This window comes from Bradyrhizobium sp. MOS001 (genome assembly GCF_004634465.1).
In the GTDB taxonomy this organism is placed as follows: domain Bacteria; phylum Pseudomonadota; class Alphaproteobacteria; order Rhizobiales; family Xanthobacteraceae; genus Bradyrhizobium; species Bradyrhizobium barranii.
In genome coordinates this window covers 227,873-284,834 of the sequence record NZ_SPVJ01000003.1, presented here as the reverse complement: position 1 = coordinate 284,834, position 56,962 = coordinate 227,873, and the positions used below count along the sequence as shown (strand labels likewise).

The 56,962-nt window shown below is 63.1% G+C and carries 50 protein-coding genes, 1 tRNA gene and 1 pseudogene (1 of these 52 only partly in view); 26 read left to right on the top strand and 26 right to left on the bottom strand.

Translation table 11 applies throughout. The features are described from left to right. The first annotated feature begins 297 nt into the window (after positions 1–297). The gene (locus CT676_RS07025; RefSeq protein ID WP_244623083.1) at positions 298–1,794 is read left to right on the top strand and encodes an MFS transporter; all 1,497 of its coding nucleotides are present in this window, start codon (positions 298–300) and stop codon (positions 1,792–1,794) included. Positions 1,795–2,015: 221 nt separating this feature from the next. Here the strand turns inward: CT676_RS07025 and CT676_RS07020 are convergent, their stop codons facing one another. The 7 genes from CT676_RS07020 to CT676_RS06990 form a co-directional block, all read right to left on the bottom strand. After that, positions 2,016–3,356 (bottom strand): MFS transporter, encoded by a 1,341-nt coding sequence (locus tag CT676_RS07020; RefSeq protein WP_135214178.1) that lies wholly within the window; start codon positions 3,354–3,356, stop codon positions 2,016–2,018. Positions 3,357–3,420: 64 nt separating this feature from the next. Next, on the bottom strand, positions 3,421–3,966 hold the full coding sequence (locus CT676_RS07015; RefSeq protein WP_135214177.1) for a DUF1993 family protein: 546 nt from the start codon (positions 3,964–3,966) through the stop codon (positions 3,421–3,423). A 27-nt stretch (positions 3,967–3,993) separates the two neighbouring features. Then, positions 3,994–4,569 (bottom strand): cytochrome P460 family protein, encoded by a 576-nt coding sequence (locus tag CT676_RS07010; protein ID WP_135214176.1) that lies wholly within the window; start codon positions 4,567–4,569, stop codon positions 3,994–3,996. Positions 4,570–4,885: 316 nt separating this feature from the next. Further along, a complete protein-coding gene (locus CT676_RS07005) occupies positions 4,886–5,623 on the bottom strand; it encodes a peroxiredoxin-like family protein (RefSeq protein ID WP_135214175.1) in 738 nt (245 codons plus the stop codon). Further along, a complete protein-coding gene (locus CT676_RS07000) occupies positions 5,620–6,555 on the bottom strand; it encodes a LysR family transcriptional regulator (protein ID WP_063981741.1) in 936 nt (311 codons plus the stop codon). The genes CT676_RS07005 and CT676_RS07000 overlap by 4 nt, the downstream gene beginning before the upstream one ends. 416 nt (positions 6,556–6,971) lie before the next feature. After that, positions 6,972–7,658 (bottom strand): antibiotic biosynthesis monooxygenase, encoded by a 687-nt coding sequence (locus CT676_RS06995; RefSeq protein ID WP_135214174.1) that lies wholly within the window; start codon positions 7,656–7,658, stop codon positions 6,972–6,974. Continuing rightward, entirely contained in the window at positions 7,624–8,841 is a 1,218-nt protein-coding gene (locus CT676_RS06990) for an ATP-binding protein (protein ID WP_135214173.1), read from the bottom strand. Before CT676_RS06990 ends, CT676_RS06995 begins: the two co-directional genes overlap by 35 nt. Positions 8,842–9,112: 271 nt before the next feature. On the opposite strand from CT676_RS06990, the gene CT676_RS43895 reads away from it, so the two are divergent. The 11 genes and pseudogenes from CT676_RS43895 (at position 9,113) to CT676_RS06925 (ending at position 18,926) form a co-directional block, all read left to right on the top strand. Beyond that, entirely contained in the window at positions 9,113–9,253 is a 141-nt protein-coding gene (locus CT676_RS43895; RefSeq protein WP_167767968.1) for a hypothetical protein, read from the top strand. Between the two features lie 105 nt (positions 9,254–9,358). After that, the gene (locus tag CT676_RS06985; protein WP_135214172.1) at positions 9,359–9,772 is read left to right on the top strand and encodes a cupin domain-containing protein; all 414 of its coding nucleotides are present in this window, start codon (positions 9,359–9,361) and stop codon (positions 9,770–9,772) included. Between the two features lie 664 nt (positions 9,773–10,436). Beyond that, positions 10,437–10,841: a host attachment protein gene (locus tag CT676_RS06975; protein ID WP_135214171.1), complete on the top strand. Its 405-nt coding sequence runs from the start codon at positions 10,437–10,439 to the stop codon at positions 10,839–10,841. Between the two features lie 50 nt (positions 10,842–10,891). Further along, positions 10,892–11,062 (top strand): annotated as a pseudogene (locus tag CT676_RS45140) (SOS response-associated peptidase); the annotation flags it as partial. A gap of 316 nt (positions 11,063–11,378) precedes the next feature. Continuing rightward, positions 11,379–12,575: an MFS transporter gene (locus CT676_RS06965; protein WP_135214273.1), complete on the top strand. Its 1,197-nt coding sequence runs from the start codon at positions 11,379–11,381 to the stop codon at positions 12,573–12,575. Positions 12,576–12,896: 321 nt separating this feature from the next. After that, positions 12,897–13,109 (top strand): hypothetical protein, encoded by a 213-nt coding sequence (locus CT676_RS06960; RefSeq protein ID WP_135214170.1) that lies wholly within the window; start codon positions 12,897–12,899, stop codon positions 13,107–13,109. 923 nt (positions 13,110–14,032) lie between these two features. After that, entirely contained in the window at positions 14,033–14,158 is a 126-nt protein-coding gene (locus CT676_RS46045; protein WP_275552102.1) for a hypothetical protein, read from the top strand. Between the two features lie 685 nt (positions 14,159–14,843). After that, positions 14,844–15,461, top strand: coding sequence for an NYN domain-containing protein (locus CT676_RS06945; protein ID WP_135214168.1), 618 nt, complete (start codon positions 14,844–14,846; stop codon positions 15,459–15,461). 694 nt (positions 15,462–16,155) lie between these two features. Next, positions 16,156–17,040 (top strand): hypothetical protein, encoded by an 885-nt coding sequence (locus CT676_RS06935; RefSeq protein WP_080669683.1) that lies wholly within the window; start codon positions 16,156–16,158, stop codon positions 17,038–17,040. A 219-nt stretch (positions 17,041–17,259) separates the two neighbouring features. Continuing rightward, positions 17,260–17,616: a PRC-barrel domain-containing protein gene (locus CT676_RS06930; protein ID WP_028160059.1), complete on the top strand. Its 357-nt coding sequence runs from the start codon at positions 17,260–17,262 to the stop codon at positions 17,614–17,616. Between the two features lie 146 nt (positions 17,617–17,762). Continuing rightward, on the top strand, positions 17,763–18,926 hold the full coding sequence (locus CT676_RS06925) for a recombinase family protein (RefSeq protein ID WP_167767967.1): 1,164 nt from the start codon (positions 17,763–17,765) through the stop codon (positions 18,924–18,926). Between the two features lie 370 nt (positions 18,927–19,296). Here the strand turns inward: CT676_RS06925 and CT676_RS06920 are convergent. The 7 genes from CT676_RS06920 to CT676_RS06890 all read right to left on the bottom strand — a co-directional run bounded on the left by CT676_RS06920 (position 19,297) and on the right by CT676_RS06890 (position 27,664). After that, a tRNA-Lys gene (locus CT676_RS06920) sits at positions 19,297–19,372 on the bottom strand. A gap of 180 nt (positions 19,373–19,552) precedes the next feature. After that, positions 19,553–20,161 (bottom strand): Spy/CpxP family protein refolding chaperone, encoded by a 609-nt coding sequence (locus CT676_RS06915; RefSeq protein WP_135214165.1) that lies wholly within the window; start codon positions 20,159–20,161, stop codon positions 19,553–19,555. A 199-nt stretch (positions 20,162–20,360) separates the two neighbouring features. Beyond that, positions 20,361–21,374 carry a TRAP transporter substrate-binding protein gene (locus CT676_RS06910; protein WP_135214164.1) on the bottom strand — a complete coding sequence of 338 codons (1,014 nt, stop codon included), beginning with the start codon at positions 21,372–21,374 and terminating at the stop codon, positions 20,361–20,363. A gap of 221 nt (positions 21,375–21,595) precedes the next feature. Beyond that, positions 21,596–21,925 (bottom strand): hypothetical protein, encoded by a 330-nt coding sequence (locus CT676_RS06905; RefSeq protein ID WP_244623082.1) that lies wholly within the window; start codon positions 21,923–21,925, stop codon positions 21,596–21,598. Further along, entirely contained in the window at positions 21,922–25,194 is a 3,273-nt protein-coding gene (locus tag CT676_RS06900; RefSeq protein ID WP_135214163.1) for a hypothetical protein, read from the bottom strand. The genes CT676_RS06905 and CT676_RS06900 overlap by 4 nt, the downstream gene beginning before the upstream one ends. Before the next feature lie 157 nt (positions 25,195–25,351). Then, a complete protein-coding gene (locus CT676_RS06895; protein ID WP_063981681.1) occupies positions 25,352–26,914 on the bottom strand; it encodes a 2-isopropylmalate synthase in 1,563 nt (520 codons plus the stop codon). 495 nt (positions 26,915–27,409) lie between these two features. Further along, entirely contained in the window at positions 27,410–27,664 is a 255-nt protein-coding gene (locus CT676_RS06890) for a hypothetical protein (RefSeq protein ID WP_166106051.1), read from the bottom strand. A 261-nt stretch (positions 27,665–27,925) separates the two neighbouring features. Between CT676_RS06890 and CT676_RS06885 the strand changes: the two genes are divergently transcribed. After that, a complete protein-coding gene (locus CT676_RS06885; RefSeq protein ID WP_135214161.1) occupies positions 27,926–29,143 on the top strand; it encodes an SMP-30/gluconolactonase/LRE family protein in 1,218 nt (405 codons plus the stop codon). 87 nt (positions 29,144–29,230) lie between these two features. On the opposite strand, the gene CT676_RS06880 is transcribed toward CT676_RS06885, so the two are convergent. Further along, the gene (locus tag CT676_RS06880) at positions 29,231–31,114 is read right to left on the bottom strand and encodes a peroxidase family protein (RefSeq protein ID WP_135214160.1); all 1,884 of its coding nucleotides are present in this window, start codon (positions 31,112–31,114) and stop codon (positions 29,231–29,233) included. Between the two features lie 225 nt (positions 31,115–31,339). On the opposite strand from CT676_RS06880, the gene CT676_RS06875 reads away from it, so the two are divergent. From CT676_RS06875 to CT676_RS06840, 8 genes are all read left to right on the top strand, one after another. Beyond that, positions 31,340–32,440, top strand: a complete 1,101-nt coding sequence (locus CT676_RS06875; protein WP_135214159.1) for an FAD-dependent oxidoreductase — start codon at positions 31,340–31,342, stop codon at positions 32,438–32,440. A gap of 299 nt (positions 32,441–32,739) precedes the next feature. Continuing rightward, complete coding sequence (locus CT676_RS06870; protein ID WP_244623102.1) at positions 32,740–33,954, top strand: ABC transporter substrate-binding protein; 1,215 nt, start codon at positions 32,740–32,742, stop codon at positions 33,952–33,954. A gap of 102 nt (positions 33,955–34,056) precedes the next feature. Beyond that, positions 34,057–34,932 (top strand): branched-chain amino acid ABC transporter permease, encoded by an 876-nt coding sequence (locus tag CT676_RS06865; RefSeq protein WP_135214157.1) that lies wholly within the window; start codon positions 34,057–34,059, stop codon positions 34,930–34,932. A gap of 1 nt (position 34,933) precedes the next feature. Further along, a complete protein-coding gene (locus CT676_RS06860) occupies positions 34,934–35,860 on the top strand; it encodes a branched-chain amino acid ABC transporter permease (protein ID WP_014493139.1) in 927 nt (308 codons plus the stop codon). Next, the gene (locus CT676_RS06855; RefSeq protein ID WP_014493138.1) at positions 35,860–37,338 is read left to right on the top strand and encodes an ATP-binding cassette domain-containing protein; all 1,479 of its coding nucleotides are present in this window, start codon (positions 35,860–35,862) and stop codon (positions 37,336–37,338) included. Before CT676_RS06860 ends, CT676_RS06855 begins: the two co-directional genes overlap by 1 nt. A 40-nt stretch (positions 37,339–37,378) precedes the next feature. Further along, positions 37,379–38,614 (top strand): ABC transporter substrate-binding protein, encoded by a 1,236-nt coding sequence (locus tag CT676_RS06850; protein ID WP_135214156.1) that lies wholly within the window; start codon positions 37,379–37,381, stop codon positions 38,612–38,614. Positions 38,615–38,801: 187 nt separating this feature from the next. After that, on the top strand, positions 38,802–39,851 hold the full coding sequence (locus CT676_RS06845) for a methyltransferase (protein ID WP_135214155.1): 1,050 nt from the start codon (positions 38,802–38,804) through the stop codon (positions 39,849–39,851). Positions 39,852–40,012: 161 nt separating this feature from the next. After that, positions 40,013–41,323, top strand: a complete 1,311-nt coding sequence (locus CT676_RS06840; RefSeq protein ID WP_135214154.1) for an ABC transporter substrate-binding protein — start codon at positions 40,013–40,015, stop codon at positions 41,321–41,323. Between the two features lie 202 nt (positions 41,324–41,525). Here CT676_RS06840 and CT676_RS06835 read toward each other — a convergent pair whose 3' ends face one another. The 9 genes from CT676_RS06835 to CT676_RS06795 form a co-directional block, all read right to left on the bottom strand. Continuing rightward, positions 41,526–42,695, bottom strand: a complete 1,170-nt coding sequence (locus CT676_RS06835; protein WP_135214153.1) for a Gfo/Idh/MocA family oxidoreductase — start codon at positions 42,693–42,695, stop codon at positions 41,526–41,528. Positions 42,696–42,745: 50 nt separating this feature from the next. Beyond that, complete coding sequence (locus CT676_RS06830; protein ID WP_071910599.1) at positions 42,746–43,060, bottom strand: septal ring lytic transglycosylase RlpA family protein; 315 nt, start codon at positions 43,058–43,060, stop codon at positions 42,746–42,748. A gap of 102 nt (positions 43,061–43,162) precedes the next feature. Then, the gene (locus CT676_RS06825; protein ID WP_135214152.1) at positions 43,163–44,008 is read right to left on the bottom strand and encodes a CmcJ/NvfI family oxidoreductase; all 846 of its coding nucleotides are present in this window, start codon (positions 44,006–44,008) and stop codon (positions 43,163–43,165) included. Between the two features lie 351 nt (positions 44,009–44,359). Next, positions 44,360–45,298: an ABC transporter substrate-binding protein gene (locus CT676_RS06820; protein ID WP_135214151.1), complete on the bottom strand. Its 939-nt coding sequence runs from the start codon at positions 45,296–45,298 to the stop codon at positions 44,360–44,362. Then, positions 45,295–46,395, bottom strand: coding sequence for an LLM class flavin-dependent oxidoreductase (locus CT676_RS06815; RefSeq protein ID WP_135214150.1), 1,101 nt, complete (start codon positions 46,393–46,395; stop codon positions 45,295–45,297). The genes CT676_RS06820 and CT676_RS06815 overlap by 4 nt, the downstream gene beginning before the upstream one ends. A 29-nt stretch (positions 46,396–46,424) precedes the next feature. Next, the gene (locus CT676_RS06810; protein ID WP_135214149.1) at positions 46,425–47,597 is read right to left on the bottom strand and encodes an acyl-CoA dehydrogenase family protein; all 1,173 of its coding nucleotides are present in this window, start codon (positions 47,595–47,597) and stop codon (positions 46,425–46,427) included. Next, the gene (locus tag CT676_RS06805) at positions 47,591–48,391 is read right to left on the bottom strand and encodes an ABC transporter ATP-binding protein (protein ID WP_135214148.1); all 801 of its coding nucleotides are present in this window, start codon (positions 48,389–48,391) and stop codon (positions 47,591–47,593) included. The genes CT676_RS06810 and CT676_RS06805 overlap by 7 nt, the downstream gene beginning before the upstream one ends. Next, entirely contained in the window at positions 48,385–49,407 is a 1,023-nt protein-coding gene (locus CT676_RS06800; RefSeq protein WP_135214147.1) for an ABC transporter permease subunit, read from the bottom strand. The genes CT676_RS06805 and CT676_RS06800 overlap by 7 nt, the downstream gene beginning before the upstream one ends. Continuing rightward, positions 49,385–50,488, bottom strand: coding sequence for an ABC transporter substrate-binding protein (locus tag CT676_RS06795; RefSeq protein WP_135214146.1), 1,104 nt, complete (start codon positions 50,486–50,488; stop codon positions 49,385–49,387). The genes CT676_RS06800 and CT676_RS06795 overlap by 23 nt, the downstream gene beginning before the upstream one ends. 475 nt (positions 50,489–50,963) lie before the next feature. On the opposite strand from CT676_RS06795, the gene CT676_RS06790 reads away from it, so the two are divergent. Next, the gene (locus tag CT676_RS06790) at positions 50,964–51,944 is read left to right on the top strand and encodes an ABC transporter substrate-binding protein (RefSeq protein ID WP_135214145.1); all 981 of its coding nucleotides are present in this window, start codon (positions 50,964–50,966) and stop codon (positions 51,942–51,944) included. 128 nt (positions 51,945–52,072) lie between these two features. Here the strand turns inward: CT676_RS06790 and CT676_RS06785 are convergent, their stop codons facing one another. Next, a complete protein-coding gene (locus CT676_RS06785; protein WP_135214144.1) occupies positions 52,073–52,552 on the bottom strand; it encodes a hypothetical protein in 480 nt (159 codons plus the stop codon). A gap of 337 nt (positions 52,553–52,889) precedes the next feature. On the opposite strand from CT676_RS06785, the gene glgC reads away from it, so the two are divergent. The 4 genes from glgC (at position 52,890) to CT676_RS06765 (ending at position 56,898) form a co-directional block, all read left to right on the top strand. Then, positions 52,890–54,152 carry a glucose-1-phosphate adenylyltransferase gene (gene glgC, locus CT676_RS06780; protein WP_085401567.1) on the top strand — a complete coding sequence of 421 codons (1,263 nt, stop codon included), beginning with the start codon at positions 52,890–52,892 and terminating at the stop codon, positions 54,150–54,152. After that, positions 54,149–55,609 carry a glycogen synthase GlgA gene (gene glgA, locus CT676_RS06775; protein ID WP_135214143.1) on the top strand — a complete coding sequence of 487 codons (1,461 nt, stop codon included), beginning with the start codon at positions 54,149–54,151 and terminating at the stop codon, positions 55,607–55,609. Before glgC ends, glgA begins: the two co-directional genes overlap by 4 nt. A 30-nt stretch (positions 55,610–55,639) precedes the next feature. Beyond that, positions 55,640–55,900 (top strand): SemiSWEET transporter, encoded by a 261-nt coding sequence (locus CT676_RS06770; protein ID WP_135214142.1) that lies wholly within the window; start codon positions 55,640–55,642, stop codon positions 55,898–55,900. A 314-nt stretch (positions 55,901–56,214) separates the two neighbouring features. Continuing rightward, positions 56,215–56,898, top strand: coding sequence for a nucleoside deaminase (locus CT676_RS06765; protein ID WP_167767964.1), 684 nt, complete (start codon positions 56,215–56,217; stop codon positions 56,896–56,898). Between the two features lie 24 nt (positions 56,899–56,922). Here CT676_RS06765 and CT676_RS06760 read toward each other — a convergent pair whose 3' ends face one another. Next, positions 56,923–56,962, bottom strand: partial view of a hypothetical protein gene (locus CT676_RS06760; protein WP_135214140.1) — the end only. It continues 731 nt past the right edge of the window; 40 of the gene's 771 nt are visible here — the last part of the coding sequence; its start codon lies off the right edge, out of view; it ends in the stop codon at positions 56,923–56,925.

Below are 56,962 nucleotides of genomic sequence, written 5' to 3'. Positions count from 1 at the left end.
TGTCCAGCCCTCGACAAAATCCACGAGCGGTACCCATTGATGGCAGCGCGGAGTAACATTCTCCAATAGCCGGCATGTATGGTTTCCATTGCAGCGGGGAATAGTGGTGCGACGGTCTTCTCTGCCATTGGTAAATCAAGGCAAGTTGCGCACGCCGCGACGGCATGCCGCTGCGCGGCAAGGCAATAACGATTATCTATCGATTCTATGGCGAGAGATAATTTCCTTCACCGGGGTCCGACCGCCACCGTATGAGACGGCTGTCGGAACCACTTTCAACCCGAAATAAGACTGCGAATGACCAATCCTGCAAACCAGAGACGGCGAGCGAGTCGCAACGCGGCGCAGCCGTTTGTAGAGGGATGCAGCCGCGGCGTTATCGACGCAGAACCTTGCCCGCGAGAGCTCGGTCGGGAGGCGCCACCTCGCTGCCGGCGGATGGTACTCGCGGCCTGCGTGCTCGCGTCCTCGATGGCGTTCATCGATGCGACAGCGTTGCCCGTTGCGTTACCGAGATTGCGCTCAGATTTGGCGGCGGACCTCGCCTCGGTTCAATGGGTCCTCAACGGCTACATGCTGGCGCTCGCCTCGCTGACATTGATCGGCGGCGCGCTCGCGGACGTTTACGGCAAAGCGCGCATGCTCGGGTTCGGTTGCGTGCTGTTCGGTCTGACGTCCGCCGCTTGCGCGCTGGCGCCTTCGCCCGCCTGGCTGATCGCTGCCCGCGTCGCGCAGGGAGCGGCCGCAGCGATCGTTACTCCCGCGAGCCTCGCCCTGATCGGGGCCACCTATCCGCGCGAAGAGCGAAACCGCGCGATCGGCGTATGGGCCGCAGCGTCGGCTCTCACCACCGCCGGAGGTCCTGTCCTGGGCGGCTGGCTCACCGAGACCTTTGGCTGGCCATCCGTGTTCTGGATCAACCCGCCGCTCGCGCTCGTGGCAGTGGGAGTTCTGCTGGTCTTTGCGCCGAAGGATGGTCGCATCCAGCGCAGATTCGACGTGATTGGCGCCGCGATCCTCGCTTTGGCGATCGGGGCGCTTGCCTGGGCGCTTAGCCAAATCGGCCCCGGTGAAGTTCAGGCCGCCGCGGGCGCTTCAGCCCCGTCGGGCACAGTGCTCGTGATTGTCACCGGGCTTGGCATTGTCGGGCTCGCCGTCTACGCGTTCTGGGAGCGCAGAAGCGAACACCCGATGACGCCACCTCGCTTGGCGGAGAACCGCGCCTTCCTCGGGCTGAACGTTGTCACCCTGATGGTCTATGCGGGGGTTTCGATCATGTTCTTTCTGCTACCCTTCGAGCTCATCGATCGCCGCGCCCTGTCGTCGATCGATGCCGGGCTCGCATTCCTACCTTTCACGCTTGGCGTGGGGCTCTTGTCGAATCTCTTCGGCCGGCTGGCAGACAAGATTGGCGCGCGGGCCATGCTCATCGCGGGACCGCTCGGTGCGGCACTCGCCTATATCCTGATGGCGCTTGGCGAGAAGGAATCCCTGATGCTCGGCGTGATCGGACCTATGACCCTGCTGGGCCTGTCCTTCGCTGTGCTCGTGGCGCCGCTCACCGCGTCGGTCATGTCGAGTGTGGATCAGGCCGACGAAGGACTCGCCTCCGGCATCAACAATGCGGCGAGCCGGATTGCGCAGCTCGCCGGGGTGGCACTTGCCGCCGGCGTCGCGTCTTTCTCGTCCGGCTACGAAGTCGGCCTCGCCATAGCCGCCGCGACCTCGATCGGCGGCGCCTTTGCGGCCTCGAAGACCCCGACACCGGTGATGGCGAAAGCGGACGCAACTTAGAAAGTACGGAATTCAACCGAATCCGATATTTCATTAGAACTGACAGACACCCTGAACTTAACGGAAGCCGTGTTCAGCGGAACGCCATGGCTGATTGTTGATTCTCGAACCACGAGCTCAGCAGCGGCTTGTCACAAGCCACGTTTGTCTGCAGCGGCGAGCACATGGCGCAGATATCGCCGAACGACCTCCGACGAGGTGCTGCGTCCCGCATTTGGACGCTATCTGAACCGACGAGCGCTGCTGGTAGCGACTCCCGTCAGAGCGAAGGCCATTCCGGCGACCAGACAAAAGACGGCGCCTTGGTCTCCGCCCAAGCCGAAGATCAGCGAGACCGACGCGGAACCAAGTGACCATCCGACGTAGCGAGCCGAGGCATTCATCCCACTTGCGGCCCCGCTGCGCCCTACGGGTCCAGCCGTCATCATCGCCGTGTTGTTCGGGGTCTGAAAAAGACCAAAGCCGATACCGCAAAGAGCCAGTCGCCATACGACATCCAATCTCGCCGGAGATGTTGGCAAGAAGACCATCAGGAGCAAACCGACCGCCAACAGCGCCAAACCAATGCTGCAGATCACCGAAGCGGGATGGCGGATCGTCAAGCGGCCGGCAATTGGGGCCGTGACGGCAGTCATGAACGGCCAGGTTGTCAGAAGAAAACCTGTTTCCACGGCCGAAAGATGCATCCTCGTCTCAAATAAAAACGGCAAGGAGACGTAAGCCAGAATTTGTGCGGCATAGGAGCAGACGGATGTCCACACCGATAGGGTAAACAGGGGTATATGGAAAAGATCGAATGGCAACATTGGCACAGGGTGCCGGCGCTGTTGTCGAACGAAGAGACCAAGACAGAAAAGTCCTGCTACGATCTCTCCCGTCGCAATGCGCCCATCGCCAGTACCCAGCGTGCCGACACCGACGACGAAAAGCCCGAACGCCAGCGCATTGAGAGCGGTCCCGATCAGATCGAGAGAGCGCGCAACCCGAACGTCTGGTGGTGCAGCAGCAATAAATAGCGGAACAGTGAGGCCGAATGGCACATTCACCAAAAACAACCAGGGCCATTTTGCCACGGCAAGTACTGCCGCCGCGATGGTGGGGCCCAATGCTCCAGGTATCGCCACTGCTAATGCGACTAACGCGAAGCCCTTGCTGACCATGTGATGCGGATAAATCACGCGTACAAATGCCATGCCGGCCACAGAAACTCCAGCTGCCCCGGCACCCTGAATTAGGCGCGCACTCACCAGCATCGGCAATGTTGGAGCGAACGCGCAACCCAACGACGCGAAAACAAAAATTGCCAGGCCGGCGGTATAAACGCGCTTCAGACCGAGTGATTCGACCAGACTTGCAACGGGCAACAAGCAGACCGTTGCCGAAAGCTGATAGGCATTCACGACCCAAACGGTCGCGGCGTCACTACTTGCGAATGAACGCGAGATGTTTGGCAAGGCGATATTCACGATCGCGCTTCCGAGGGAACTTAGACCAAGTCCAAGCAAGATGCAGAGCATTACCCAGCGGCGCTGAGCCGCCGTCAGACCGTCGACGCCACCCATCAGTATGCAATTTCCGGCGTGAACCTTGAAAGCTTCGGCTCGTGTCGCGCACCGCGCCCGCCGCTCACGAGTAGTCACCTCCGCTCTGCTGACTGAGGTTGCCGAGGTAGTCGCGCTTCCCGATCTTCGCTCCGAGGTGCCGAAGGATCGCGTGCGCAATCGCGATGTGGAAGAAGAAGTCGGGTAGCACCAGGTGCCGGATGTAGTTGTCGCCGCCGAACCACCCGCGCACGATAGGCGGTGTCAGTTCGTATGTGCGGGACTGCGCGCCGGCAATCTCGCCCGGCTGCACGTTTTGCAGGAAGCCGCGCGTCTCGAGGAGCCGCCCCTTCAGTGCCGGGTACATCATGAGGGTGCTGTGGGGAGCCGGCGCATCGCGCTGCATCAGCTTCGCCATGTGGGCGTCAACCTTATTGCAGCTTACAGAAAACTGTTCTCCGAAGCTCAGCATGTCGGACGCGAGCCGCTCGCCAAGGATCCTTCCAGGCTCATATCCCCTGGTCCGCTCGAGTGCTTGAGCGTGGTCGAGATAGTCGTCCATCACGTTCAGTCCGTGCACCATGACAGGGACCGTGATGTCATAGACCGAGAGGGACACGTCGAACTCCATTCGCTCGCTTTTTACTCTGAACGTCGGTCAGTGACGCAGGACGGGATATCCATTCACATAAATCCAGTCCGTGGCCGTGGCAGGCAGGTGGCACCCCTGGCAATCGGAACGGTAGTCCGTCGAGGTGGTTTTGAGCGGCTTGTCCGCGTCGAACCACGACCATCCCCACCCGTCGCCCCACAACGGGTTGCCGGGGTGCGTTCCCTTACTGTCTCTCACCATGACGAACCAGCCCTTGAGCTTGTCGGCGTGGCTTACCGTGCCGGTGGTCATCTCGTTGGTCGAAGTCGCGAAGACTTCTTTCACCAGAACGGCGCCGTCCGGAAAATGCCCCGTCTTCCGGTAGGCGTCGATCGCCCCGGGGGATGCGTAGACGGCGTGGATTTCATTCGAGCCCTGGCCGCTCTCAGCCGCAATCGCCCAGGTGCCGAGCGCTTGGTAGAGGGTTCGGTAGTCCGCCGGCACGCGCAGGTGCCCAGCACCGTCTACCACGTTCGCGGTCGGGCCGGCCGGAGCAGCTCCGTTGATCTGCGCGAGCGCTGCCACGGCGCCGGTGACTAGCGAGACGGCAACAGCGAGGCCGATAGTCCTCGATAATTTCATGGGGATCTCCTTTACCGCTCGCGCGCTGTGCACTCTGATCCAGTGAAACGGCTTCAATCATTACTTCAATCGCTGTGTGGCCAACCGCGCGCTCGGCCTAGCCAGCCCTAAAGATCGGACTCGGCCGACAAAATTAGAAATTCTCTTTGGACATGTATTCGATAGGCAGAAGATATCGTCGTACGTGAGCGCTGTGAGCGCCGACCCGACCGTCTTACGTCGTAGTAGGCAGCTGCGAGTGCGCCGTCGTCGAGGGGCATTTCAGACCGCCTCATCGCCGGATTGACAGGATGTTGCTCTCCACCTTCTACTGCCCTCACTCGGACGTGGAAGCGGCCTGGCGCAGCGAGGCCAGGATTTGCGCCGGCTCCTCTCGTATCGTGAAGTCCGGCTCGACGAATGCGCTGCGGATCCGGCCTTCCGCGTCAATCACATAGGTCGCGGGAATAGGTAACATCCACTCCGGTGACCCGTGCCGGGCGCCGAAGTCGAATCCTAGCCTGGAATAGTGCGCTTTGGTCTCGTCGGGCACCCGGAATAGCACGCCATACGATATGGCAACGCCATAGTCGACGTCGGACAGCACCTTCAGGTCCAAGCCTAGGCTCCGCTTGAGCTGCCGCGGGAAGTCCCTCGTCTCGGGTGTCACCACTGCGAGGGTCGCACCGATGCTCTCGAACTCATCCTTTGCAGCCTGCAGGGCGCAAAGCTCAGCGGTGCAGAAAGGACACCAACCGCCTCGGAAGAAACTCAGGACGAGCGGTCCTTTGCGGCGCAGGCGTTCGGAGGAGTGGAGACGGCCATCAGCGTCCGGCAGGAGGAAGCTCGGCGCGTCATCTCCAACCTTCAGAGCGTGCGATGCCACGTCTGTATCTCGGAGCCAGCGCACGAGGTGGTTGTATGACTCCCAATCCGCAGCGCTGAACGTCGTCAACAACTCGGTGCGGATCCGGGCGAGTGTCTTGTTGGTTTGATTTAACATCGGTTGGGAGTCATCGGGCTGAGGATCGATTGGCTGGAAGCGGCTGGCCGTCGGCGTGCGTGTCGTGGTCATGCGGGCGCCCTCGACACCACCGGGACCGCTGCGTGCGGCACGCCCCGGTCGGGGGCTTCGACCGACCAGTCGCGAAGCCGCGCGACCTTGACGAATGCGTCCAGCGCCGGGGAGTAGCGGCGCCCTTGCACAGCCAGTAGGCGTACCTCCCGTGAAACCAGGTTGCCTTCGAGCGGGATGGTCTTGAGCGTCGGAAGGCGCGGCATGTGCTCGGGCGCGAGCATCACGCCAAGGCCGGCCGCGGCCATGTGCTGCAGGTGCAGGTCGTGACCGCTGCAGTGGCCAAGCTGGGGCGGGCTCTCGGGGAAATACGATTTCTGGATCTTCGGGGCCACGTCGCAGTCGGCGCGTTCCAGCAAGATGGTCTCACGGAGGTCGTCGATGCCGATCGAGGGACGATTTGCGAGCCGGTGTGTCGGCGCAAGAACCACAACGTAGCGCTCCTCGAACAGCGACCAGTCGTCGATGCGGGCGGGCACATCTTGCACGTCGCCGACCATTGCGACGTTGATCTCGCCCTCAAGCAAGAGGTCGACGAGCTTCTTCGCCGCGCCCTCGCGCAGCTCGACGTGAAGTCCAGGGACGAACTTTGCGATCTCTGCGATCGGATCGAGGACGAGCGACGCCGAGATGGATGGGGCAAGGCCAATCTTCAGTGGCGCAACGTCCTTGCGTTGGAACTCCTGGGCTCGGCGACGCACCGCCTCTGCCGAGGCCAGTGTGCGCTCCAGCATCGGAAGGACTTCCTTTCCAAGATCGGTGAGTTGGGTGAGCTGGCGTTCGCGATAGATCAACTGGCCGCCGAGTTCCTGCTCGAGCTTCTGCACCCCCTTGGTCAACGCGGGCTGCGTGACATTGCACTGCTCGGCCGCGCGGGTGAAGTTGAGGGTGGACGCGACGGCGAGGAAGTAGCGAACCTGATGAAGCTCCATGGGTTGTTATGTTCTCCGTCAAGGTGCGGCTGTCGATAGAGACGAGCCTTTGCAATCGACGGCGTGACAGGCACGTCGCGATCATGGGGAGTAGATGCGACTTGCGTGCGCAGGTTGGAACGGCTCGGCCTATTGATTAGGACGCACGGACACGCTTTCAGGAGTTTCTGAGAGCCAGGTTAGTGCATGCGAGATGGGCGAGAACCGGACGGGCGGCGGCGCCGCCGTGTACCCATGTTCGTCGCCTTCGTCAGTGCAGAAATCAATCGTGCGACAACTAGCGGAGCAAGCCTCAACGATATTTCGCCACGGCCAACCGTCTGTTTCTCGCCAAGCCTGGCTAAACGCGGGACCGGGCGGCATAGCGAGACCAGAGTCGAACTCGCGGCAGCATGGCCCTTCCCGACGGAGCGACGTCAGGCATGGAGGGTCTCGCCGCCCTTGGCATCTTCGTAGTATTGAGGTGCCTCGCGACGGTCGTATTTCCCATAGTCGCGCACGATCCGCACTGTACGAACCCTTGCCTTGTCATTCGGCGCGGACGCGTTCTCGTAAGCCTGCGCTGCGGCGGCGTCCTTCCAGGACATGAGCAGAATCAGGTCGCCAGGCGTAAGCACTGCTTCGAAGATGTCCCAGGACGTGAAGTCGGCGGCCCAAGGGTTCAGTCCGAGCCACTCCGCGCAGTCGTACGGGTTGTCGGTCTGTTTCCACTCCGCGGGGCGCGTCGCGTTGATCAGCGTGACTGTCATCCCCTCCCCGACTTCGGTCTCATCGAGCCGCTGTTCCCTCAGGGCGTAACCCACGGGCACTTTGTTGTCGGCAGTGATCTGACCGACGCGGAGGTGGTAATCTGCGAGTATTTCGTCGCGGCCCTTCTGCTGGACCTCGTGATGGCGCGTGCGGATGCGCCAGCGGACGAGTGACTTCTCGTCTCGCCAGTTCGAAAGCGAAAGGATCCAGTCCTCGCGTGTCAGGCTCTTGTAGCGGATGTTGTCGACGAAGCCTTCGACCTGCTCCAGCTCCGGGCGCAGCATGTTGGCGTTGTCGAGGTAATTATCCCACTTCCCTTTATGGGGGAGGGCTTCGAAAATCACGGAAAACATAGTCGTATCTCATTCCTGGAGTGCTGCGATGTAGTCGATTCGATGTCGAAATGCCCCGACCATGCGTCGCATTCACGGTGACTCGCCGGATGGGAAGCGCCCGCGGGCGCGTTCCCGCTTTTCCGCATATCCGGCCTTCCTGCCGCACCGCGGTAGTCACTGACCGCGGTGAGTTTTGGATGACGGCGTGCGCGTGATCCGCGTACCGACAAAGCTGCTCCGGCCCCCCCGCATCGTCGACACACGGGAGAAAGAGGCGGACCAGCGTGCCGCCACCTCGCTCGCGCTCGATACTGATCGCACCGCTCCGTCCTTCGGCGAAGTGCCGAACCTGCGCGAGTCCGCTGCCGCCGCCAGCCGCCTTTGTCGTGAAGTATGGAAGGAACGCCTGCGACAGGACCTCCTCAGACATGCCCTCCCCCTCGTCGGCGACGACAATCTCAACGAACCCGCGGTCCGCGCTAAACGGCTCGACATTCCGCGCCGCGACGGTGATCGTGCCGCCGGCCGGCATAGCATCGTCTGCGTTTCGGCAGAGATTCAGGAGCGCAAAGTACAGCTCTTCCGGGTCGGCATTGAAGGTCCATAAGTCGGGCGCGATCTCGGTGCGGACAGTGATGTCCGGGCGCAACGCCCAGTCAAGCGTACCCGCGATCGCTGCGAGACGACTGCCTGCGACAAAGCCGTCGATCGACTTGCGGCATGGTCGCGCAGTATCGAGGAACTGACGGCGGAGCAACACGCCTCGCGTAATCGCTTCCTGCATTTTGCCAACGATCGCCGCTCGATACGCGGCATCGCTCTGGCACTCGAGCAGCCGCAGGCCGCCGCCGATCACGGCGAGAAGGTTGTTGATGTCGTGGACGACGAACGGCGCCACGTCCCCGATCGACCTCTCGCCCTCCGAACCGCGGGCGAAGGCCGCGCCGCGCGTGCCGGTCCGTGGGGCGGCTCGGAACAGGACCCCGGAGATCTCGCCGTCGCCCCCGACGACCGGAATCTCCACGCGCCTGGACGCGATCACACCGCTGCCGTGACCGCTGACGCTCCGCACTCTCACGCCGAGTGGGCGCTGCACCCCAAGCGCGACGCCGGCGCGGCCCGCAAGCACGACGACATCCTCCGGCAGAGGGCTCTCGACCTCGCCGGGAAAGGAAATGTCGGATGAATATTTGATCAGCATCTGGGAAACTCCTGGCCTGCGATCGTCCAACGGTACGCCAACTTCGGCCCGTACACGCGGGCGGGCGACGACGGCACGAAGATTGGGTCCAGCACCGAAAAATGGAAAATCACCTCTTGCCATGGAGTCGATAGCCGACCGTTATCGGCACGCCGCGGCGCCCAGGCGGCAACGCAGCGCTGATCATCATGCTAAGCCACAAAAAGCAGCAAGATATCGATCGCAAAGCCGTAGGGAGAGACTACCGGATCAATGTAGGGCGAAGCTCAGATTGCTGCATGAGAAGATCGAACAGCTACGTGAGAGCGAAGTCCTGAAGCCAACGGAGGCCATCAGGATGCTGACCGATCTGCTCGAGCAGTCAACGTCGGATGCACGCGAATCCGGTGCGGAAAGCGAACCGCCATCATGACGCGCAGCTATTGATTTCATGGCGTGACGTCATTTCCAATTCGCCGCACGGAATTCCATGCTTGCACGGTGCCGGGCTCATCCGACGCGCAATCAGGAGGTTACAATGTCAGTTCACAAGCCGGTTCTCACGGCGCCGCACGGCGGCGAGACAGTGACCTCGAGCGGAGGCTCGAGCGTCGAAATGAAGGTGGAGAGCAGCCAGTCCGGAGGCGAATATGGCACTGTCCTGTGGACGGTGCGGGCCGGGGAAGAACCGCCGCTGCACACCCACACGCGCGAGGACGAGCTGCTATACGTGGTGCAAGGGAAGCTAATCGCACGGGTCGGCGATGCCCGTATCGAGGTGGGGCCAGGCGCTTACGTGGCTCTTCCCCGCGGTGTGCCGCATACGATCGAGGTGGTCGGCGACCAGGCGACCCTGCTGCTCAGCTTCGTGCCGGGTGGGTTGGAGCGCTTCTTGGTCCCCCGGAAAGGCGAGCAGCCCGATCCGGCTGCTTTCGGCCTGACGTTCCCCTAGGGGCGGGGACGGCGGCGCGCGGGACATCTGGAAGAAGAACTCTTGCCGATCGCTGAAGCTCGTCCTGGTCGAAACGGACGCGATCTCCATCGCTGCCGCGTGCGTGGCGCGGTTGCGGTGGGTGGCGTTCTCGACGTAGCCGACCCGCGTCGAGACGACGCCGGGCAAACGCCGCGGAAAATTGCGCCGGCCGTCCCGACATCGCATAGGTGCACTCGCTTCCAATGTCGCGAGGAGTGCCGAGGCATCCTGGCCGAAGCTTCCATCTGCCTTCGAACAAGCTTCGGCAAAGGCGGGGTTTCCGGCGACGGCTTGCGCGAGTGCTCGCAGAGGGAAGCGCCGTGCTCCCGCCGCGGCGCCAAGCGTCTTTCAGTCATTCCGATAACGGTCGGCTATCGACTCCATAGCGAGAGGTGATTTTCCTTTCGACCGCCATGGACTCAATCTTCGACCGATCGTCGACCGGCCGGGAGGCGTACTCCAGCGCACCGACTTCTCGGCCGCTAAGATCGCCGTGCGCGCCGCGCCGCTTCCTTACGGCGGTCGTTGTACTGCCCTGCTCTGAGGAGTTCCGTGCCGGGAGCTTAAGAGACGCAGCAACACGCCGGCTGACAAGTACATAGCCCGCCGTGTCAGTGCGGGATCGTGAACGGGAGGTCTTTCGATGATTCTGCCTACCGGTGCGACAGTAGCTGTCGCTGACGGCGAGACGATCCGCCTGTTCCACAATACAGGCGTGAAACCTGGGGTGCACTTGGTCGAGATCACGGCGGCTCCGCCTCAGTCCGCCCACTCGGGCTCGGGTGCGCGGCATCGTACCGGCTCAGCCAACCCCGACGGGAGGCGGCTCGTCGAGGACGACTTCGCGGCAGCGACGGCGGCTTTCCTGAACAAGCTCAGCCTGGACGGGACCATAGAACACTTGGTCCTTGTCTCCGACCCTAGAATCCTGGGCGAGATGCGCAAGCACTTCAATCGCGACCTCAGAGACAAGATCTTAGGGGAGCTCGCGAAGGACTTCAGCCGGCGTCCGCTCGAGGACATCGCCTCACTGATCGCCGACGCCTGACGCACCACCGCCGACCGTAGAGCGAACTTCGCCCTTCGTGACGTAAGCGGTTAACCACTAAACCAAACTTTGAGGTAAACGCCATCCACCCGAAAGCGATGCCCGTTGAGACTTGGATGAAGGCGCCTTGGGATGAAGCCAAAGAACTTCAGCGTCCGCTTGCAGACGGCGCGTTGCGAATCGTGGCACGTGGCGTGAAAGAAGATTTGGCCGCAATATAAAACTCGTCGGGGAACGTCCCAACGCCGAACCCAAGGCCGCCGCGCGGAAGCTCCTCGAGCTCGCCGCCATAAGCTAACCTCTCGCCGGGAAACGGACCGCGCATGGGAGGGTCCGCGCAGGTCCAGAGAGGCATGGCAGAGATCCAGAAATGAGCGCGAGGCATTAGCGAGGTGACGTCGTTGCACTCTAATCGCCAAGGTCGGCGGAACTAACATGATGGGCACAGGTTATTTTCTAGTCCGCTCCGGCCAATCGGCGGCCATGTCCGCTTGCGCGAGACTCTATTCGATCGGCAGCTTCACGCTCGGCCTCTCTATGATATCGCGCTCCCCTTCCCGCATCTGGCCCCTCTACGCCGTCAACTTTTTCATGGCCGACATGCAGTCGGGCATCGGGCCGTTCGTGGGCGTATTCCTGCAGGAGCGTGGTTGGGCCACCGGATTGATCGGCTCCGCGATGACGATCGGCAATGTCGCGGGCATGCTGGTAACGACACCGATCGGCGGCTTCATCGATTCTAGCCGCAACAAGCGGCTGTGGGTCGTCATCCCCGGCATCTGTGTCGTTCTGGCATCCGCAATCATCCTGATCTCACAGAATTTCTGGGCGGTGACGTTCTCGCAGGTTGCGCAATCGCTGGCGAGTGCCGCGATTGTGCCGGCAGTAACCGGCATCACGCTCGGCATCGCTAATCAAAAAGGCTTTAATGCGCTGAACGGACGCAACCAGGCATTCAACCATGCCGGCAACATGGTCGGCGCGGCGCTGTCGGGCTATCTCGGTTACAAATTCGGCTACGTGACCGTGTTCGTACTCGCCGCGATTTTTGGCGCCATCGCGGTGGCTTGCGTATTGATGATCCCGGCCAAGGCGATCGACGATCGCGCCGCGCGCGGCGGCAAGGAGGACGATCCGGATAGCCCGCCGAGTGGTCTGTCCATCCTGTTCAAGCACAAGCCGCTGCTCGTGCTGGCGCTGGCGCTCGCGATCTTCCATCTCGGCAACGCCGCCGTCGTCTCGCTCTATGGCCTTGCGGCCGTCGCAGAAGCACAGGCCGACGGTCCGAGCTTCGTAGCAATCACGGTGGTGATCGCGCAGGGCGTGATGATCGCGACATCGCTAGTCGGCATGCAAGTCGCGGGCAAGCGCAACTACTGGCCAGTGCTGCTGGTCTCTTTCACGATGCTGCCTGTTCGCGGCGTGCTCGCTTTCTTCGTCATGGGATGGTGGGGTGTTGTACCAATGCAGGTGCTCGACGGCATCGGGACCGGACTGCAGACTGTCGCTGTCCCGGGCATGGTCGCGCGCTCGCTCAACGGCAGCGGCCGCATCAATCTCGGCCAGGGAGCCGTGATCACCGTGCAGGGGATCGGCGCAAGCCTCAGTCCCGCACTCGGCGGCTGGATCGCGCAATGGATCGGCTACGGCCCGACCTTCCTGCTGCTCGGCTGCTTTGGGCTGGTGTCAATCGCGCTGTGGCTGGTGTTTAGCCCGGCCGTCAAGAATTATTAGGGATTGTCATGACGAGGAGCGCGCGACGAAGCAGTCCAGACTGCCTAAGCGAAGGGCTTCTGAGCAAGTCGTGCCTGCGCATTAAATAGGTTTCCAGGTGTGACCTAGCTGACATTGCGCTGCGACCGAGCTGCGGTAGCTTGTTGATCACCGGGGATGGCTGCATATTTCACTTAGATCATTTCACCCGAATTTTTTCGAGAATGAGGTCGCAGCAGTCCCCCTGGTGCGGCCTTCGTTCTAGCACCCCAGCCGCCACACCATTTCATTTTTTGTCGGAATCAAAATGGTGTCGTTGTTTCATTTTTGAGGACCGCATTCATGACAAGGGAAAATTGCTTAGTCGTTCACGCGGCTGGAAAACGGTTGGATTTGCTGCGCGGAGAGGCTGCTCGCATTGCGAAGGGCAGCAAACTGGGGTGGTGGACCGATCGCGCAGACATCGGCACTCGCTTCTGCTTTGAGGATGCAAAGGCGAAGGAAGCCTTTGCGTTGATCTGCGACAATTTCGGCATTCGGTGCCAGGACGGCTAGCTTAAAAGATGCCTGCGTCGGCTACTTCAACGTAATGCTATCGACCCGCTGGCATGGTCGACACAAGTAAGCGTGTACTGCGGGCAGGCTAGCAATCTTCGGAAGTGTAGCGAGATACACCATCGGTCGCCTACATTCTTGGCAGATGAGGATAGGCGGATTGTCCTTGTTGCGGCGGCCCGTCATTTCCTCGCTCACTTCAGAGCGCGGCAACATAGTTCTGGATGAACGCCGAGCACACCTCCGTTGAAATACCGAAGCCTATCGAAATTCGGCAAGTTCAACGTGAGGCCCTTCGCGCAAGACGGAGGACGTTCACGAGACGTAAAGCACGCGCGCTAACATCGCGGCGGCATTGTTCACAAATGGACCATGCGTGGGAATGGATGCAGCCTACCCTCGCTGAGCGTCGGTTGGATTCGCCTCCGTTCCGAAGCTCAAGCGGCCTCAGCTATCCCCCTTCAAAAGCTGAGGTCGCTTGCTCCGTCCGAATTGCGACACCAGAACTTCGAGAGTCGATCCACGCGGGAATTTAGGCGTTAGTGCGGCTTTGCCGGCTGCTGGTTCTCGGGCCGGACCGTCTTGTTGCTGTCTGGCATTTTGTCTCGACCCTGATCTCCATTGTCGTCTTTGCCGCCAGAAGTGGACGTACCACTTCCGCTACTCGAACCAGGCGACATGCCAGTGGTGCCACGCGGGTCTCTGCTCGGCGCCGTCGAGCTGGCTGCCGGGTCACCATTGACCGCCCCACGTCCGCTTGGTGAGCCGGCGGGCTGCGCCGACGCAGCAGCAATCGAGACAGCGAAACCGGTTGCTAATAGTAGGATTAGTTTCACGGCAAACTCCCAGGGTTGTCGCGCTTAACCCGCAGGAAGTCCGATCCGTTCCAAAGACCTAAGCCGGCGCAAGCTGAAGTGGGATCAATGACCGTCTTCGTCTACGTGAACACCGCCAAACAGGTCGGCGACGTCGACCAAATCAAGGTCTTCGCCAGTGTCGATGCCGCAGAAACGGTTCGAGGAGAATGCCCCCTAGGGGGTGGCATTTGAGTACGACGTGATAGGGCTGCCGGCGTCGTTCGTTCTCGCAGACGCAAACACTCCCAGCGCTTACGCACCGGAAGCGTTTTTCCAATCAACGAATTGGTTCTTGTTAGATCCGTACGCGCCACGCCACACTGCGCGAGCCCTCTCATGAACGCCGCGATGGAGAGCCTTTTCCGAGAGTCCGAGAGCAACCAAGCGCAATCGGCCTTTGGCTATCTCAGGCCAGTTGAGTTCGGGCGCACGTTGGGAATTATCTCAACCGGGTATACGTCAACCGGAAGCGGCACATTGCCGGGTCTCCAATACGACGCGGTGAGGAGCAGCAAAAAAGTCGCTCGTGCAGCCATATACTGTGCCGCTGGTCGGCTGCGCTCAGTACCCTGCAGGACGATTTTACCCGCTTCGCCAGAAACACACCAGCGCCAGCCGCGACCGCGCCGTGTGATCGAACTATCAAAGACAGGAAAATCCACATCGCTCATGAGACGCATACTCCAAAAACGACCACCTAAAATAGCCACATTACTCAAGAATTTTAAATGGGCTAACTTCTTTGTGGCTACGGAGTTCCTCCTCGCCATGCGATTGCTTGAAGCTTAAAGTATTTTTCGTGCGTCTCGTAGTCCTTCGTTCAATTGCTGGTCTCTCGGCGAAGACCTAAATCGGCTCTCTGGAAGGCCCGCAAGTCATGTCATCCGCGTCGACTAACAAGATTGCGCTTTTCATCGATGGCGCGAATCTTTACGCGACGGCGAAAGCCCTGGGCTTCGACGTCGATTACAAACGCCTGCTGGAGGAATTTCAGAGCCGCGGGAAACTGTTTCGGGCATTCTACTACACCGCAGTCATCGAGGATCAGGAGTTTTCCTCGATCCGTCCCCTGCTCGATTGGTTGGACTACAACGGGTTCACGGTCGTCACCAAGGCGACTAAAGAGTTTGTCGATGCATCCGGCCGCCGCAAGATCAAGGGCAACATGGATATCGAGCTCGCGGTGAACGCCATGGAGCTCGCCCAACACATCGACCAGATGGTGCTGTTCTCGGGCGATGGCGACTTCCGCTCTCTGGTCGAAGCCGTGCAGCGCCGCGGCGTGCGAGTCACGGTGATTTCCACTATCGCCAGCCAGCCGCCGATGATCGCCGACGAGCTGCGCCGCCAGGCCGACGTCTTTACGGATCTCGTCGAGCTGCAGCCGAAGCTTGGCCGCGTCCCATCCGAGCGCCCTGCCCCACGTGATCGCGAACCGCGGGGACACATGCCGAAACTCTTACAAGAGCCGAAAGGAAACGACCCTCCTGGCTAGTAAGGGTCGCCCGCATCGATGAATTTGCGGCAGAACCACTTCAATAGAACAGCATTACCGACATCCAAGCAGTCAGCGACGCGCATAAGCCAATTCCGAGATACGGCAATGCCTGGCGCATCCCAGACGCGAAAATATGCTGCCAGCTTCGCATTCCTGCCGGCGACCGACGCCGAATCTGCGTCTGCATCGACCGGCGCGGAACAACTAGCGCCGAAGGCCAATTGAGGACCTGCCAGGCATCGCCGCCGATGCTGGCGGAGCAGCCCCGGTCTACTTGCCCCCAAGCCCCCCAACCGGGGCCGTCTCCCCGACCTTGAGAAACGGCAGGTGAGGATTTTACAAGTACGGCATGACCAAGGGCGGAATGATGAAGCCTGACGCGTCCGGCCGGGGCGGCTCTGGTCCCGGCAGCGATCAGGCCGGCCCCAAAGCAACAGGAAGTAAGCCTGGCTCCTCCGGGGATTTGCTTCCCAGCCGCGTTGTCTTACCCCGGCAACGCGGCTGTTCTTTTACGACCGGAGTCGCGCGAGTGCGCCACCTGGCGGGAAACGTCTGGATCGAGGAACCCTTACGCACGCCTGGCATTGAAGTGGCGAAGAGGAGGACTTCGCATGAATGGAATCATCTATCTCGTTGGCCTGATCGTCATCGTCATGTTCATTTTGTCTCTACTCGGTCTCAGGTAGACGCCATGGCCATTGAACCAATCTCCGGGATCGCATCCGAAACAGCCACCGCATCCAACTTAACCAGGCTCTGGGGATTGCAGTGGACACCCATCGTTGTTGGAGCCTTCGTCGCTACGAGTTTGTCCCTGATACTGATCTCCTTTGGAACAGCGCTTGGACTGGGCATGGCCTCCGCTGCGCCGACCTGGAGAGATGCTTCCGTTGCGCTATGGCTGTTGTCGGGCGTCTACCTGATCTTTCAGTCCCTCATCAGTTTTGGCTGCGGCGGCTATTTTGCCGGGCGCGTGCGGCCGCCTTACGCTTCCGCGACCGATGACATCGAGACGCGCGACGGACTGCATGGCGTTGCTGCCTGGGCGCTCGCGGTCTTAATCGGAGCTGTTCTGACCGCGCTGATAGCGGGTGCTGCAAACCGCCCGTCCGCAACGACTCAACCGCCGTCTGCTACCGAACCGTCGATCCTAAGTTACGAGCTTGATCATCTCTTCCGTGCGCCCCGGCGGCCGCCGAACGTTGATCTGACGGGTGAGCGTGCTGAAGCCGCGCGAATTCTAGCAACTGCTTCGAGTCACGGCGGCGTCCTCCCCGAGGATCGCACCTATCTTGTTCAGCAGGTCACTGCATTGACCGGGCTCGCAGCGACGGACGCCGAGAGGCGAGTTGATACGACGCTGGCAAATGCAAAGAGCGCGATCTCGAGGGCTCGTGCGGCAAGTATCATCATCGCCTTCTCGGCGGCTGCAGCGTTGCTGTTCGGGGCCGCAGCGGCTTGGGCTGGTGCAGAAGCTGGAGGCCGGCATCGCGATGGCGAGCCGATTTCCGAGTGGATGGCTCATTCCAATCGATGGCACAAAAGCCGCGTCGCGGATCCCCGGCCACTACCTTAACCTCATTTTTCCGCACAGGGTGACAGGCTGGAAATCCTGTGACCTTCCGCTGCGCCGGTTGTCGGGGGTGGTGAATTCATCGCGACGCGCGAAGTACGAGATCAGTTTTTGCCGCGTCGCTCGCTTTTCCATAGCTCTCCCGCCGAACCTTTAAAACGTAGGAACGATCGCCTCTCGATCACAGTTGTCGTGCGTCAATGTTTCTAGGAGGAGACGACGATGGAAACGGAAAGGCGTGAAACAGGTACGCTGATCGGTAGCGACAAGGTCGAAGGCACAGCGGTCTATGGGTCCGACGCCCAGAAGATCGGTTCGATTGAGCGCGTCATGATCGACAAGGTCAGCGGCCAAGTGTCGTACGCGGTTCTCGGCTTCGGTGGCTTCCTCGGCATCGGGGACGATCACTACCCCCTGCCCTGGCAATCGCTGAAGTACGACACAGGTCTTGGCGGCTACCGGACCAATCTTACCGCCGACAGGCTTCAGGGCGCGCCGAAGTACGGCAATGACAATGCCTGGGACTGGAACGACCCGGGACGCGCAAGAGCGGTGAACGACTACTATTCTGGGTTCTGACGGTTACCGGCAAGCCCGCTTGCGAGAGCGGGCCTGCCGCGCCGGTCAAAGCGCCTGCTGTCGGCAGAAGCGCTCCACCCGTCAGTTGAAGGAGTCGCCAGTGCGATGCTCGTCGTCGAGGACGACGCCTCATACGCGAGCTCGTCGTGGAGCGCATCCGAGACAAGATTGCCGCTTCAAAACGCAAGGGTCTCTGGGTAGGAGGTCCCTTGCCTCTCGGCTATGCGCTTAGTGATGGCAAACTCAAGCCTGTCGAAGAAGAGGCTGAACGCGTCAGATTGATCTTCCGGAGATATCTTGAGGTTGCCAGCATTAACGAACTAGTTCGGGACCTTAAAGACAGACAAATCTGCACGAAGGCTCGGGCCCTTCGCACGGGACGAAGCCGCGGAGGCATTCCATTCGGACGCGGTACACTGTCCCACCTGCTCCGCAATCGTTTTTTTATTGGCGAGGTCAATTATCGAGGCGAGATCCTACCGGGAGAGCAGCCGGCGATTTTGGACAGGGAGCTCTTTGAAGCCGTTCAACGAAAGCTGTCCGCCCAGCAAGGCCACACGACGTTATCGCGGCGCAAGTCAAACCACCTGTTGAGAGACCTCCTTTATGACGATGCGGGACACGTTATGACAGCTACTCACGCCACCAAGGCTGGCGTGCGCTACCGATATTATGTATCTCGCCCTAGCCACGGCGAAGCTCGAACCGCCGACGTTGGTTCGGTCTCGCGTGTCCCAGCGCAAGAAATCGAAAGCACTGTCGTACAAGCTTTACGCGAGCACACTGCGGATGAGGACCTAGTAAGCAGCAATCGAATTCACCTGTCTGGGTTTGATCGGGACAGGCTCGAAAATCTCGTCGCCCGCATTCAGGTTCACCGAACTCAGCTGGTACTATCTCTCAAGCCAACCGATCGATCATCTAATATGATAACGCTATCTGTCCCCTGGCAAAAGCCGGCTTCCAAACGAAGCCGAAAGATCCTATTGCCTGCTAGGGCGGAGAGAAAACAAATCCGCCCGGAGCGCGCCGAGCGGCGCGTTCGTCTAGTCGCCGCCATCGCTCGCGGGCGAAGATGGCTCGAGGAGATCACCGCAAGTGCAGTTAAAAGCAGCGAAGAGCTCGCGAAGCGCGAACGGTGCACGACGCGTCAGATCAATTTAACACTGTCGCTGGCATTTCTGGCGCCCTCGCTCGTCAGGGCGGCTATCGAAGGTCGTCTTCCTCGAGGTGTCAACATAGAGCGCTTGCGAGATCCCGACCCAGATTGGGACGTTCAATTCCAAACCCTCGGTCTCGATCCGAATTGAGAGGGCTTGCGTTGCATTCGGGCGCTGCTTAGTCGATCCGCACCAAAAGTCCATCAGACAGCTGGCACTCCTCCCGAATGGTTCGGAGACGGCGAGACAGGAAACGAACGGACGGACGAAAGTCGGGACATTCGCCAGCTGAGGCGCGACCAGTTCGCTAATAGGACCCGCAATTCAGCGCAAAACCCGGAAAGGGCCGAGTCAGGGTTCGATTCCGGGAACGAGATTTTTAAAGGCAGAGACGAACCGCCGAAAGTCTGGGATTCACCAGCTGAGACCGCATGCAGAGACGCGACCAAGTCACCAATAGCGCGCAATTCAGCGCAAAAATTAGGAGGGCCAAGTCAAAGGTTCGATACCTGTGACTGGGTGGTGGGCGCACCAGGGCTCGAACCTGGGACCCGCTGATTAAGAGTCAGCTGCTCTACCAACTGAGCTATGCGCCCGAAAGGCGGTCAATGCCTTGCGAGGCCGGTCGTTTAGCAAAGCGATCCGGGTATGGCAAGCGATGTGGCGCATGTTTTCCAAGGTTCTTCCACAGGCCCGAAAATGCGAAAAGCCGCTGGATTCCAGCGGCTTCGCCAAGGCCAATCCCGGGGCTAATTCCTCGGGAAATACGGGGTGGCTCAGAGCCGGCCCTCGCGATCCCGGTCCGGGCCGCCGTCACGGTCGAAACGGTCGCCGTGGAAGCGGTCCATGCCGCGCTCCATCATGCGGTCCATGCCCCGTTCCATGAAGTGTCGGGACGGGCCGTCCCCACCGCCGCCGAACGGGCCACGGTGGCGGGTCAGCACGGCAAGGCGCCGCTTCTGGCCCTCGTCGAGCATCTTGTAGAGCGGATCGGCGGCATCGGCGATCTTCTTCAGGGCAGCGGAGGTCGCGCCCATGTCCTCGGCGCGCTGGCGCAGGCGGGCGACCGGATCCTCGGGCTTGTCGGCGTTCTTGCCGGCATCACCCGGGCCGGCATTCATCCGCGCGTTGGCGCGGTCGATGCGCAGCTTGGCGAAGTCGCGCACGGCAGCCTCGACCGGCGGCCACAGCTTCTCCTGGTCGGCGTTGAGCTTCAGCCCGGCATGGACGGCGGCGATCCGCGCGTCGACGAAGGCGGCACGGTCCTCCGGGTTCATGCGGACGTGGCGGAAGTGCTCCATCCACGGGCGATGAAATTGGGCATAGACCGCGCCCGAGCCGGCGATGCTGAGCACGGCGATGGCGGCGATGGTGAACTTCCTCATACGGACCTCCTCTGGAAGGATGCCGGTGAGGATGAGCGCCGGACGGCTGACGCGCAACTTACAACTTGGACAGAGAGAGCGTTCTTACGAAGATGTAACTCCCCTGAATGTCCATTCAGATGCAAACTGAAATGTTTTGCAACAAAAAGGGCCTCCGCGCAGGCTGCACGGAAGCCCCTTCATTGATGGTCGATCCGGATCAGTTCGTCGTGCTCTTCGATTCCTTGAGGAACTCGTCGATCAGCGGCTGGCCGACGCGGCCTGCGGCGTCCTTGTAGACCGGCTCCATCGCCTTGCGCATCGCCTCGTCCTGCTGCGGCGTGAGCTTGATGATCTCGCTCTTGCCGCTCTTCTTGATCTCGGCCAGCGCGTCGTCGTTCTCCTTCTGCGACTGCGCGTTGTTGAAGTCGGTCGCCTCCTTCATCGCCTTCGACAGCTGGTCGCGGATGTCGGCCGGCAGATCGTCCCAGAACTTCTTGTTCACGATCACGACGTAGCCGATGTAGCCGTGATTGGTCTCGGTGATGTACTTCTGCACCTCGTGCATCTTCTGCGTATAGATGTTCGACCAGGTGTTCTCCTGACCGTCGACCACGCCGGTCTGCAGTGCCTGGTAGACTTCCGAGAACGCCATCACCTGCGGCAGCGAGCCGAGCGACTTGAACTGGGCCTGCAGCACGCGCGAGGACTGGATGCGGAACTTGACGCCCTGGTAGTCGGCGGGCGCGACCAGCTTCTTGTTGGCGCTCATCTGCTTGAAGCTGTTGTCCCAATAGGCAAGGCCGGTGATGCCCTTGGAGTCCAGCAGCTTGAGCAGCCGGAGGCCGAGCGGGCCTTCCGTCACCTTCCGCAGCGTCTTCAGGTCCGGAAGGATGTAAGGCAGATCGAACACCTCGAATTCGCGGATGCCGAGCGGGCCGAACTTCGAGTTGGACGGCGCCAGCATCTGCACACTGCCGAGCTGGAGCGCCTCGAGCTCTTCCTTGTCCTTGTAGAGCGTCGAGTTCGGGTAGACTTCGATCTTGACCTTGCCGCCGGTGTACTTCTCGGCAAGCTCCTTGAACTTCTCCGACGCCTTGCCCTTCGGCGTGTCGGTGGCGACGACGTGACTGAACTTGATGATGATCGGCGATTGGGCCGATGCCGGCCCGGTCAGGGCCAACGCCCCGGTCAAGACCGCAACCGATGCCGCAGCCCAAATGAGTTTCCGCATGCTTCCTCCCGCACGTTTTTTGGTGGGGCACGAACCGTCGCCCCCAAGCCTTAGATTCAAGACTTGAAGGCAGGATTATAGGGAAGCGGGCACAGGCGCCATTGCCCCTTAGCAGGGGGCGGCTTGCAAAAATGCGGTATCCGGAGGCGAAATCTGCCGGACTGGCTCACGCAGGACGATGGCAGGGAAACCCTGCCATCGTCCTGCCGCCTCTCGCAACCTCAGCCGTGCAGCGCCGGCGCGAGCTGGGCCTGCTGCGCGACCGCCGGATCGGTGATCAGGGTGCCGCCGTGCCCGTCCGAGGACAGCGCGAAATCGGCCGCGCTGTACTGACCGAGCAAGTGCAGCGTCGCGACGTGGGCGCCGTCGGAGACTGTCAGCGTGCCGCCGGTGTTGTCGCCATTCTGCGCATAGGCCATCGAGGTCAGACCGTCGCTGAACAGGATGTCGCCGAGATCGAGACTGTCATGGTCCTGCCAGCCGGAGATCGTTCCCGTGAAGGCCGACGCCTGGGCCAGCACCAGCGAGGCATTGGGACCGGCGAAGATCACATCGTCGATCGTCCCGCCCGCATGGACAAAGGCGAGCGCACCCGAGCCGATCGTGGTGTCATCAGCGCTGCCGCCGGCCTGCACGTGCTGCGTCCCGGACAGGACCGTCGTGCCGGTCGCGCTGCCATACACATATTGCACGCCGCCGTTGACGATGGTGGCGCTGGCGGCGCCCCAATCGATCTGGACGCCGCCGGCATTGATCGTGGTGCCGCCGTGCCGTCGGCGTAGACGCTCTGCTGGCCGCCGGCGTTGACCGTCGTCATCGACGCGTTGCCGTGGAGATACTGGAGGGCGCCATTGCTGATCGTGGTCTGGACCACCGTGCCGCCATAGACCGACTGGACGCCGCCATCCATGGTGGTGTTGATCGCGGTTCCACCCAGATAGACGTCCTGCCCGCCACCATGGATCGTCGTGTCCGAGGCCGTGCCGCCGCTCTCGACGGCCTGTAGGCCCGAATTGATCGTCGTGAGGCTCGCCGACCCGAACACGTACTGACCGCCGCCGCTGATCGTCGTGATGATCGTGAAGCCCCAATCGATCTGGATGCCGCCGGCATTGATGGTGGATCCGGTCGCACTGCCGTCGATGTAGACGTTCTGCTCACCCCCGGCATTGACGATGGTGTTGAAAGCATTGTTGTGAACGTGCTGGAAGCCGCCATTCGCGACCGTGGTCTGGATCGCAACGCCGAAGACGTTCTGGGTGCCGCCGTCCACGGTGGTGTTGGTCGCGATACCACCGCCAAGGATATCCTGGTCGCCGCCGGCTTCGATCGTCGTGCCGTCGGCCGAGCCGCCAATCTGGATGTACTGATTGCCCGAGATCACGGAGTTCGAGGCCAGACCGAACACCAGCTGCGCGGCGCCCGCGGCAACCACCATTCCATTGGCCGAGCCCTCCAGCACGACCGCCGCGCCGCTCTCGACCTGGATGTCGGAATAGCCGGACGCATCCTTGATCCGCCAGACGCCGCTCTGGACGTCGAGCTTCTCGACATTGACGACGGTGCCAAGGAGCGAACCGGAGCCACTTCCCGACAGCACCAGCGTGTCGACGCCGTCGCCGCCGTCGATCGTGCCGGTGACGATCGAAGCAGTGGCGAGATTGATGCTGTCGTCGCCTGCGCCCATCGAGACGTCGCCGATGATGGAGCCGCTGTTGGTGAGCGTATCGTTGCCACCGTCGGTGGCGATGCTGCCGAAAATGCCGCCCGTGTTGGTAACGGTGTCGCCGAAGGTGCCGACGATCGAGATCGCCTCGCCGTTGTTGCCGCGGATCGTGCCGTCATTGATGATGGTCATGACGCCGAAGGCGCTACCGTCATTGCTGTCGTCCACGGTGATCGCGCGCTGATCGCTGATGATGAGGCCGCCCACCTCGTTGTGGACGAAGCCGCCGCCGATCGCGAGCGCCTCGTTGAGGCCGTTGGCGCCGCTGGTCAGGCCGACCGCTGCGATCGTCCCGAAATTGTCGATCGAGACCAGACCGTCGACATCGACGCCGTCGGCGTCAGCACCGCCGACCGCCGTGCCGGTGATGGTGCCGCGGTTGGTCACTGTTGTAGTCGTGTTAGCCGCGCTGTCCATGTTGATGCCGGAGCCGCTGCGGCCGGTGATCGTGCCGTCATTGTTGACGGTGATCGGCTGGTCGCCGGTGATCGCGTGGCGGGCGCCGTCGATGATTCCGCCGGCGTAGTTGTTGACCACGCCGCCGGTGTTGACCGACTGGAAGTCGATCGCGGCGTTGCCGTCCGAGGCCGCCGAAGCGTTATGGCTGACGATCTGGCCGTAATTGTTGATGGTGGCGTTGGCGCCGGGCCGGATCGCGTCGGCATCGGCCGCCGAGATCATGCCGGTTGCCGCGTTGTTGATGACGGTATTGGCGCCGCTCGAATTGATGTCGTCGAGATCGAGCGCCTGGCCGGCATTGCTGCCGGTCCCCGTCGACGAGATCGTGCCCTCGTTGTTGACGGTGAAGGTGCCGCTCTTGCCCGAGACCAGGTTCGAGATCTTCACCGCATCCTTGGTCGCGGTGATGGTGGCGCCGGCCTTGTTGTTGATGGTGAGGCTGCCGCTGGTCGAACCGCTGGTGGCGATCGCGCGGCTGGTGCCGGTGATGGTGCCGGAATTGTCGACCAGCGCGCCGGGCGAGGTGCTGCCGCCGATCCAGGTGACCGGGGTCGAGCCCGACAGGGTCGCGCCGGCGAGGACGGTCAGATGATCGTTGTTCGCCAGCGTGATCGGGTTCGACGAGTTGCCGGAGACCAGGGTGCCGTCGTCATTGGCGATGGTGCCGGTCGCCGTCGCGGTGCCGATCGTAACCGCCGCGCCCGGATTGCTGGCGCTGGTGAGCGTGAGCGCAAAACTCTCGTCGGGCTCTGCGGTGGTGTCGCCAGAGATCGTGATGGTGATTGTCGCCGAGGACGCACCGTCGGCGAAGCTGCCGCTGAAGGTCGAGGCCGGCAGCGTGCCGCCGAAATCGGCCGCATCGGTGGTGCCAGCGGCGAAGCTGCCGGAGAAGCTGAGCACGCCGGTGGTGCCGCCGGTGCGCGCAATGGTGAAAGTCATGGTCTTGGTGCCGCTCTGCCCCTCGGCAACCGACACGCTCGGCGACGAGAACGAGATCGTCTGCGTGGCGGGCGCGGCCACGGTGAAGGCGGTGGTCGGGAACGGCGCGTCGGGCGTGGTGCCGTCGGTGCTCTGGTCGCCGCTGCCGTTCTGGGTGGCCCAGTTGGCGGTGTTGCCGATCGCGGCGAGGTAGTCGGCGAAGCTGGCGAAGCCCGAGCGCGGTCCGTTATAGCCGACGATGTCGAGGCCGCCGGTGAAGCTGACCGCGGTCTGGCCGGCAACGAGGCCGGTGCCGGTCAGCGTGCCGTCTGAGGTCGCATAGCCGACATTGGAGATCGCGGCGAGGAAGGTCGGCGCCGTCGAGGTGCCGACATAGGCGTAGACGACCTCGCTGTCGTTGGACAGGCCGGTATTGTTGGCGTTGGTGAAGGTGGCCGAGCCGGCGCTGGTGCCGAACGTGCCCTTGCCGATGTTGTTGATGTCGATGACGGTGCCGGCGGGAATCGCGCCGGTCGCGGTCCAGGCGATCGTGCTTTCGGCGTTGCTGCCGGTTGCGAAGGCGGAGCCGTTCCAGTTGCTGTCGGTGAAATTGATGACAGTGCCCTGCGGGATGTCGGTCAGGGCGACAAAGGACAAATTATCGTTGCCGTCACCGTTGAAACCGGTGAAGGCGATCGAACCAGCGGAAAGGGGCATTCCAAATTCTCCAGCAGCAAGGGCGCGCGACGCTGCCGGTTAATGGAATGTTAACATATTTATTGCGATGCACCCCCACATGACGGGATCGTGTGCCAAACGAAAAACGCGGCGCCGAGGGCGCCGCGTTTGCCGATGAACTGGAGAGGATGAAGCGTCAGCTCGCCGCTGCCGTCGTCACCGTATCGCGCTGGCGCTTCATGACGATCTTGTTGAGCGCGCCGAGATAGGCCTTTGCCGAGGCCACCAGCGTATCCGGATCCGCTGCGCGTGCCGTCATGGAACGGCCGTCATGGGACAGCCGCACCGAGACTTCGGCCTGCGCGTCGGTGCCTTCGGTCACCGCATGGACCTGATACAGCTCGAGCTTTGCCTCATGCGGCACCAGCGCCTTGATGCAGTTGAACACCGCGTCGACCGGCCCGTTTCCTTCGGCTTCCTCGATCCTGATCTGGCCGTCGACGTCGAGCTTCATGGTCGCGCGCTGCGGGCCATGGGTGCCGGCGATCACGGTCAGCGAGGTCAGCTTGATGCGGTCGTGCGACGCCGCCATCTCCTCGTCGACCAGCGCCTCGATGTCCTCGTCGTAGATGTCCTTCTTGCGGTCGGCCAGTGCCTTCATCCGCGTGAACGCATCCTCCAGCTGGTTGGCGCCGAGCTTGTAGCCCATCTCCTCCAGCTTGTGCACGAAGGCGTGGCGGCCGGAATGCTTGCCGAGCACCAGCGACGACTGCTTCAACCCGACCATCTCGGGCCGCATGATCTCGTAGGTCGAGGCGTCCTTCAGCACGCCATCCTGATGGATGCCGCTCTCATGGGCGAAGGCGTTGCGGCCGACGATCGCCTTGTTGTACTGGACCGGGAACGAGGTTGCGGCCGACACGACCTTCGAGGCGCGCGTCAGCTGCGTGGTGTCGATCTTGTTCCACCACGGAAACACGTCGTTGCGGACGTTGATGGCCATCACGACTTCCTCGAGGGAAGCGTTGCCAGCCCGCTCGCCGATGCCGTTGACGGTGCACTCGATCTGCCGCGCGCCGCCGGCAATGCCGGCCAGCGAATTCGCCACGGCCATCCCGAGGTCGTTATGGCAATGAACCGAGAATACCGCCTTGTCGGAGTTCGGCACGCGCTCGATCAGCGTGCGCATGAAACGGGCATATTCCTCGGGCGTGGTGTAGCCGACGGTATCGGGGATATTGACGGTGGTCGCGCCGGCCTTGATCACGGCCTCGACGATGCGGCAGAGATAGTCCATCTCGCTGCGGGTGGCGTCCTCGGCCGACCATTCGACGTCGTCGATCTGGTTGCGGGCGCGGGTCACGTTGGCGATCGAGAGCTCCATCACCTGCTCCGGCGTCATGTTCAGCTTGACGCGCATGTGCAGCGGCGAGGTCGCGATCACGGTGTGGACGCGGCCGCGCCTGGCGAATTTCACCGCTTCGGCGCAGCGGTCGATGTCCTTCGGGTTGGCACGCGACAGGCCGGCGATCACCGAGTTCTTGGAGCGGCGGGCGATCTCGCTGACGGCCTGGAAGTCGCCTTCGGAGGTGATCGGGAAACCGGCCTCGATGACGTCGACGCCCATGTCGTCGAGCATCTCGGCGATCTCGATCTTCTCCTCGAACGTCATGGTGGCGCCGGGGCACTGCTCGCCGTCGCGCAGCGTGGTGTCGAAAATGATGACGCGGTCCTTATCGGACTTGTTCACGGGGGCCATTGCAAAATTCCTTTTGAGCTTTTTTGCGCCGTCAGTCTGCTGGGCGCTTGAGGTGTCCGGTGATCTCGACCAACCCCTGAGCGCCCAGGCGCATGGCGCCCAGCCGGCCCTCAGGGGCAAGTAAGAAGAAGGCCGCCAATCAGGAGGGTGGGCAGCAGCGCGGCCGGGATCGTGGCGGCGGCCAGAGCCACCTCCCCCGAAATCCCATCGATTTGGCCGCGAATCAGCATTGCCAGACCCTTTTGAGCCCTCAAATCCTCGGTCAAAACCGTTGACGGTTGGTTGCCGGGAGGCTCGATGCGCCGTTTCTAGACGAGAAATGGCAGCAACCGCAACGCCAAAAGATGGTCAGGAGGACTGACCTGCCGCCAGATCTGCAATGTGCGGCGCGACGACCGGTCCGTCATCGCACGGCTCATACGGCAAATCCGAATTACGTAGGCTGGAAGCGAGACCGGAGCGATATGCGGGAAGGTCGCCCGCGTTGCGGTCAGGCTATCCCGCGCGGCGGGCGCGCGCCCGGCTTTCCCAACGGTCCAGCATCTGGCCGAGCTCGCCGGTGGCAGCCGCGTTGGTGTTTGCGATCTCGTTGGTATTGGCAGGTGCAGCGGCGCGAAGCCAATCCGGCTCGGAATATTCGCGCCAGCGGCGGGCCTCCGCGCGTCGTTTGCGGGAGACGTGGTCGCGCGTGAAATAGCCGGCCGCAAACGCGATCGCGAGCAGTATGATCAGGACGACGACACCTAGCACCATGAGATCCGGCCTTCTTCCCGGACGACGTTCTGCCAGCATCGCGGGCGAGGTCAAGGCTTGACAGGCCCTAAAACCGCGTCCGGTTAACCGCGCGGGACGAATTGTCGCCTTGCACGCCGCAATGCGGCGATGTTGCGGCGTTCTCGCGGCATCGCGCCGAGGATGCGTACCTGCCCCTCGCAACCGGCCGCGGACCGGACTAACCTTCGCCCGCTCGGCCGGATCAACCGGCCAGCCGAACATAACCGGGAGGACGCGATGAAACGCCCAGAGCAGCGTGACCAGGATGCTGCGCTTTCACGACGAACACTCGTGCGGGGACTTGCGCTCGGCGCTGCGGCGACCGTAGCCGGCCCCGCGCTGGCCCAGACCGGACCTGCCGCACCGCCAACGACGATCACCACCCCGCCGCGCGATTTCGGCCCCAACGGCGCGCCGACGACTTATTTCTCGGACCCCGACATCATCACCGTCGATCCGTCCTTCGACGATCTGGCGCAGCCCAACACCGCGATCAAGCGCCTCTACACCGGACTGTTGTGGGCCGAAGGCCCGGCCTGGAGCGCGCAGGGCCGGTATCTGTTGTGGAGCGACATCCCCAACAACCGGCAGATGCGCTGGACCGAGGACGACGGCCGCGTCAGCGTGTTCCGCACGCCCTCCAACAATTCCAACGGCAACTCGTTCGACTTCCAGGGCCGGCAGCTTTCCTGCGAACATCTGACCCGGCGGGTCACGCGGTACGAACATGACGGCACGGCCACGGTGCTCGCGGACTCCTATCAGGGCAAGCGCCTGAACTCGCCGAACGACGTCGCCGCGCATCCCGACGGCAGCTACTGGTTCACCGACCCGCCCTATGGCGGCCAGCTCTATGAAGGCGAGCCCGACGTGGCGGGCGGCCCGAGCAATGCAGGCGGCAAGCTCAATCCGCGGATCGGACAGCCGGCCGGCTTCGTGCCGGGCAAGCGCGAGCTGCCGACCAACTGCTATCGCATCGATCCAAGTGGCCGCATCGACCTCGTCGTCACCGAGGACCAGGTGCCCGATCCCAACGGCCTGTGCTTCTCACCGGACTACAAGAAGCTCTACGTCGCCTCGACCGGCAAGGGACCGGGTGACACCGGGCCCGGCGGCAAGGGCGAGATCTTCGTGTTCGACGTCGGCGCCGACAACAAGCTCTCCAATGGAAAGAAGTTCAGCGACTGCGTGATCGACGGGGTGAAGTGCGGGCCCGACGGCCTGCGCTGCGACGTCAACGGCAATGTCTGGTCCTCCAGCAACGCCGGGCGCGCCGTCGGCTATAGCGGTGTGACGGTGTGGTCGCCGGCGGGCAAGCTGCTCGGCCGCATCCGCCTGCCGGAAGTGTGCGGCAATGTCTGCTTCGGCGGCCCCAAGCGCAACCGCCTGTTCATGGCCGCGAGCCAGTCGCTCTACGCCGTGTACACGGCGACGCAAGGCGCCGGCCCAGGCTGACGCGGGACGAGCAGGATCACGACACGGCGCCGGCGTGCCCCGCCGGCGCCGAATGATGCTGTATTGCTCGTTTGAAGCGACCCAGCATTATCCCCATTCGTGAAGATGCATCTCATGCGGCTTTACGCCCAGCAGGTCGATGGTCTCGGAGCCGACCTGCAACAGCGTTCCGCCATGATGGTCAGATGATTTCGTGACGTGAACGTCGTTCGAAAATTGCAGTTTGTCCTGTTTGGGATCGAAGTCGGTGATGACCGCGGTGTTGTGCTTACCTGCGAGAACACCAAGGTCGAATTCGAATGTGTCGGCACCGGCACCTCCGGTCATGGTCATGCGGCCGCCCGCGGCGACCAGCGTGTCATCCAGATCTCCGCCGGTCAGGGTATCCCTGCCGGGAGATCCGACCACAAGCTGCGCCATGCCTGCTGCAGCCTCTTCTCCGGTCGGGTCTACGCCGCCCAGCGTACCGCTGTGCCGCTCGGTGGCGACGAAGGCATCGCTCTGCATCGCAGTGGTATCGGTGTCGCGCAGAATGAGGTCCGACAGCGTTGTGTTCTTTATCTCATTCAGGGTCTGCTTATCGAAGCCCTGGTTCTCGAAGTAGTAGCGATCGCCGTCGCGCAAAGCGGTGAACTGGTCGGCGATGATTATGCCGAAGGTGGGCCCGATGACGGCTCCCGGCGCATGATCCTCAGCCAATCCACCGGCCCACAAATCGACGGCATCGATCGAACCATAGGCTTTCTCGAACGCTGCTGCCGTCGCCGGATCAGAGCTGAGCTGATCGAAGCTGGTGTAAGGCGCAAGCCCCAGCGCCTCCCGGGTTTGGTTCAGTGTACCCAGCCCAAGATCATGGCCGCGTTGGATATTGATCGCTGCCAGATCCATGCCGTCCGGAGGATCGAACAGGAGGTTTCGCAAGCCATCGACAATGTGAGCGTCCAGCGGGTTGGCCAGGTCCCCCGCCAGATGCCGCAACAGGCCATCCGCACCAGTCGCCTTGAAAGTCGCCGTGTCTTCGAAGAACGATTGCGCCAGCGTCTGCTCCGACGTAAAGGCACCCAGATTGCTGGTCGCACTGATCTCGTCGGAGACGATGGAGTGACCGAAGCGAAAGGCCGCACCGGCAAACTCTTCGGTGATCCGCGCGTCCGCCGTGCGGTCATAGCCTTGGTACGGCTTGATGGCGTCCTCGCCCAACAGATGCGGCAGGAACTCGTTGTAGGTGATGTTGACCATCTCGGCCGTGGTGATGGTCTTGGCCGTCTCGTATAGCTTGTCGCCGCTCCAGTTCGGATGGTCCTCGTGCAGTCGATCGACCTGGTAATTGTGCTCGCGCACAAACAAGACTTGCAAGGCGGTCAGGTCGGGATTCTCCTGCGCCCGTACGTCACCGGCCGCAAAGACGTTGCCGTGCTCGGTCTCGACGATCGGGAGATTGTCTCCCGCCGACACCTTCATATGGCCGTCGGCCGTTCGCAGGCTCGCTGCGGTGGCCGCGTCGGAACCATAGATCTGCGATCCGTCCAGCCAACCCGTCACCGTATTGATCGCGGCTGCCGGATGCCCGGTCACCCCCGTCGCAGGATCGATCGCCACCCGCGTCAACGGGATCATGCTGCCGGGCGGCAGAAACTCATCATCAGCGGGGACCTTGATCGAGATATCATCCGTGCCTGTGCCCTCCTTCTGCAGATCCAGATCGTGATCGATGAACTGGCCCCACGCATACATCATGCCTGACAGCGCGACGCCGGCGTCATCCACCAGATGCGGGCCTTCCTCGCCAATATCCGTCTGCGCCACGACAATGTTGCTGATCTCGCGCGGATTCGGACCTGGCGTCATTTCATTGACCCCATCGACGAAATTTGCCGGCCCCAGCCGAGCAAAGTCGGTGCCGGCCTGGTTCAAGGTGGGATCCGCACGATTGTTGTTGGAGCCGTCGATGCTGCGGAATCTGAGCGCCATGGTTTACCCTCCCCGTAGAGTGTCCGCCCCAGCGCCTGCTCCATTGGCGGCTTGCGGCATGACGCTTTTGTGATTCTTTATGACGCTCGCATGATCGTTGAGTGACGACATTCGATATACGACAGAATTGCACCTCTAGCGGCGAAGCGGCAATCTTGGCCTGAATGATCGTGCCGAACAGGCGATGTTGCGCACATCAGCGCAGCACTATCCAAGGAACAAGCCATGCGCGTTGTGATCTGCGGCGGCGGCGTGATCGGGGCCTGCACCGCTTATTTTCTGCGTCGCCGCGGCACCGAGGTCATCGTGGTCGAACGGACCGAGGTCGCGGCCGCCGCCTCCGGCAAGGCCGGCGGCTTTCTGGCGCGTGACTGGTGCACCGGCTCGCCGCTCGACGCACTCGCGCGGCGGAGTTTTGCGCTTCATGCGCAGCTGGCGCAGGAGATCGCGGGCGATTGGGGCTATCGCCCGATGACCGCGTATAGCGGCTTTGTTGCGTCCGGCGGCGATCCGCGCCGGAATGCACCATCCGCGCTCGGCTGGCTCGCCAACGGCGTCGTCATCGCGCAGCGCATCGGTACGACTGAGACGACTGCGATCGTTCATCCCCGCAAATTTACGTCGGCCGTGATGAACGCGGCAGTCGCGCAAGGCGCCGAGCTTCGCCTCGGCCGCATCACGGGCATCGTGCGCGATGCGAATGGCACGACCGCGAAGGGTGTCGAGGTCGAAGGCGGCCTCGTTGAGGCGGACGCTGTCGTGATCGCGATGGGACCATGGTCGCTGCTCGCCGCGCAATGGATGCGCCTGCCCGCTGTCTATGGCCAGCGCAGCCCGAGCATCGTGTACGACATCGGCCCCAACGTGCCGGCCGATGCGTTGTTCCTTGAGTATGACGAGGACGGCAGCGCCGTGTCGATCGAAGTGTTTCCGCGCGCCGACGGCAGCACGCATATCACCGCACTCTCGGACATCGCGCCGCTGCCGCTCGATCCGGCAGCCGTGACGCCGGACGTCGATGCGATCGCGCGCCTGCAAATCATGTGCGAACGGCTGTCGCCACTGTTTCGTCCAGAAAAGATCAGCGCGCAGCAGGCCTGCTTCCGACCGGTGACTGAGGACGGCCTGCCGCTGATCGGCAAGGTGCCGCAGAGCGAAGGCCTCTATGTTGCGACCGGGCACAATGTCTGGGGCATCCTCAATGCGCCCGCCACCGGCGAAGCGCTGGCGCAGCTGATCGCCAAGGATGTGACGCGTGTAGACTTGTCGCCATTCGATCCGGCCCGATTGAGGCCGCTCGATCCATCACTGCTGCAAGCGCGCTGAACCGGCATCGCTGCTCGTCTTGTAGACCGGATGGAGCCAGGCTACCGCCCACTCCAAGGCTTCGACGCTCACGCATGCCCGCCGACAGAATCTGCATGCCTGCGCGCGTCAGGAGTGTCTCGCACCTATCCTGCCCGCAATTTGCGCAGCGCTAGACTTTAGTCCCCTTCTCACAATCCTGAACGCGGTTTCACTTGCCGAGACCTCCCTCGCCGTTATAGTTGCGACATAATGGCTCACAAGAGGCCTGTTCAAAGGGAGAGAACAACATGAAAAAACGACTCTCTGTTGCATTGCGAATGGCGCTCGGTGCGGCCACGACAGGCGCGATGATGGCAGCGTCAGGCGCGGCACTTGCAGCCGATCCCCTCAAGATCGGCGTGATCGCGGAAGCGCAGGCGATCGCCGGCGCCTCCATTCCACAGGCGGCGCAGCTTGCCGCCGACGAGATCAACGCCAATGGCGGCGTCGACGGCCGCAAGATCGAGATCATCTCCTACGACAATCACTCCTCGTCGGCGGATTCAGTGCGTGCGTTCCAGCGCGCGGTGAACGAGGACAAGGTCAACGCGATCATCGCCAGCTATATCAGCGAGGTCGTGCTGGCGCTGGAGCCCTGGGCCTCTCGGCTGAAGACGCCGTTCGTCACGCCGGGTGCCGCCTCCAATGAGATCAGCAAGAGCGTCCACGCGGATTACGAGAAGAACAAATACACCTTCCACGGCTATCTGACTTCAGCGGCGCTGGCGCTCTCGGTCTGCGACGGCGCCAAGGACCTGCTCGTCGACAGGATGCACATGAAGACCGCGGTCATCATGAGCGAGGACGCCGCCTGGACCAAGCCGCTCGACGTCGGTTACGAGGAGTGCCTGCCCAAGATCGGGCTGAAGGTGCTCGACCACATCCGCTTCTCGCCCGATACGACCGACTTCACGCCGATCTTCAACAAGATCGAGGGCTCCAAGCCCGATGTGATCATCACCGGCATCTCCCATGTGGGCGTGCAGCCGACGGTGCAGTGGAAGAACCAGCAGGTGCCGATCCCGATGTTCGGCATCTCCTCGCAGGCAACCAACGAGACCTTCGGCAAGGACACCAACCAGGCGGCAGAAGGCGTGCTCTATCAGGGCGTCTCCGGGCCCGGTGTGGCGGTGACGCCGAAATCGGTGCCGTTCGCGGAGAACTTCAAGAAGAAGTTCGGCAATTATCCCTCCTATGCCGGCTACACCGCCTATGACGAGGTCTACTACATCGCCGACGCGGTGAAGCGCGCCGGCTCGACCGACGCCGACAAGCTCGTCTCCGCGCTGGAGAAGACCGACTGGGAAGGCACGATCGGCCGCGTCCAGTTCTACGGCAAGGACGATCCGTTCACCCCCTCGATCAAATATGGCAAGGGCCTGATCACCGGGCTGATGCTGCAATGGCAGGACGGCAAGCAGAGCGCGGTCTGGCCCAAGGACGTCGCCAAGGTCGACGTCAAGTTCCCGAGCTTCATCAAGCTCAGCAACTAGCAGGACATGCTCCCGGGACCACCTCCCGGGAGCTTCCACATGCGGCTCTCCGCAGCACCTTTCCTCAAAGCGGCAGCTCGGCTGCCACCCGGCCAATCATAGATGCGAGCTTTCCAGATATTGATCGATGGCTTTGCCATCAGCGCTCTCTACGCTCTCGGTGCCACCGGCTTCACCCTGATCTTCGGCGTCTCCGGCGTGCTCAACCTCTCCCACGGTGCCATCATGGTGGCCGCAGCGGTGGCGGCCTGGGCCGCTGCCAGCATCCTCAACGTCGGCACGTATGCCGGTGCGCTGATCGGGGTCGCCGTCGCTCTCCTCACCGCCTTCGCGACCTATTTCGCCGTAGTGAAGCCCATTCAGGACTCCCGGCGCATTCCCAATGAGGAGAAGGAGATCTTCGTCCTCACCGGAACGCTGCTCTGGGGCATCATGATCCAGGAGCTGATCGCCTATTTCTTCACCAACAACGCCAAGACCGTACTGCCGATCGTCGAGGGCGTGGTCGAGATCCTCGGCGTCCGCACGCCGAAGAACGAGGTCTTCACCGCCATCGTGTGCTGCCTCGTCATCGCGCTGCTGTGGCTGCTCGTGAACCGCACCCGCACCGGCAAGGCGGTGCTGGCGGCGTCGATGAACCCGCGCGGCGTCACCCTGCTCGGGCTCGAGCTCACCAACATCTACGTCGTTGTGTGGGCGATCTACGGCATCCTCGCCGGCATCGCCGGCGTGCTGCTCGGCATGTTCCTGGGGGTCAGCTCCTATAGCGTCGGACCGCTGACGGCGAGTGCGTTCTCGATCGTGGTGCTCGGCGGTCTCGGCAGCGTCTCCGGCTCGCTGATCGCGGCCTTCGTGGTCGGCTATCTCGAGACGCTGACGGCCTACCTGGTCTCGCCGGCCTACCGCACCATTCCGGCGCTGCTGCTGCTCGTGTTCGTGATGTATATCCGGCCCCAGGGCCTTCTGGGGAGGCGCTGAGATGTCCACCTTCTTCACCTCCCGCCTGTTCTTCATCTCGGTCGCGCTCGTCATCATCGCGGCGACGCTGCCGCTCTACGTCTCCGGCTACGTGCTCGGCCTGCTCACCGTCGCGTTCTATTTCGGCGTGTTCGCGATGGCCTGGGACCTGCTGTTCGGTTTCGCGGGCGAGGTCAATTTCGGACCCACCTTCCTGATCGGCGTCGGCGCCTACACCGCCGGCATTTTGAATGCCCAGTTCGGCTGGTCGGTCTATCTCTGCATCGTGCTGGGGGCGCTCGCGTCCGTCATCGCGGGCCTCGTGCTGGCGCTGCCGGCTTTGCGCGTGCGCGGGCCGTATTTCGGCCTGACCACGCTGGTCGCGGTCCTGATGTTGCAGAATTTCATCGTGGTGTTTGCCGATCTCACCGGCGGCGAGATCGGCCTGACCATCCCCGACGTCATCACCATCAACGCCGGCGCCAATTACTGGATCGCACTCGGCTTCATGACGATCTCGGCAGCGATCCTCTACGGCCTGTCGCAATCGCCGATTGGCCTCGTGCTCCAGGCCAGCGGCCAGGATCCGGTGCAGGCCGGCGCGCTCGGCTTCAACATCGTCAAGCACAAGCTTGCTGCCTTCATCGTCAGCGCGTTCTTCTCTGGTTTGTCCGGAGCGCTGCTGGTGTTCTATTTCGGCACCGCCTCGGTCGGCACCGTCGTCGACGTCGCGGTCGGTGTGAACGTGATCGTCTCGGCCGTGCTCGGCGGCCGGCGCACCGTGCTTGGCGCGGCACTCGGCGCGATCTTCCTGATCGTCGCCGGCGAATTCCTAAGGCCGACCGGCGAGCTCGCGACCTTCATCGTCTCGGCGGTCGCGCTGCTCGTCGTGCTGTTCTTCCCCGGCGGCTTCCTCGGAGCGGCCCTCTCGCGTGAGGCGCGCTCGTGATGGATATGATCGCAAACCGGCCCGTGCTCGACGTCCGCGGCCTGACAAAACGCTTTGGCGGATTGACGGCGGTGAAGAACCTCGGCTTCGAGGTGAACGCCGGCGAGATCTTCGGCCTGATCGGGCCGAACGGCTCCGGCAAGTCGACCGCGATGAAGAGCGTGATGGGCATCGAACGCCCGACATCGGGCGAAGTCATCTTCGAGGGCGAGAACGTCGCCGGCCTGCCCGCGCACAAGATCGCGCGCAAAGGCTTTGGCATGGTGTTCCAGCACTCGCGGCCGCTGAACCGGCAGACGGTGCTGGAGAACATCATGGTCGCGCTGCTGCCGGACAGCCTGTTCATGCTGTTCCCGGACAAGGCGCTGGTCGAGCGCGCCAAATGGATCGCCGACCGCGTTGGGTTGGGCAGCGTGATGAACCGCCGCCCGCCGACGCTGCCTTTCGCCGATTTGCGTCGGCTGGAGCTTGCGAAAGCGATCGCGCGTGACCCAAAGGTCGTGCTGGTGGACGAGCCCTTTGCCGGGCTGACGCGCGCGGAGGTCGACGTCTTCTCCGACCTGATCCGCAGCTTTCGCGACGAGGGCCGCGCCGTGATGCTGGTCGACCACAACGTCAAGAGCGTCGCCGCGCTGGTCGACCGCGTGCTCGCGATGTATCTCGGCGAGGAGATCGTCACGGGCAAGGCCGACGACGTCATGAAGAACGAGACGGTGCGCCGGGTCTATCTCGGCGGCGCCATCGAGACCCATGCGCGGCCCGAGACCAGCTTCAAGGACAAGGTGCCGCTGCTCCAGGTCGAGAATGTCAGCGTGTTCTACGGCAAGGCGCAGGCGCTGGAGAACGTCTCGATCCACGTCCACGAGGGCGAGTTCGTCTCCGTCGTCGGCCTCAACGGCGCAGGCAAGACTACGCTGTTCAACACCATCTCCGGTTTCCTGCCCTACAGCGGCGAGATCGTGCGCGGCGGCGACAGACTGCGCGGCACGAGCCCGGCGAAGATCGCGCGCAGCGGCCTCGTGCAATGCCCGGAATCGCGCGAGCTGTTCGGCGAGATGAGCGTGCGCGAAAACCTCGATCTCGGCGGCCAGCATCTCTCCGACGACAAGCGCGCCGCGCAGCTCGCCTGGCTGTTCGAGCTGTTCCCGATCCTGAAGGAGCGCCAGGGCCAGATGGCACAAACGCTCTCCGGCGGCGAGCAGCAGATGCTCGCGATCGGCCGCGCGTTGATGATGCAGCCGCAGATCCTGATCCTGGACGAGCCGACGCTGGGCCTCGCTCCCGTCATCCTCGAGCAATTGTCCAAGGCGCTGACGAAGCTGCGGCAGACCACCGCGATCACGGTGCTGCTCGGCGAGCAGAACGTCACCTTCGCGCTGCCGCATGCCGACCGCGTCTATGTGCTGGAGCACGCCCGCATCGTCTGGGAGGGCGATCCCGGCCGCTTCGCGAGCGAAGCCGGCGCCGATTTTCTTTAAGTCCGTCAACATCAATAAAAACATAGAAAGGGAAACGACCATGCGACCTTCAATCGTCGGCAGCAGCCTCCTCACCTCCGCACTGGCGCTGTGCCTTGCCGCACCCGCCTATGCGCAGTCGAACGATCCGATCAAGATCGGCGTCATCGCCGAAGTGCAGTCGATCGCGGGCGCTGCGACCCCCGGCGGCGCGCAGATCGCTGCCGACGAGATCAACGCCAAGGGCGGCATTCTCGGCCGCAAGGTCGAGATCGTCACCTATGACAACAAGAGCTCGTCGGCCGACTCGGTGCGCGCCTTCCAGCGCGCGGTGAGCGAGGACAAGGTCTCCGCCGTGATCGCGAGCTATATCTCCGAAGTCGTTCTCGCGCTCGAGCCCTGGGCGGCGCGACTGAAGATGCCGCTGATCACACCCGGCGCCGCCTCTAACGAGATCACCAAGGCGATCCACAACGACTACGAGAAGAACAAGTACACCTTCCACGGCTATCTGACTTCGGCCGCGCAAGCCCAGCTCGTCTGCGACGCCGCCAAGGATCTTCTGGTCGACAAGCTCAAGTTCAAGACCGTCGCGATCATGAGCGAGGACGCGGCCTGGACCAAGCCGCTCGACGTCGGCTACGAGGCCTGCCTGCCCAAGGCGGGCCTGAAGGTCGTGGAGCATGTGCGCTTCTCGCCCGATACCACCGACTTCACGCCGATCTTCAACAACATCGAGGGTAAGAAGCCTGACGTGATCGTCACCGGCATCTCGCATGTCGGCGTGCAGCCGACGGTGCAGTGGAAGAACCAGCAGGTGCCGATCCCGATGTTCGGCATCAGCGCGCAGGCGCTGAGCCCGACCTTCTGGAAGGACACCAATGGCGCCGCCGACGGCGTGCCGTCGCTGGCAGTGGCGACGCCCGACGTCGCCGTGACATCCAAGACGAAGCCGTTCGCGGCCGCGTTCAAGGCCAAGTTCGGCACGCCGCCGGCCTATACCGGCTACACCGCCTATGACGAGGTCTACTTCATCACCGAAGCGATCAAGCGCGCCGGCTCGACCGATCCCGACAAGATGGTCGCCGAACTGGAGAAGACCGACTACGAGGGCACGATCGGCCGCATCCAGTTCTACGGCAAGGACGACGAGTTCACCCACGGCATCAAGTCCGGTCCCACGACCGTGTCCGGCCTCGTCTTCCAGTGGCAGGACAGCAAGCAGGTCGTGGTCTGGCCCGAGAAGATCGCGGAAGGCAAGCTGAAGTTTCCCGCCTTCGTGAAGCTGTCGCAGTAACCGGCTCGTCCCGGCATCAGGCCCACCGCTCGTTCGCGAGCGGTGGGCTTTTCTTTGTTCTTCAAGAATCTTTGTCCTTCAGGAAACATGCTGCGCCGCGGGCGGCCCGTAGCGACCTTGGGTCACGTTGACGTTTTGCCGCAACCTCCGCCATGTACCCCGCCGGTGATGAAGCGGAGCATCTCAGATGGACGCAGGCATCTCTCCCGGACAATCTCCCGCACCTCAAGATTTCGCCCAGATATTCAGGCTGATCGGTGGGTACCGCATTTCGCAGGCCCTACGCGTTGCCGTCGAGCTTGGCATTCCGGATCACCTGGCGGCAGGCCCGCGCCATTGCGACGATCTGGCGACAACGACCGGAAGCCATGCTCCGACGCTTTACCGGCTGCTTCGCTTCCTGGCCGGTGCCGGCCTGCTCGACGAGACGTCTCCGAAGCAGTTTGCGCTGACACCTCTTGGGTCTACCCTCCGCGCCGATATCCCGGCTTCGATCTGTCCGGTGGTGCGGCTATGGCTCAGCGAGTCGCACTGGCAATCCTGGAGCCATCTTCTGCACTCCGTACAGACCGGCCAGCATGCCTTCGATCACGCACACGGGACGGGGGTCTTCGACTATTTGCGCGAGGACGCCGAGCTCTCCGCGATTTTCAACGCGACGATGACAACCAGCTCCGCCCGGTTGGCCACCGCGCTTCTCAAGCACTACGATTTTCACGGGATCGGCCGCATCGTCGACATAGGCGGCGGACATGGCTTCACGCTCACAACGATTCTGGCCAACCACCCGACCATGCAAGGCGTGCTGTTCGACCTTCCCGATGTCGTAGCCGGCGCGTCTCTGGAGGCGATTGGAGGCACGAAGCGATGTGAGATCATCGGCGGGAGCTTCTTCGAAACCGTTCCGGCAGACGCAGATGCCTACATCCTGAAGCAGATCATCCATGACTGGGACGACGATCAATCGCTGGCGATCCTGCGAAATGTTCGCGCGGCAATGCCAGGACATGCTCGGGTTCTGCTGATCGAACGACGGATCGAGCCAGATCATCGCGACGCCATGCGCGTGCTCCATATCGACATGGAGATGCTGGTCAATGTCTCCGGCATGGAGCGCACCGACGCCGAATATCGATCCCTGCTGGAGCAGGCCGGATTCCGATTGGCGAGGGTGGTGCCGTTGCTCGACGGCGCGGGCTTTGCGGTATTCGAGGCCATGCGCTCCGACACGAACTGAGGTCGGGCAGATCGCTCGATGCGGCTCGCCTTCGCAGTTGCGTTCTGCGCCAGCACCCGTCTATCGACCTTTCGCCATGTTGACTTTCCGCCTCCCCGCTCCCCATAATTCGCAAAAAAATAACAAGACCAATCAACAGACGGGTTTTGAGGGAGGATAGGATGCCGACTTCACGCAGGCAGCTGCTGAAGAGCACTGCGGCTGCCGCCGCTGCACTCAGCCTCGATTGGACCCGGGCCCAGGCGCAAGCCGAGAATTTGCGCATCGGCCTGATCTACGACCTCACCGGCCCGTTCGCGGCGGGCGGCTCGGTCGCCTCGTCAATCGGCGCGCAGATCGCGATCGATCTCGTCAACGAAAAAGGCGGTGTCGGCGGCAAGACCAAGATTGCTCCGGTCGCCGCGGATTCCCAGAGCAAACCCGACGTTGCGATCAACGAGGCCGAACGCCTGATCAGTCAGGAGAAGATCGACATCATCAACGGCGTCTATGCGAGCTCGCATGCGGTGCCGCTCGCGGCCAAGGTCGAGCAGCAGAAGAAGATCCTCTGGATCACGACCGCGGTCTCGACCGCCGTGTTCAAGGACAAGAATCTGCAATACGTGTTTCGCGCGCAGATCCATTCCGACCAGTATGGCCAGGCCTTCGCGAGCTTCCTCGCCGAGCATGCGCAAGGCAAGCTCGGTATGGATCCGAAGGACGTCAAGGTCGCGCTGATCCACGAGGACGGCCCGTATGGCGTCGGCGTCGCGGCGGCCGACGAGGCCTACGCCAAGCAGGCCGGCATCCAGGTGGTGCTGCGCGAGGGCTACTCCGCCTCGGCGCCCGACCTCTCGGTGCTCGTTACGAAAATCAAGCGCGCCAAGGCCGACGTGATCTCGCATGCCGGTTACAACCCCGACATCACCCTGTTCCTGCGCCAGGCGCGCGAGAGCGGATTGCGCTTCAAGATGCTGTTCGGCGCCGGCGCCGGCTACAGCCAGCTCGACAAGCTGCGCGCCACCTTCGGCGCCGACATCGACAATTTCTGCAACATCGATCCGGTCCCCGCGCAATTGCTCGATCCCGCAAAGCTCGCGCCGGGCATCGGCGATCTGACCAACGCCATGGTCACGCGCTACAAGGCCAAGACCGGCGCGACCGAAGTGCCGCCACACTGCTCGATGGGCTTCAATCAGACCTGGTTGCTGCTCAATAACGTGCTGCCGGTCGCCAAGGAGAAATACGGCAGCTTCGATCCCGAGGCCATCCGCAAGGCCGCGCTCGACGTCGACATTCCCGCCGGCGGCACCATCCAGGGCTACGGCGTGAAATTCTTCCCGCCGGGAACGCCGCTGTCCGGCCAGAACGAACGCTCGACGCCGGTCGTGATGCAGAACGCCGGCGAGCGCATCTCGGTGGTGTGGCCGACCAACATCCGCACGCAGGACCCGGTGTTTCCGCTGCCGAAGGGTTCGACCTACGGGGCGTGAGGTGATGCGGACGGTCTCTTCCCCTCTCCCCTTGTGGGAGAGGGTGGCTCGCCGCGTAGCGGCGAGGCGGGTGAGGGGTTATCTCCGCAAGCAAATCTCTTACGTTCGAACTCGCGGAGAGAGACCCCTCATCCGGCGCTTCGCGCCACCTTCTCCTACAAGGGGAGAAGGGATAGCAGCGTGCCTGCGGTCTCTTCAGCGCCTACAAGATCACCCGCCGTCCCTCCTCCGCGGCCCAGTAGCCCGCGTAGTTCACCTTGATCGTCTCATACGCCAGTGCGAGGTCCGACAGCGGCTGCCGTCCGCTCGCGGCGCATTCCATGAAGTCCTGGATCTCCTGCAAGTACCCGCGCGTCCACTCCTCCTCGAGGCAGACATATTGCCAGCCGGTTTTGCGGTCGACCTTCTCGGTGATGTAAACGCTGGCGAGCTTCTCCTCGCTGGTCTGGTAGCTCATCAGATGCGTGTTCGGGGTGATGTTGGCGAACAGCGAACCGCCGGAGGTGTAGGTTTCGATCAGATTGCGCACGCCGCCCATGATCATGTCGCCGGAAAACACGGTCGCCTTGGTGCCGTCGGAGAAGGTCGCCGTCAGCGTGCCCCAATCTTCGACATCGACCGGATTGGCCTTGATGTAAGTGCGCTCCTCGGGCTTCAGGACTGCCGTGACGTTGCCGACGTCGCCGGTGACGCTGGCGACGCGGATGGTTTCGCCGCGCGCTTTGGCCTCCACCTGCTTGAGATAAAGCACGGCCGAGAGCGGATGGCAGCCCATGCGGATCAGCGAGCCGCCGCCGGTCATCGCCCATTGCGCGGCATGCGCGGCGTGCGAGCCGGAATGGCTCTCCTCACCCTTCATGAACAGGATCTTGTCCTTCGTCGCCCTGATGATCTCCGCGGTCTTGGTCACCGCGGGCGCGTAGACCCAACCCTCCGCATACATGAAGAGTTTTCCGGTGCGCTCGATCGCGGCGCGGGTCGCGTCCATCTCCTCCAGCACCCGCTCATACATCAGCGCCTTCGGCACATGCTTGCCGATCGGCTGCGCGTCGCCTGCCCGGCCGAAATAGCCGGCGAACGGCTTTTCGCAGATCACGTGCTTGCCGGCCTGCATGCTGGCGACAATCATGTCGGCATGGAGATTGGGCGGGGTGCAGATGTCGATGACATCGAGCTCGCGGTCCGCGATCAGTTCGGCGAAGCTGCGATAGACCCGCGGAATGCCATGGCGGCCGGCGAATTCAACGACATGATCGCCGCGCGCCGCGACCGCCGCGACCTCGACATCCACACCGTAGACGCGGCGGAACGCATACACGTGCAGCTCCGACACGAAGCCGCAGCCGACAAGCCCCACCCGAATCCTGGCCATAGCGCCCCCCTTAGCCTTGCGTTGGGCGGCACTATAGCGCGACGGCCAGCCTATTCCACCGAGACCCGCACCACGCCGGCGCTCATCATGCCGAGCGCTTTGGCCGCCGGCACCGAGAGATCGACGATCCGGCCGCGGATAAACGGGCCGCGATCATTGACGCGGCACTGAATCGACCGGCCACCATAGGACACCGTCAGCACGCTGCCGAACGCGCGCGTGCGGTGAGCGCAGGTCAGTTCGCCGCCCTTACCGGCTTTTCCGTAACCGTAGTATGAGGCAAGCCCGCTTTCGGCTTGCGCGACAGAAAATGCAGAAAGCGAAAAAGTGGCCAGACTGAAGAAAAGCGTCGTCTGCGTTCGCACGGCACCGCTCCCGGTTGCCCTGCCCGGCGCTGCAAACGTCGATTTGTTCCGGTAAGTTCCAGGAACACTGCCGGGCGCGCCCGGCAGTGCCATCACACATTGTTACTGTTTATGGAACACCAGCGTGCGGACCTCGATGCTTTCGCGCGGCGCCGCATCGGTCGGCGTGGTCGGATCGACGAAGGCGGTGTGCGGCCCGAACCGGGTGCGGCCGTCGGTTGCGGAATCGTAGCACTTGAGCAGCAGCGCCTCGTCCGGCGTCATCTCCGGAAAATAGAACCAGCGGTGGTTCGGATTGTATTTCACCGAATAGGTCTCGCCGCGGCGATTGGGATAGATCAGATCGGAGGCGACGAGATCGTCGGGCGCAACCGTCGTGCCGTCGGCCATCGCCAGCGGTGAATCGCGCAAGGGTCCGCGGATCGGCCGCCAGAGGTTGATCACCTGCACACGCCCCTTCAAAAGCGCGTCGGCTTCGTCGGGCAGATGCTCGCGCACGCGGTTGGCGCCGGAGACGGCGGTCTGGTCGACGTGGACGCGCGTCGCAGGCTGGCGCGGGCCGCCGTCGCGAATATCCGCCGCCCCCTCGACACGCCTGCGCACGGTATGATCGAAGATGACGACCCGGTCGGCCTTCAGCGTCGCGCGCAGGAACGCCTCGACGGCGGGGTAATAGACCGCGCGGATTTCCTCGTCGTTGTAAAAATCCTTCACCTGCGTCGGGTGACGCATCAGCGCAAAGCCCTCGCGATCCAGCGAGAAATTCTCCGCGATCAGGCGCGCGTCGAAAATCGGGACCTGATGCGGCTCCGGCAACGACGTGCTCTTGGGCTCGCCCGGCGGCGGATCGAAAGCATAGGTGCGCGGCTTGCCGGAAACCGGCGCGAGGTAGTTGAGTTCGGCAGTGACGAAGGGAAGCGATTCGATTTTTGTTTCTTGCAGGCCCATGGCCGGTCTCCCGATGTGGTCGTCTGAATGATTTTTGCGGGGATGCGGCGCGGTGCAAGGGAGGCGGTACAAATAGCAATGAGGCTGTTGTCGTCAGTTCGAAATGCAGAAGGAATGTTTCGAGGAAGGCGATTGCGCTGGAAACGTCCTCCTTTTCTCACGATCCCTTGAAGCGCCCGTGAGAGCGTTCTTCCTTCTCCCTTGTGGGAGAAGGTGGCGCGAAGCGCCGGATGAGGGGTATCTATCCGCGAGCTCCATCGCGAGAGGTGGTACGCGGAGAGAGACCCCTCACCCGTCCCGCCGCTACGCGGCGAGCCACCCTCTCCCACAAGGGGAGAGGGAAAGCGCGCACTACAGCCCCGCCTTGGCGATCGCGTCCGCAAACGAGCGGTCTACGATCTCGGCCGCATCGAGCTTCTGCTTGATCAGGCCCCAGCGGAAATAGAGGTCGATCGTGCTCTGCTCGTCCGCGACCACGCCGTCGTCGATCGGCGCGATGCGGATCTTTGCGCGCGACAGCCAGTTCTGCGGCACGACGGTCGGGATGTTCATCAGCTTGCCCCAGGTCGCGGCATAGCTGTCGACGTTGCTCAGCGACCACGCCCGCGCCGCCGTGAGGCGCCGGATGAAGTCCGTCAGCTCCGCGCGCTTGTCGCGGATGGCGTCGGGCCGTGCGACCTGGAAGCTCAGCCCCGGCGTCAGACCCTCCGAGGTGATGACGCGGCGCGATTTGAACAGCACCTCTTCCTGGCTCACATACGGCTCCCAGGTCGACCAGGCATCGACCGAGCCTTGCGTATAGGCGATCTTGGCATCGGACGGCGCCAGGAATGCGATCTGCACGTCGGACGCAGCCCAGCCGTTCTTCTCGAGCGCAGCGAGGATCAATTGATGACCGATCGAGCCGCGCCCCGTCGCGATCTTCTTGCCGCGCAAATCGGCGAAGCTCTTGATCGGCGAATTTTCGGGCACGAGGATCGCGAGCCCCTCGCGGGTCTGACGGATCGCGGCGATCGCCTTCACCGGCGCGCCGGAGGCGGCGGCGAAGGTGAACGGCGCATCACCCACGATACCGGTCTCGATCGCGCCGGCGCTGAGCGCTTCCAGCAGGGGTGCCGCTGCCGGAAACTCCTTCCACTCGATCTTGTAAGGCACGTCCTTGAGCACGCCTGCCGCTTCCATCACGGCCTGCGAATTGCCCTTCTGGTCGCCAACGCGCAAGGTGGTTTGCGCCGCCACGAGCTCCAACGAGCCGAACAGCAGCGCACCGGCCAGCATGAGACGGATCATTCCGCCGCCTCGCCGCGAACGGCCTGGCGCTTGGCGACCAGCTCGCGCGTCAGCGGGATCAGCTCGCGGCCATATTCGATGGCGTCGATCAGAGGATCGAAGCCGCGGATCAGGAAGTGGCTGATACCGAGATCGTAATAGTCGCCGAACACTTCGGCGACTTGCTCGGGCGTACCGACCAGCGCGGTGGTGTTGCTGTTGGCACCCGTGAGCTTTGCGATCTCGGTCCAGAGCCGCTTGTCGATGCGGCTGCCCTGGTCGGCAAGCGAGAGCAGACGCCGCGCGCCGGCCGTGGCGTGGCCGTCGGCCGGCTTGCGATAGCCAGTCTTGTCCTGGAGCGCGGTGGCGCGCGCCAGAATCTCTTCCGCCTTCTCCCAGGCCTGCTTCTCGGTCGGGGCAATGATCGGCCGCACCGAGAGGCTGAAACGCGGCGTCGGCCGTCCCTGACGAACCGCCGCGTTGTGGACGCGGGAACTGACGTCGCGCACCTGGGCATAGGATTCGCCCCACAGCGCAAAGGTGTCGGCATGCTTGCCGGCGACCTCGATCGCCGCATCCGAAGCGCCGCCGAAATAAATCCGGATGCCCTCGGGACGATATGGCTTCACCTGCGAGAATGCGTTCTCGACCTGGTAGTGCTTGCCCTTGTAGGTGAACGGCTTGTCGCTGGTCCATTCGAGCTTGAGGACATCGAGGAACTCGGAGGTGCGGGCATAACGCTCGTCCTTGTCGTCGAGCGTGTTGCCATCCTGCCGAAGCTCGGTCGCATTGCCGCCGGTGATGACGTGCAGGGCGACCCTGCCGCGGGAAAACTGGTCGAGCACGGCGAACTGGCGCGCCAGCAGCGTCGGCGCGGTGAAGCCCGGCCGCTGCGCGATCAGCACATTGAGGCGGTCGGTGACGCCCAGCACGTGCTGGGCAATCTGGAGCGCGTCCGGCGTCGTCGAATGAAACGCCAGCAGGGCGCGGTCGAAGCCGGCATTTTCGTGCGCCTTCGCCACCGTCTCGATATGGGTGGGGTTGAGGACCGGCCCCTCGCGGACGACGGTTTCGGACGAATTGTTGTTGCTGATGAAGCCGATGAACTCGATCGACATGATCGTCTCCCTGTTTGTTTTCCTGAAAGCTAGAGGCCCAATGCGGCGCGGCCTAGGCCGGTGCGGGTGGCATCGTCCTGCGGCGTGTGCACACGGCCGCACAAGACATCGCGATAGTGCCGCTCCAGCGGATTGGCGCGCGACAGGCCGTGATTTCCGGTCAGCGATAGTGCATCCTCGACCACGGCAACGGCGTTGTTGGTCACCGTCAGCTTGATGACGTTGGATTCGCCGGTGGAGAGAGCGACACCGTCGTCGAAGTCGCGGGCGAACGTCTCGATCAGCCGCGCATTGACTGCGAGCCTGGCCTCGATGGCACCGAGGATCTCCTGCGCCCGCGGCAAGGTCGCAAGCGGCGCGCCGAGGCTGGCGGGGACGCGCTGCTTCAGGAACGAGACGAACCAGTCGCGCGCGGCGCGGGCAATGCCGTCATAGATCGCGGCGACGAACACCGTGTGGACCGTCGCCTGCGCAACGTCGGGCGCACGCCACTCCTGGGGATTGCGGACATCGACCTCGGCATCGAGCGGGATCACGACGTCGTCGAAGATGACGTCGTGGCTGCCGCTGGCGCGCAGGCCGTGATGATCCCAGGTCTCGACGATGCGGGTGCCCGGCAGTCCAGCCGGCACCAGGAACTGCCCGACGCGCGGTTCGGCTTCGTCGGTCCGCGCCCAGACCAGATACCATTTCAGGATCGGCGATCCCGTCGAATAGATCTTGTGACCGGTCAGGCGCCAGCCGGTCTCGGTGCGCCGTGCGATCGTCGCCGGCAGGCCGCCGCGCGCGGGCGAGCCCAGTTCGGGCTCGACGCGGAGCGCGTTGACGAGCGCGAGGCCCTCGACGCTCTCACGCGCAAGCTTGCGCGAGAGCTTCGCCGGCCAGGTCGGGCTGCGCCCCATCACCAGATGGTTGATGTAGTGCATCGACAGCACCAGCGCGGTCGACGAATCGGCCTTGCCGATGATGCCGATGACGCGCGCGGTGTACCGTGCGCCCGCTCCGGCCCCGCCATGAACGGCCGGCACCGTCAGCGACAGCAGGCCCGCCTCGGACAGCTCGCGAAAATTCGCGAAGGGAAAGCTGCCGGCGCGATCATGCTCGGCTGCGCGCGCAGCAAAGCCTTCGGCCAGCGCCTCGGCGCGCGCGATGTAGTCTGGCTCACTATGGGCGGTGAGCCCTTTGGCTAAAGAAGTCACCATGTGGCATCTAATCCCAAGAGACCTAAGATCTGGCGGCGCAGATCCGCGAGATATGGATCGCCGCGATGGCGCGGATAGGGCCGGTCGACACGGATGTCGGCCCTCACCCGCGCCGGGCGGTCGCTGAATACGATGACGCGGTTAGCGAGCACCAAAGCCTCCTCTGCGTCGTGCGTCACCAGCAGCGTGGTAAAGCCCTTGCGCTGCCAGAGCGAGACAAGCTCGGCCTGCATGGTGATGCGGGTCAGCGAGTCGAGCTTGCCGAGCGGCTCGTCGAGGATCAGGATTTTTGGATCATTCACGAGCGCGCGGGCGAGCGCGACGCGCTGCGCCATGCCGCCGGAGAGCTGATGCGGATAGGCATTGCGGAACGACGACAGCCCAACGAGATCGAGCGCGTCATCGACACGCTTCCGCTGGCTCTTCAAAATGCCCTGGGCCTCGAGGCCCAGGGCGACGTTGTCCCAGACCGACCGCCAGGGAAAAAGGGTCGGATCCTGGAACACGACGACGCGGGAGGGATGCGGGCGGGTGATGCGCACCTCGTCCTCGCGGAGCGTTCCGGCCTTGGGCTTGTCGAGGCCGGCGACGAGCCGGAGCAAGGTCGACTTCCCGCAGCCGGAGGGGCCGAGCAGCGCGACGAACTCGCCCGGCTCAACGGAGATGCTGACGTCGCTGAGAACAGGCAGCTCAGTGCCATCGATGTCGAAGGCGTGGCTGACCTGCTCGATGTCGAGCGCGGCGCCGGCGGCCGGCGGGGTCGTGACCTCGGCCAGTGCGGTTGCGGCTACCATTTCACGGTCCCCTTCTGCCAGACCAGGAGGCGATCGCGGATGGCGAACAGCAGCGTGATGGCGCCGGAGCAGAGCAGCGACATCACGATCAGCGCCGCATACATGTTGGCGTAGGCGGCCCAGCCTTGCGCCCATTGCAGGTACCAGCCGAGCCCGGCCTTCACGCCGATCATCTCGGCCACGACGAGCACGGCGAAGGACGAGCCGAGCCCCATGAACAGGCCGACGAAGACGTGCGGGAGTGCCGCGGGGATCGCGACCTTCAGCACCAGGAAGGACGGCTTTGCACCGAGCGTGCGCGCGACGTCGTAATAGGCGTTGCTGACGCTCGCGACGCCGGACCAGGTCAAGACGGTGACCGGGAAGCCGGTCGCGAGCGCGATCAGGAAGGTCGAGGCGCTCCAGCTCGACGGGAACGTGAAGAAGGCGATCGGCAGCCAGGCGGTTGCCGGCAGCGGGCCGATGAAGCGCAGCACCGGATGCACCCAATAGCCGACCGCGCGCGACCAGCCGATCGAGACGCCGGTCAGGAAGCCGACCGTGGCGCCGATCAGGTAGCCGCCGAGCTGCAGCTTGACCGAGGCGAACACGCTGTCGAGCAGCTTTGGCAAATCGTCGGTATAGACCTCGATGATCGACTGCGGCGGCGGGAAGAACGGCAGCGGCAACCATGCAAACTTTGCGGTCGCTACCTCCCACAACGTCAGGAATGCGCCGAGCGCCACGAGCCAGGGCGCGCGCTGGCGCAACGCCTTACCCGCAGTGCCCAGATATTCGGCGCCGACGGTGCCGAACAAAGCGATTGCGGCAACGATGAAGGCGGCGATGCCGAGCGAGTGCGTCCGCGACCAGTCGCCGACATCCTCCCACCACAGGCAGGACAGGCCGAACGCGATCCACGCGACGCTGGCGAGAATGCCGACGCCGGATTCCCGGACCCAGCTCGCAAGGACCGGCGCGCGCGAGAGGCGCGGCGCGCCGGAGGCGAGGCCGTCAGACAGCGAATACGTCGACATAGATGCGCTCCGCGAATTTGGTGGTATCGGTGCTTTGCTTGAAGACCTGGACGCTCTTCAAATCGTCGGCATAGGACTTCAGCTCGCGCTTGAGCACTTCACCCACGGGATGATGATGATGGGTGTGGTAGCGCACCATGCCCTCGATATCGGCGAGCGACGCCGTCTTCGGCGCGTAAGGCTGGAACGATTTTGCCGTCACGACTGGATTCTGCGCGGTGAACATCGCGGCATCGAGCAGCGCCTGCGTCAGGGCGCGCGCGACTTGAGGTTCTTCGCGCACAAGCGAGCCGCGCAGGCCGAGGATGCAGCAGCTCTTGTCGCGATATTCACCGTCGAGATTGGAGGCGACTTCCTTGTACTGGCTGTCCTTGAGCCAGAGATAGCCCAGCGGATCGGACGACAGGAAGGCCTGCACCTCGCCCTTCTCGACGGCGACGTTGAGCAGGTTGCCGGGATAGGCGCGCCAGTCGACATCCTTGACCGGGTCGATACCGAGCTTGGCGAGCTGAATGGAGAAGAAGTTCTTGTCGGGGCCACCGAGGTCGCCGACTGCGACGATCTTGCCCTTGAGGTCGGCGAGCTTGCTCACATTGGAGTCTGCGCGGGTCAGGACGCGCATGCAGCCGCCATGGGTGCCGGCGGCGATCTTGACGTCAAATCCCTGCTCCAGCGGCTTCAGCCAGCGCAGCGCCATGCCGAGCCCGGCATCGCTCTTTCCCGTCGCGATCGCCTCGAGCAGCTGATCGGTCGAGCCGGAATAGTTGATGAGCTCGATGTCGAGATTGTGCTTCTGGAAGAAGCCGTGCTCGATGGCGACGGGCACCGGGGCGAGACAGACCGCGCCGGCGTTCCAGGAGAGTTTCAGCTTGCGCGGCGCGCCGGTGAGGACGGGGCCATCCGCGGCCGTCCGGCACAGCGGAAACTCAGAGAGATCGACACCGGGCGCGATCGCCTGTGGCGCGAAGGCCTGTGCTGCACCAAAGGCACCAAGCGGCGCGGCGAATGCCGCCGCAAGCCCCGCCTGCAGCAAATGACGCCGGTCGAGGCCCGATCCGCTGCCCTTGTTGTCGTTGCCCATCAGTCCCCGCTCCTGCGCTGGCACAGCTCCGCCATTCACGCAACGTCTCGCGTTGCGCATGTTCCATGTGGAGCCGCGTTGAGAGAATAATTTCGCCGGCGCTTCCCGCGCCGCTTTGATGCGATGCGCAAATCATGCGGCGCGCCCGCCGCATCGTCAATGAAATGGAATTTCGAATGTGGCGCGAAGCGAGGTCATTCTCTCCATCAGCGCATGGGACAGCGATGAAACGATTTTCGTTGCTGCATCATCCTGCAAGGATGCGCCGCGACTCCGCAGCCTGCATCATTCTTGCGCATCACCCGCCGCGCACGCGGTGCGTTCTCGAATGCGGCGCTACGCTGAAACGTCATTGCCCAACGCATCTGCAATACGGATAGCCATTTCATTGACTGCGCATCGCGCCGTCATAGACTTGATCGTCTCGCTGCATCGCTCGCTCACGCGTCGTGGGCAAAGCAACAAGACAGGCCACATGAGCATCAACTTCGACGACCATTCCATCACACGCCGGCTCGCAGCATCGCTGTTCGCCGCAGCCATCACCTTGTCGACGGCTGCCGCCTCGTTCGCGGCCGACACCGTCGTGCTGCGCGTCGGCGACCAGAAGGGCGGCAACCGCTCGCTGCTCGAAATCTCCGGCTATGCGAAGGACCTGCCCTACAGAATCGAATGGTCGGAATTCCCTGCCGCAGCTCCGATCCTGGAAGCGCTGAACGCCGGCGCGCTCGACGTCGGCTACACCGGCGATCTCTCCTTCCTCTCGGTCTATGCGGCCGGCGCGCCGATCAAGGCGATCGGCGGCACCAGGTCGGATGCGAAGACGCAAGCGATCCTCGTGCGTCAGGATTCGCCGATCAAGTCGGCCGCCGACCTCAAGGGAAAACGCCTCGCCGGCACGCGCGGCGGCTGGGGCCAGTTCCTGATCGACGCGACGCTGGAGAAAGCGCAGATCAAGCTGGAGGACGCGACCTTCGCGCCGCTCGGCCCGGTCGACGCCAAGATCGCACTCGTCGCCGGCTCGATCGATGCGTGGGCGGTGTGGGAGCCCTACGTCTCGTTCGCGACGCTGAAGGACAAGGCCCGCGTGATCGCCGACGGTGAAGGCCTGACACCCACCATCACCTTCATCGTGGCCTCCGACAACGCCATCGCCACCAAGCGCGCGGCGGTGCAGGACCTCGTGCAGCGGCTGAACAAGGCGCGGCTGTGGTCGCTGGATCACATCAGTGAATACGCCAAGAGCACGGCCGAGCTGACCAAACTGCCGGAGGACGTGCTGCTGTCGGCCTACACCGCGCAGCGCACCAGCCCGATCGTGATCGACCAGAACGTGGTGAAGGAGGTGCAGGAAGCCTCCGACCGCTCGACGCGCTACGGCATCCTGCCGAAGACGCTCGATGTGAGCAAAGCCGTCGACCGCAGCTTTACGGCCGCGGCCGCGGGGTCAAACTAGCGCGGGGCGCGGCGGGATGCGCAAGTCCAGCCTCAAGGCCGGCCCGTTGCATCTCGCCGCGATCGTGCTCGCGCATCTCGCCTGCATGAGCCTGATCGTGTGGCTCTCGCTCTAGCCGCGCAGCGTCCTTACCAATATCCGCGATCATAGGCCCGGTACGGTCGGTAGTAGCCGTAGCGAGGGCCGTAATATGGACGATAGGCTCGATAGCCGTAGTAGCGGGGACGCGCGTAGTAGCCGCCATACCCATAGCTCGGCCCGTAGCCGCCGTAATAGGCCGGCGCATAGCCATAGGACGGAGCGTAGCCATAGCCGTAGCCCGAGCCATAACCATAACCACCATAACCGCCGTAATACGGGCCGCCGCCATAGTAACCGTAGGGCGCGCTGCTCGCGATGGCACCGCCGATGATTGCTCCGGCGAGGAGGCCTCCTGCGCCCCATCCCCAGCCACGGCCGCGCCAATACACCGGGGTGACATCGTCACCAACGGCGGCCTTCATGGTCGCGACGTTGGTCGGCAGCGGAGCCGCTGCCGCCTGCTCGATTTGGCCGGCCATCACCGCGCCCGCCAGCGAACAGGCAATCGCCGTTTTCCAGATACTCATCGTCTTGCTCCCTGTCTGACGTTCGTTTGGAAAAGGATCGCAAGGCCATGATCGGGCATCCTTGCCCCAAGTCAAAGCCTCCGAAAGTCACAGCCTGCATTGCGTGCACCGCACAAGAATGCCCGCGCATGCCTCGATTGTGGTCCGGCCAACGCCAGCGCCCGCACGGGCATGACACCGGTGCGACGGAGCCACAGGCCACAGCAAAGCATTAAGCTTCCCGGGCGTTCGCAACCAACAAGCACCTTCCCGATTTACTATTCGTACCGTTACTATCGGTTCCAATGTGCGCGGCCGGGAGGCTTCTCGCAAAGCGCCAGAGGTGTGGGAGGATGACATGAGTGCCGCGAGACCCGAGCCGCTTGCCCGTCAGGCGCTGGCGTTCGTCCTGGCCGGCGGACGCGGCAGCCGGCTCCTGGAACTGACCGACCGGCGCGCCAAGCCCGCGGTCTATTTCGGCGGCAAGTCCCGCATCATCGATTTCGCGCTGTCCAATGCGGTGAATTCCGGCATCCGCCGGATCGCGGTCGCGACCCAGTACAAGGCGCACAGCCTGATCCGGCACCTTCAGATGGGCTGGAACTTCTTCCGCCCCGAACGCAACGAGAGCTTTGACATCCTCCCGGCCAGTCAGCGCGTCTCGGAGAACATGTGGTATGTCGGCACGGCGGATGCGATCTATCAGAACATCGACATCATCGAGTCGCACAACGCACGCTTCATCGTCGTGCTCGCCGGCGATCACATCTACAAGATGGACTACGAGGTGATGCTGCGCCAGCATGTCGACAGCGGCGCCGACGTCACCGTCGGCTGCCTCGAGATGCCGCGCGCGGAATCATCCGGCTTCGGCATCATGCATGTCGACGAGAACGGCTGGATCCAGCAGTTCCTGGAGAAGCCGGCCGATCCGCCGCCGATGCCGGGCAAGCCAGACGTCTCGCTCGCCAGCATGGGCATCTACGTGTTCGATACGAAATTCCTGTTCGACCAGCTCAAGCGCGACGCCGAGGATACGAACTCCAGTCACGATTTCGGCAAGGACATCATCCCCTATATCGTCAAGAACGGCCGCGCCATCGCGCATCAATTCTCGACCTCGTGCGTACGCTCGGGCAGCGATCCCCGCGCCTACTGGCGCGATGCCGGCACGGTCGATGCCTATTGGGCGGCCAATATCGACCTCACCGACGTCGTGCCGGAGCTCGACCTGTTCGACCGCGCCTGGCCGATCTGGTCCTATGCGGAGATCACGCCGCCCGCCAAGTTCGTCCATGACGAGGAGAGCCGGCGCGGCCAGGCCGTGAGCTCGCTGGTCTCGGGCGGCTGCATCATCTCCGGCGCCTCGCTGCGCCGCTCGCTGCTGTTCACCGGCGTGCGCGTCAACTCCTACGCCACTGTCGAGAACGCCGTGATCATGCCCTACGTGAACGTCGCCCGCGGCGCTCGCTTGAAGAACGTCGTGATCGACCGCGGCGTCGAAATCCCCGAGGGGCTCGTCGTCGGCGAGGACCCGGAGCTCGACGCCAAGCGCTTCCGCACCACCGAGCAGGGCATCTCGCTCATCACCCAGACAATGCTCGACAGGCTCAATACATGACGCCTGTTCGCGTCCTCGCGGTCGCCTCCGAAGTCTACCCGATCGTCAAGACCGGCGGCCTCGCGGATGTCGCCGGCGCACTGCCGCTTGCGCTGAAGGCGCACGGCGTCGAGATGCGCACGCTGATGCCGGGCTATCCCGACGTGATGCGGATGCTGGGGGGAGCCGGCGAAATCCGGCGCTGGCCGGATTATTTCGGCGGCCCAGGACGCCTGCTCGCCGGCTCGCATCACGGGCTCGATCTGTTCGTGCTCGACGTGCCGCATCTCTATGCGCGGCCGGGCAATCCCTACGTCACTCCCGAGGGCGTCGACTGGCCCGACAATGGCCTGCGCTTCGCTGCGCTGTCACGTATCGCCGCCGACATCGGCCACGGCCTCGTCCCCGCGTTCGTGCCCGATGTGGTGCACGCCCACGACTGGCAGGCGGGGCTTGCGCCCGCTTATCTGCACTATGACAACCGTCCGCGGCCGGGCACCGTGATGACCATCCACAACATGGCCTATCAGGGCAAGTTCGCTCCCGAGCTGATCGGTTCGATCGGTCTGCCCTGGGACTCCTTCAACGTTCGCGGCCTCGAATATTTCGGCGGCATCAGCTTCCTCAAGGCGGGGCTTCAACTCGCCGATCGCATCACCACGGTCTCGCCGACCTATGCGCAGGAGATCCAGAGCGACGAAGGCGGCATGGGGCTCGGCGGCCTGCTGCGCGAACGCGCTGATGTGCTGAGCGGCATCCTCAACGGCATCGACACCGACGTGTGGAATCCGCAAACCGATCCGCACATCGCCTACCGCTTCGGCGCGGACGACCTCACGTTCCGGGCCGCGAACAAGGCGGTGCTTCAGCAACAGTTCAATCTCGATTCCTCGGACGAGGCGCCGTTGCTCGGCGTCATCAGCCGCCTGTCCTGGCAGAAGGGGCTCGATCTCCTGCTCGAGGCCATTCCGACCATTTTGGGCGACGGCATGCAGCTCGCACTGCTCGGCAGCGGCGATCGCGATCTCCAGGATCGCTATCAGGCCGTCGCCCGCGCGAACCCCGGGCGGATCGGCGTCGTGATCGGCTATGACGAGATTTTGGCGCACCTGATCCAGGCCGGATCGGACGCGCTCATCGTGCCCTCGCGGTTCGAGCCGTGCGGCCTGACCCAGCTCTACGCGCTGCGCTATGGCGCTGTCCCGATCGTGTCGCGCGTCGGCGGCCTCGAAGACACCATCGTCGATATCGGCGAGGCCAACCCATCGGACCGCGACGCGACCGGCTTCAAGTTCGCGCCCGTCACCGTAGAGGCCCTCACCGGCACGCTGCGCAAGGCCAACACCGCCTTCCACAACAAGGCGACCTGGCGCCGGCTGCAATTGAGCGGCCTTGCGACCGACGTCTCCTGGCGCAACCGCGCCGGCGACTATGCCGTGCTCTATCGCGATCTGATGACGGCGCGCCGCACCTCATGATCACCACCGAATCCATGCTATAGAGCCGGCATGGACCCTTTCGCGATCAAGCTGATCGGCTTTGCCGCCGCAACCTGCACCACCGTCGCCTACGCGCCGCAGTTCATCAAGGTCTGGAAGACCCGCTCGGCGCGCGACATTTCGGTCGGCATGTTCCTGGTCATGGTGCTGGGCCTGGCGCTCTGGCTCATCTACGGCCTGCTCTCTGGCGACGCCCCGCTGGTCGCGGCCAACGCCATCACCATGGTGCTCGCCGGCGGTATCCTGTTCATGAAGCTGAGGTATGGGTGAGGTTGAAGCTGCGTAGAGCGGATTGGCGCGTGTACCCATAAAATCCGGGATGTCTGTTTTCGAGGGGCCCCGGAGCGGACATAGACAATCGATCATCGTGTGGTCCGTGCGGTACCTGAAAGGTAACGGTCCTTGATCCAGATCAAGTCAGACTGTTTGTAGCCCGCTGCTTAATTGCCAATATGCCAGGCCGCAGGAGCCGCCTCCGTTAGCGGCGCCGGAAACATTCTTCGTCGCTACGACGCCGCCGTAATATGAAGGGGCAGCGACAGACGCATTCTCAACACCGATCTCGCGTTCCCAAGGGGGCGCCTATGAGTAGATCAGAAGCTGACGTCCAAGATCTGCGAATGATGGAAAGATGCCTCGAACTCGCCCGGCAAGGGGTGAAGCAAGGAGAGCTGCCATTCGGCGCCGTAATCGCGTTTCGAGGACAGGTCATCGCAGAAGCGACCAACCACGTTTCATCGGAATGCGACGTGACCCGACATGCGGAACTCGTGGCTCTATCAGAGGCCCAGAAGATTCTAAGGCAAAAGCGCTTGCCGGATTGCACCTTGTATTCAATCGTCGAACCTTGCCCAATGTGTTCTTTCCCGGCACGGGAGGCGCGGATTGGTCGCGTGGTGTTCGCCATTTCATCTCCGATCATGGGCGGATTTTCGAGATGGGACGTTCTGTCGGACAACAGTTTGTCGAGCAAACTGCCTGAGGTCTTCGGACCTGCGCCGGAAATCGTCTCGGGCTTGCTATCCCAAAGGGCCGAGCAGGTCTGGCGCGACTGGAACCCGCTCGCCTGGCGATTTATGAGACGACGAGGCTGCTTCGGACGAGCGGCCGAGCCGACTTCGTGCCACGCGGGCGCGCCTCGGCCAACGTTTTCCTGGAACGCGCTGGCGGATATTTTGGCCGCGCCGGCTCTTTCGGTGAGTAACGTCTTCCTGCGCCGGCGTGCAGATTCAAACACCATCTCGGACCTGGACAAGCCTGGAGTCTGAGATCGGGAGCGCGCTGCTGCAGGATCAGGCGCGTGTGGCTATCGTTTCAAGTGCACGCGTCGGA

What these genes read in the sequence shown, in the direction of transcription:
- CT676_RS07025 (WP_244623083.1), top strand. Translation starts at nt 298, where the DNA reads ATGACCAATCCTGCAAACCAGAGACGGCGAGCGAGTCGCAACGCGGCG.
- CT676_RS07020 (WP_135214178.1), bottom strand. Translation starts at nt 3,356, where the DNA reads ATGGGTGGCGTCGACGGTCTGACGGCGGCTCAGCGCCGCTGGGTAATG.
- CT676_RS07015 (WP_135214177.1), bottom strand. Translation starts at nt 3,966, where the DNA reads ATGGAGTTCGACGTGTCCCTCTCGGTCTATGACATCACGGTCCCTGTC.
- CT676_RS07010 (WP_135214176.1), bottom strand. Translation starts at nt 4,569, where the DNA reads ATGAAATTATCGAGGACTATCGGCCTCGCTGTTGCCGTCTCGCTAGTC.
- CT676_RS07005 (WP_135214175.1), bottom strand. Translation starts at nt 5,623, where the DNA reads ATGACCACGACACGCACGCCGACGGCCAGCCGCTTCCAGCCAATCGAT.
- CT676_RS07000 (WP_063981741.1), bottom strand. Translation starts at nt 6,555, where the DNA reads ATGGAGCTTCATCAGGTTCGCTACTTCCTCGCCGTCGCGTCCACCCTC.
- CT676_RS06995 (WP_135214174.1), bottom strand. Translation starts at nt 7,658, where the DNA reads ATGTTTTCCGTGATTTTCGAAGCCCTCCCCCATAAAGGGAAGTGGGAT.
- CT676_RS06990 (WP_135214173.1), bottom strand. Translation starts at nt 8,841, where the DNA reads ATGCTGATCAAATATTCATCCGACATTTCCTTTCCCGGCGAGGTCGAG.
- CT676_RS06985 (WP_135214172.1), top strand. Translation starts at nt 9,359, where the DNA reads ATGTCAGTTCACAAGCCGGTTCTCACGGCGCCGCACGGCGGCGAGACA.
- CT676_RS06975 (WP_135214171.1), top strand. Translation starts at nt 10,437, where the DNA reads ATGATTCTGCCTACCGGTGCGACAGTAGCTGTCGCTGACGGCGAGACG.
- CT676_RS06965 (WP_135214273.1), top strand. Translation starts at nt 11,379, where the DNA reads ATGATATCGCGCTCCCCTTCCCGCATCTGGCCCCTCTACGCCGTCAAC.
- CT676_RS06960 (WP_135214170.1), top strand. Translation starts at nt 12,897, where the DNA reads ATGACAAGGGAAAATTGCTTAGTCGTTCACGCGGCTGGAAAACGGTTG.
- CT676_RS46045 (WP_275552102.1), top strand. Translation starts at nt 14,033, where the DNA reads ATGACCGTCTTCGTCTACGTGAACACCGCCAAACAGGTCGGCGACGTC.
- CT676_RS06945 (WP_135214168.1), top strand. Translation starts at nt 14,844, where the DNA reads ATGTCATCCGCGTCGACTAACAAGATTGCGCTTTTCATCGATGGCGCG.
- CT676_RS06935 (WP_080669683.1), top strand. Translation starts at nt 16,156, where the DNA reads ATGGCCATTGAACCAATCTCCGGGATCGCATCCGAAACAGCCACCGCA.
- CT676_RS06930 (WP_028160059.1), top strand. Translation starts at nt 17,260, where the DNA reads ATGGAAACGGAAAGGCGTGAAACAGGTACGCTGATCGGTAGCGACAAG.
- CT676_RS06915 (WP_135214165.1), bottom strand. Translation starts at nt 20,161, where the DNA reads ATGAGGAAGTTCACCATCGCCGCCATCGCCGTGCTCAGCATCGCCGGC.
- CT676_RS06910 (WP_135214164.1), bottom strand. Translation starts at nt 21,374, where the DNA reads ATGCGGAAACTCATTTGGGCTGCGGCATCGGTTGCGGTCTTGACCGGG.
- CT676_RS06900 (WP_135214163.1), bottom strand. Translation starts at nt 25,194, where the DNA reads ATGCCCCTTTCCGCTGGTTCGATCGCCTTCACCGGTTTCAACGGTGAC.
- CT676_RS06895 (WP_063981681.1), bottom strand. Translation starts at nt 26,914, where the DNA reads ATGGCCCCCGTGAACAAGTCCGATAAGGACCGCGTCATCATTTTCGAC.
- CT676_RS06885 (WP_135214161.1), top strand. Translation starts at nt 27,926, where the DNA reads ATGAAACGCCCAGAGCAGCGTGACCAGGATGCTGCGCTTTCACGACGA.
- CT676_RS06880 (WP_135214160.1), bottom strand. Translation starts at nt 31,114, where the DNA reads ATGGCGCTCAGATTCCGCAGCATCGACGGCTCCAACAACAATCGTGCG.
- CT676_RS06875 (WP_135214159.1), top strand. Translation starts at nt 31,340, where the DNA reads ATGCGCGTTGTGATCTGCGGCGGCGGCGTGATCGGGGCCTGCACCGCT.
- CT676_RS06870 (WP_244623102.1), top strand. Translation starts at nt 32,740, where the DNA reads ATGGCGCTCGGTGCGGCCACGACAGGCGCGATGATGGCAGCGTCAGGC.
- CT676_RS06865 (WP_135214157.1), top strand. Translation starts at nt 34,057, where the DNA reads ATGCGAGCTTTCCAGATATTGATCGATGGCTTTGCCATCAGCGCTCTC.
- CT676_RS06860 (WP_014493139.1), top strand. Translation starts at nt 34,934, where the DNA reads ATGTCCACCTTCTTCACCTCCCGCCTGTTCTTCATCTCGGTCGCGCTC.
- CT676_RS06855 (WP_014493138.1), top strand. Translation starts at nt 35,860, where the DNA reads ATGGATATGATCGCAAACCGGCCCGTGCTCGACGTCCGCGGCCTGACA.
- CT676_RS06850 (WP_135214156.1), top strand. Translation starts at nt 37,379, where the DNA reads ATGCGACCTTCAATCGTCGGCAGCAGCCTCCTCACCTCCGCACTGGCG.
- CT676_RS06845 (WP_135214155.1), top strand. Translation starts at nt 38,802, where the DNA reads ATGGACGCAGGCATCTCTCCCGGACAATCTCCCGCACCTCAAGATTTC.
- CT676_RS06840 (WP_135214154.1), top strand. Translation starts at nt 40,013, where the DNA reads ATGCCGACTTCACGCAGGCAGCTGCTGAAGAGCACTGCGGCTGCCGCC.
- CT676_RS06835 (WP_135214153.1), bottom strand. Translation starts at nt 42,695, where the DNA reads ATGGCCAGGATTCGGGTGGGGCTTGTCGGCTGCGGCTTCGTGTCGGAG.
- CT676_RS06825 (WP_135214152.1), bottom strand. Translation starts at nt 44,008, where the DNA reads ATGGGCCTGCAAGAAACAAAAATCGAATCGCTTCCCTTCGTCACTGCC.
- CT676_RS06820 (WP_135214151.1), bottom strand. Translation starts at nt 45,298, where the DNA reads ATGATCCGTCTCATGCTGGCCGGTGCGCTGCTGTTCGGCTCGTTGGAG.
- CT676_RS06815 (WP_135214150.1), bottom strand. Translation starts at nt 46,395, where the DNA reads ATGTCGATCGAGTTCATCGGCTTCATCAGCAACAACAATTCGTCCGAA.
- CT676_RS06810 (WP_135214149.1), bottom strand. Translation starts at nt 47,597, where the DNA reads ATGGTGACTTCTTTAGCCAAAGGGCTCACCGCCCATAGTGAGCCAGAC.
- CT676_RS06805 (WP_135214148.1), bottom strand. Translation starts at nt 48,391, where the DNA reads ATGGTAGCCGCAACCGCACTGGCCGAGGTCACGACCCCGCCGGCCGCC.
- CT676_RS06800 (WP_135214147.1), bottom strand. Translation starts at nt 49,407, where the DNA reads ATGTCGACGTATTCGCTGTCTGACGGCCTCGCCTCCGGCGCGCCGCGC.
- CT676_RS06795 (WP_135214146.1), bottom strand. Translation starts at nt 50,488, where the DNA reads ATGGGCAACGACAACAAGGGCAGCGGATCGGGCCTCGACCGGCGTCAT.
- CT676_RS06790 (WP_135214145.1), top strand. Translation starts at nt 50,964, where the DNA reads ATGAGCATCAACTTCGACGACCATTCCATCACACGCCGGCTCGCAGCA.
- CT676_RS06785 (WP_135214144.1), bottom strand. Translation starts at nt 52,552, where the DNA reads ATGAGTATCTGGAAAACGGCGATTGCCTGTTCGCTGGCGGGCGCGGTG.
- glgC (WP_085401567.1), top strand. Translation starts at nt 52,890, where the DNA reads ATGAGTGCCGCGAGACCCGAGCCGCTTGCCCGTCAGGCGCTGGCGTTC.
- glgA (WP_135214143.1), top strand. Translation starts at nt 54,149, where the DNA reads ATGACGCCTGTTCGCGTCCTCGCGGTCGCCTCCGAAGTCTACCCGATC.
- CT676_RS06770 (WP_135214142.1), top strand. Translation starts at nt 55,640, where the DNA reads ATGGACCCTTTCGCGATCAAGCTGATCGGCTTTGCCGCCGCAACCTGC.
- CT676_RS06765 (WP_167767964.1), top strand. Translation starts at nt 56,215, where the DNA reads ATGAGTAGATCAGAAGCTGACGTCCAAGATCTGCGAATGATGGAAAGA.